The organism is Rhodonellum psychrophilum GCM71 = DSM 17998 (assembly GCF_000381545.1).
Taxonomy (GTDB): domain Bacteria; phylum Bacteroidota; class Bacteroidia; order Cytophagales; family Cyclobacteriaceae; genus Rhodonellum; species Rhodonellum psychrophilum.
Window position 1 is genome coordinate 1 of sequence record NZ_KB906693.1, and the last position, 57,671, is coordinate 57,671.

Consider the following 57,671-nt stretch of genomic DNA (forward strand, 5'->3'; position numbering starts at 1 on the left):
AAAATGGCTTTTAGAGCCTACATCAATTCCAGCGGCAAAAGGATTGACAACAGCCATACTTTCAAACTTTTTCTGCTTCATCTTATTTTTGGTTTTGATTAAAAGCAGCAAGAGAAATGTATATTTGATTTGATTATTCCATACGGGATCCATAACAAAACATGGTCACCAATTAACGTTTCAAAAACCCTGACCTTAAAGATTGGGGTTGAACATTTCTACCAGAATTCGGGAAGGGATAAAATCACCATTCGATGCATAGGCTTTCATGCTGCAACCAAAAGTTAGCGCATTAACGTTACTTTTCCAATGTCTTAGAATTCGGGTTAAATCATTACCGTTATTTTTTGAAGGAAGCAGACAGCAATAGGCGTCATCCGCCTTACCCTCTGCCGAATATTATTCCCATATTTTATAGAATCGGCCGCAAAGAATTATTTTGATAATACTTGATTTTAGCGTGAAACATTTCTGCCATTCTTTCTCCTTGCCATTTTGCTCTTTCTGCTTTTTCTCCGCAAAACTGTGCATCTATAGTTTTGCAGAAAAGTTGAATCCACCGGTCAAAATGTTCTTTTTCTACGGCCAACTTGGCATGGGGGACAAAGGGGCTTCCGTAGTAAGTATGCTCTTCCAGCAAAACCGTTTGCCAGAAGCTGTACATCTTCTCGAGATGATCCGGCCATCTCTCCTGGATTTTATCATTGAAAATGTCGCTGAGCATTGCGTCCTTCCGGACTTCTCCATAGAAATTGTCTACCATCGATTTGATATCCTCAAGGGAGGTAATGTCTTTTTTTGTTACCATCAGAAATAGGAGGTATACAGTTCGGAATTCCAGAACATGATGAAATAAAAAACCGCAAAGCCTATAAAAGAGATCACAAGTGCCCAAACCCATGCAGGAATGGCCTTGGGCGTTTCGGAGCCTCTGATCATAAAGAAGTCATTGCGCTCACTGCCATAGGAATTCACAGTGATGGGAATCTGTTGATTGACCACTTCTCCTTCTTTTATACCCAAAAAAGAGATGTCCGGCCCATTTCTCACTTCGAAGGAAATTGTTTTTATGCCTTCCTTGCCTGAAGTGGATTTGGCAAGAATCTTCAGGATATGCTTCCCATCAGGGATTTTTGTCGTGTCCAAAACAAATTTCACAGGAGGGGCAAACTCCGCAAATGGTTTCGGATCCGTATCCAGAAATATTTTAATTGTTCTGTTATCTTCCATAAATTCAAATATTTTTTATTCCAAGACGATGTTTTTGATATGTCCAGGGGTATCCTCTTTGGGCTTGACAAGGTACTTGATGCTGAAGATCAAGGTGAAGACAACCAAAACAGCAGCTGACCAGGTAATCAGATAATCGACATTTCCCTGAGGACCTTGCCCATGTGTGATGTTTTCCAGCATTTTGGGCTGATTGGCTTTACAGACTTCACAGGCTAAACTTACCGAGGCATACCCGAAAAGGGCGATGGTGATCAGGATGGTTTTCAAATGTGTCCGCATCATTTCCAGAAATTATTGGCCATGGCAATCGTCTGAAATTCCGTGGCGATTACCTGTGAGGAAGCAATCAGCTTTGCCGTGTCCTCAGCATAATCTTTTCTGAGCCCTTTGCGGATTTCGCTGTCCGGCTGAATGGCAGCAATGGATTTCCTGGCAAGTTTGATGGCCAGTTCACGCCCTTCCTGTGGAGAGGCGGTTATCAATGTTTCCAGATAAATTTCTTTGGTTTCCATACTGTTTATTGTTGAAGTGATTTGACAAATACTCTGATCTGCTTGACCTTATCGGGAGTAACAGCCACGGCATTGTTCCCCCAACTTGAGCGTTCATGGTTGGCGATGGCTGCGATTTCCTCATCAGAAAGGATTTCCTCAAAGCCGGACATTACTCCATATTCAGGCCGGGCATCATAGCCCTCCATAATGATTCTGATCAAAGTTTCCGGGTTTTCATCATTGATGATGGCACTACCGGCCAAGGCAGGAAAGGCTCCGGGCAATCCGCTTCCATCAGCCTGATGGCAGGCGGCACAATTGTTCATGTACAATTTCTGCCCATCCGGAAGTACCGCCTCACCAGCATTGGCTGTTGGTTTGTTTTCCTTGGATGAAGGAATGAAACTGACAGCGGGATTTTTTGGCATTTCTGCCTGCTTTAAGGATTGCAGGTAGGACACCAGATCCAGGGCTTTTTGGGAGGCAACCACTTTTTTGTTGGATGAATTTATGAATTTCCGGGGAACGGGAACCAAGTAATCAGACTCCTTGATTTTTGATTCCTCTTTCAACTCAAATAGCCAGGGGTAGGAAGGCATGATGGATTCCTTGACCACAATCCGGGGGTTGTACAGGTGGAGTAAATGCCATTCCATCCCAGGCTGCCTTTTTCCCACATCGGTAAGATCGGGGCCGGTCCTTTCACTCCCCAACAAGGATGGAGACTGCCTCCAAACATCCTGTCTTTGCTTGCTGTAATAATAATCCGAGGGGATGGAAGGTCGGTTTCCCCAGGTATTGTCCATTTCAATATTTCTCACCTGTTGCGTATGGCAGGACATGCAGTTTTCCTCCACATAAATGCGCAAGCCTTTTAATTCTTCCTCCGAAAATGCTTCCATGGTGGGGAGAGGTTGGGTTTTCTGGATTTGAAAAGCAGGAATCAGGGCAACCAAAATACTCAGCACCAAAAAACCGAACAGCGCTGTTCCGACAAGAAGTTTGTGGTTTTTATGAAAATCTAACATGTCTGATTCGTTTAGTTGGTTGTGATTTCATTTTTTGTGCGCAAACGATTCCTGCCAGCGTCTGCCGGAGCGGGATTTTTTTGATCAGGACTCTTTGGGATCTTTTTTAGACCTCTTGTCATGTCATAGAAATTGTAGGCAAAGAGAAGATGGGAAATAAACATCAACGTACCGCCAATGGCTCTCCAAAGCCAGAAAGGCTGCATCAGTATCACGGATTGAATGAAGGGTTCTCCTTCTATCCAACTCAGTCCCTTCATGGAACCACCCACCATCAGTGAGACCATGTAGGCAAAAAGGCCTATAAATGCCATCCAGAAATGCATCCCCACAAATATTTGCCTGGGTTCCCGTCCTGTTATTTTGGGAAGAATCGCATACACGCAGGCCCAAAGCATAAAGGTGATGATGCCATACATGGTCATGTGGGAATGTGCCACATTGAAATCCGTAAAATGCCAGATGAAATTGGTAAACCTGAAGGCTTGCAGACTCCCCTGAGCAGATCCCACAAAGTAGAATACCACTCCAACCAGAAAGAAAGGCAGGACATAACTTTTGGTTATTTCATTCCAGCTTCCCCGCATGGTCATTAGGAAATTGGTCGTCCCGGCAACTACTGGAATCAGCATGCCTGCACTGAAGACAATGGCGACTGTTTGCAACCACCAAGGCAAGGGGCTGAATACAAAATGGTGGGTGCCGATCAGCGTATAAAACAGCATCTGGGTCCAAAAAGCCAATACGCCCAAGGAATAGGAATAAATGGGCTTGTTGAGAGAGGAGGGTAGGTAATAGTAGATCAAACCCAATGTGAAAGTCATGAACCACATCCCGACTCCCTGATGCATGTAGTACCCCTGGATGACAGTTTCTCCCAAGCCATCCTGGTACATGGGCAGATAGCCGATGACAACCAGAATAATGGTCCAGCCCAATCCTCCCAGCAAGTACCAGTTTGAAATGTAGATTTCTTCTATTTTCCTGTGGGCAACAGTTTGGTAGAAATTATAAAAGGTGATGACCATGCCAATGGCAAAAAGGAGTGCCACAGGCCAGATATATTCCCGGTATTCACCACCGCCGTTGTTGATCCCTGACATCAAAAACAAGGTCCCAATGGCTACACTGGCGTTCATCAACCACCACGCCCACCAGGCGAGTTTATAACTGTATAAGGTGTTGTTGGAAGTTCTTGTGATCACAAAATGACCCAGGCCGATCATGGTGAGGGAGGCCCAACCCCAAAATACGGCATTGGTATGGACAGGCCTCAACCTTCCAAAGGAAAGCCAGGAAATGGAATCCATTTCGGGCCAAACAAATTTCATCCCAAGATATTGACCGATCAGGGTACCGAAAACGAGCCAAAATACCGAGGCACCTATATACCAGGTGATGATTTTTTTTAATGGGAGTGGTGTGTCTAAAGTGATGGGAGACTTTTTCTTTTCATCCACCAGCGGATTGTTTGGCTCATGGGTTACGCCGGCAATGATACCCCTGCTGTCCTCCACTTCAAGATCACTTCCAAGTTCACTACTGGTCAATTGGTAAGAAACGGCTTTCCTGCGTTTTTCCAGGATTGTGCCAATCTCCGCTTCATCCATTTCCAGAAGACGTTCATTAAATTCATTCTTTTTGCTTCGCTCGCCACTTTTTTGAAGCTGTGCGAAATAACCTGAAGCCTTCACCGTAAGGATGAATATGGCAATGACAAGTACGATTACGATGAGCAGAATCGTACCGACAATGCCTGGACTAGTCATCCAGTTGGCTGTGTCAGGGTTTGGAGTAGGTTGAGCCCATACCTCCTTTGGGAAAATGGTGATCAGGAAGAGTAGGCCAATGTAAAATTTAATGTTTTTCATTTTGGATAAAATTATCGGAAATAAGACTAAATTTTTTTTTATCGGTTCAGAATGGTTTTTCCTGATTTAAGACCGGTAGTCAAATCAAGAATAGAGGTTGTTTCAAGCATCTTTCTAAGGTCCTCCCTTATTTTGATGAATTTGTCGTGCATTGGGCAGGGCTGTTTGCTGTTGCATGCCTTAAGACCGAGACCGCAACCTTTGTATAAATTATCGCCATCAATGGCGAAAACGATATCACTCACATTGATTTCCGTCATCTTTTTATTGTCAATAAAAAATCCGCCGAAAGGTCCTGTTTTGGATTCCAGTATTTTTTGTTTGATCAGAAAAGTCAGAATTTTGGCGGTAAAGGCCTCAGGGGCATTGATGCCTGAGCTTACCTCGCCGATTTTAACCCTTTCCCCCTCCAATGATCTGGTGGCGATGTAGATGATGGCTTTGATACCGTATTCACAGGACTTGGAAAACATGAGATAGATCAGTTGTTTTGACAAATGTAAGGGGAATTTGCAATTGCGACAAACTTATCGCAAATAAATATTTCCCCCTTGGATCTGAATAGGTCCCCAGGTGGAGTAGGGGTAAAAACACCCCCTGACTTTGCTTGATCAGGAGTTGATGTATTATCCCTACTGTTTTCCGCACTCAAATGAAGCATATGGGTATTTTAATACAGACTTGTTTGGAGGTTCATTTTGCTCCTGTGTGGATTGGTTTGACCAGGGTTATGCATTGGCAACACAATTCCATTCTGAAATTGGGTAATAATCAGTCTTTGAAGCTGTTTTTGACTTCTCCCCAGCGGTACGATACCCTATGCTTCAAAAAGTCTGGTTTTCTTGCAGTTTCAAGCCCAATTAGGAAAGAGAATGGATATTTCGGATTTAATGTCAAATAAATTGGAATGGCCATGTCAATATGTTTAAATCAAATAACAACTAGATAGAAATTTCTCGGCCATGTTTAAGTTATTGTTCCCTATAAATCAATATTTGACCGTTTATAAAATATATAGTTTGAGGTTTTTTGATCGAATTTTAAACCCTTGAGACTTTTTAGTCATTAATTTTAATGCAAAAAAAAAGCTTTTACCCCCAAAATACTTCTATTAATAAAATTTAAAATGCAAATTAATCTTTATAAAAACTTTTAAAATCTATATTTAAAAAAATAATTATTTTTTTAGTTGTTTGGTTGGTGCAAATAGAATCTCATCGATTTTAAAAAATACTCAATTGCTTTATTAAAATTCCTGCAAAAAATTATTAACCGATCTTTTACATTTATAGTATATGCTCAAAAAAATATTTTCTGAGGGAAAATCCCGCCGTCATTTCCTAAAGTCCAGTTCACTCCTGGGCGGTCTTGCCTTTCTCGCTCCCGTGGCAAATGCTTTTGGCAAATCAAAGAAGTCCATCGAATTAGCCAATAATTTGGGAGAGCTTCGATTTGTACATACTGCGGGATTGAAGGGGCAATCAGGGCCAACCTTAAAAGGACAATTCGGAGGGCTAAATGATATCGCTGAAAGTTTGGCTGAAGCCACTTTCAATGGTTTGAAAATCGATGCGGGGGACTTCCTTGATCCAAGCCAGTCTTTTTCCGATAACCTGGAATTTGTCAAAAATCTTTCCAATTATGGCCTTCACTTGGCCGGACTGGGAAAGACCGAACTGGACCTGTCGGAGGATCAGCTTCTGGAATTGACCAAAAAGGCAACTTTTTCACTCGTCAATACCAATTATCGATTTATCAATCCTGAACTCGATCAGGTGATCAACAAGCACCTCATTGTTAATTTTGGCAAATACAAAATGGGGGTGATTGCCGTAGCAGATGAGTTTGGTTCCCTTCCAAAAAACGTCAGGAACCCAATCAAGTCAGCGCTAAGGGAGTCGGAATTGCTGAAAAGCTTCCATTCCTGCGACATGGTGGTATGCCTTGTCAATTTTGATTCAAATCCCGATATCCAAAACCCTTCGATTGACAGGTTGGCAGAAAAAGCCGAACACATTGATTTCATTTTATCCGCCAATACGACCAGCACCAGACCAGGATTGAATTTGATCAAGGATCGATCCGGCGAAGATGTCTTGATCAGTACCGTGATGGATTCGGGAAAATACCTGGGTGACTTTTCAGTCACTTTCACACCAAAATACGCCAAATGTATGGTCGCCAATCATTCCAGAATTCCAGGGCCGAAAAACCAGACCCAAGCCACTTCAATCATTCATGAAATATCAACTCAATCAATATAAGCATGGAACCATTTCTGTCTGAGATAATGCTTTTTTCGTTCAATTTTGCGCCTAGAGGATTTGCACAATGCAATGGGCAATTGCTTCCCATCAACCAAAATCAAGCCTTGTTTTCCTTGTTGGGGACCAGTTTTGGTGGTGATGGTCGAGTGAATTTTGCTTTACCAGATCTACGGGGGAGAGCTTTGGCACACGTAGGAGATGGTTTTACATTAGGTGAAAGAGTTGGGGCGCAAGCGCATACATTAAGTATTTCTGAAATCCCAACACATCTCCACGAATCGAACAAATCAGGAAGTTCAATTTTGAATATCAGCGCATCTTCTTCAGCTGATTCTGGAGATCCGGAGGGTCGTGTTTTTGCTGGCAACAGCAATTTTCCTAATCGTTTTGGGGAAAAATTTGACGAAGGACTTTCGGATCAAATTGCAAGTTCGAAGGCCTCTGGTATCGCTGGAGGTAGCCAAGCACATTTGAATATGATGCCTTTTTTAACCCTTAATTATTGTATTGCCCTTCAGGGTATTTTCCCATCTCCAAATTGATTAAAATATGAGTGGTACAAATCAGTTTGTTGCGGAAATATGCATGTTTCCCTTCAATTTTGCCCCAAAAGGCTGGGCATGGTGTGATGGTCAATTATTGTCCTTATCTCAAAACACAGCTTTATTTGCTCTATTGGGTACTACCTATGGGGGAAATGGTTTTTCCAATTTTGCATTACCTGACCTTAAAGGCCGGTTACCGATGCATCCTGGACAAGGTCCGGGACTTTCATTGCATGATTTAGGAGAGATGGGAGGCCAGGCTTCAGTTACTCTACTTGAAAGTGAAATCCCAAATCATAGTCACAATGTTGATATTAATATTCCAGTTGGAGGTACAGCGGATACAGATAGTCCACTCAATGCTTATCCTGCGACTTTTGAAGTTGGAGACCAGATAAATGGTAAACCAGCAGCATTGTATTCATCTACCACAGATGGAAATTTGGGTTCTTTCAATTCTCAAATCAGTTCAAATCCTGCCGGTGGGGGGCAACCTCACAACAATATGCAGCCAACCTTATTTGTTTATTATTGCATCGCTCTTCAGGGAGTTTTTCCACCAAGAACCTAAACACCATGTCTCAAGCATACATAGGACAAATTTGCATTTTTGCCGGAAACTTTCCGCCCCAGGGGTGGATGTTTTGTGCAGGGCAAATATTGTCTATTTCTGAAAATGAAACCTTATTTCAACTCATTGGAACAACCTATGGAGGTGACGGGCAATCAACTTTTGCTCTTCCTGATCTTCGAGGCAGAACACCAATTCACCAAGGGAATGGTTTTATCCTGGCGGAAACTGGAGGGGCAGAAGAAATCACACTAACAGTCAATCAAATTCCTCAACATACCCATACGTTGAAAGGGCCCAGCGTGGTAGCATTAGGGTCCATCGCAGGGAATTCTGCCGATCCGGCGGGAAACTTTCCCGCCATATCACCGGGAATAAATCTTTACAGCAAAACGACCATAGAGAACGTGGATATGGCCAATCAGGGATTGGCGAATTCGACTATACTGGTTCCCTTAGGAGGCGGTCAGCCGCATACTAATTTTCAACCCTACCTTGCTGTGAATTTTATCATCAGTCTCTTTGGTGTTTTTCCTTCCCCGTCCTAATGGAAAATATTGGAATTCTTCTTCCCAAATCCAGTACACATCCCGAAATTGGATACGATTTCTTTTTTGGGGTAAAAGCATTTTTCGCATACCATACCACTTTTAATCCATCTTTTCATACCGCAAATATCGGTTTTGGAATTGATGGGGATGGGATGTATTCTGAAGCGGAGCGGATGTTTTTGGAAAAAAATGTAGATGTTTTGGTGGTTTTTGCGGAGCATCCCATAGTTGACAAAATCTTCCCTTTGGCAGCCCAGTTTCGCCGGACCATTCTCGTGGTTAATCCCGGAGCAAAATACCCAATCGATTGGCAGGCTCCTGACTATGTTGTGTTTCTCACAATGGGAGAAATGCTTTCAGCAAAATTGGCAGCAACGCATGCAGTTTCTAGTTTGGGGATTTCCAAAGGAATCAATGCTACCAACTTTTACGATGGCGGATACGGCATTGGGGACGCCTTTTATCTTGGTCAAGAAAATGCTGGTGGAGAAATCGTGTTCACTTTTGTGTCCAAGCATCTTGAAACAGAATTTGATCCCAAGCCATTAGAAGATTTTTTGGAAGGGAATCAGGAGCCAATGTTGATTTATGCGATCTATACGGGAAAGATTTTGCCGCTTTTTCTCAAAGCACTAGAAGGTTCCCACACGCAAGCAACTTTGGTTTGCAGTGCTGAGATGCTCCATGAACTCATCGGATCCGAACTGGATCAAAAAATGTCCCTGCCGGAAATTTTCGCTTGTACTTCCCTCAGTCCCGAGTGGAAAAACAAGAGGTTTCAACCCCTTCATGACTTTTTCAAAAATGAAGCGAGGCGGGAGGTTTCCCCTTTTTCATACTTGGGATGGGATGCCGGAGAAGTGCTGCAGCAGCTTGCCTCAGCATCAGGGGCTGACTGGAAGGAAAAGACGCATCAACTTGAAAAAACACCGATTACGGGCAGTAGGGGAGCGATGAAGTTTCATTTAAAAACAGGGCATTTTATCGGTGTCCAGTATCAGGTCCAACTTCAAGGAAAACACCTCAAAGTCTCAAAAATCGAACTTGAGGAAGTATTGAAAGAATGGGAGCAATTTATGGAGACTCGGCCGAATCCCCCACAAGTGGGTTGGTTCAATACCTACCTCTGCTCTTAAAAAAGTGAATTTTATCAGTAACGGTCTTTCAAATCATCTCCATCCAGGAAGCAGTTTTTAGGGTCTTCAGCCATACGATATGAAAAATGTGTTCAAAAGTCTAGGGATTTTTCTTGCTTTCTTATTTTTGGGAATCAATTCTCTTTATGCCCAATGTATCCTGTTTCCAGGGAACCTGGTTTTCTCGGGAGTCAATCTCGATGATGATGGAGTGGATGGCACGAGTGGAAATGATCGCTTCAGTTTCGTCCTCCTTCAGGACGTGAGTGAAAATTTTGAGATCCATTTCACGGACCTGGGCTGGACTACTTCCAACTCATTTCAAAGTACCACTAAAGCCCTAACCGACGGAATCATCAAGTGGACCGCACCGGTGGGTGGGGTGGAAGCAGGTACTCAGATTACAATAGATGCTAAATATGCACTTGCCGCCACTTTGGGTACGGTTTCAGGAGTCAGAGCTACACCAAATAACCCTGATCTCTATTTGGATCTCGGTATTTCAGGGGATCAGCTTTTTGCTTTCACAGGTACTGTGAACAGTCCCACTTTTATTGCAGGAATCAACTTGAACCAAAGTTGGACCAGCCTTCTGGCTGATAGGCTGACTTCCTCCGAATCATTCTTACCAGTAGCTCTTAATGCTGCGAATGTGCAAAATGTAAGCTTGGTAAGCAGTATAGACAATGGGTTTAGCAATGCGGTCATCTCATCTAATAGTTTTAGTGGACTTTTTTCAAACATAGTTGCAGTATTCAATCAAAACACAAATTGGATTTTTGAGGATACGTACCAACCAGATGCTGTTCCATCGGGATTTCAGTTGCCAAAAGCACTGAATTTTGTCATTACACCTTTTAATTTTTTAAACAATCCAACAGGGGTCAATACAATCACTTACGGAGGAAATACTCAGTTTACAGTTACAAAAATCGATAGCAGAACTATCGGCTCCTACCAATGGCAGGTAAGTTCAAATGAGGGGACTGATTACGTTGCTTTGACCAATGCTGGAATTTACTCAGGTACAGCCACCTCAACTTTGGTGATCACTAAGCCACCCGTTTCCCACAACAGCTACCGCTATCGTGTAGTAGCCATGGATGCATGCGGGAATGAAGCAATTTCAAATCACATTCAGCTCTCCGTTAACCGAAAATCTCTGACTGTAAATCTAATCGGTACAATTGAGAAAGAAAGAGATGGAACTACCCAAGCAAGTATTGCGAATGAAAATCTGGAGTTGACGGGTCTAATTGGCATTGATGGTGTTTCTGTACTCAATCCTGGGGCTGGAAGTTATGCTTCAGCTTTGCCGGGAACCGGAATTCAGGTGACTGTGACGGGACTTTCCATCACGGGTTCCGATGCGGTCAATTATACATTGTCCTCGACCTCCGTTGCTGCGAATGTCGGAATCATAGTCGATAAGACTCCTCCGGCCGGATATTCGGTCAGCATCGACCAAAGTCTGATCAATGAATCAAACACATCGGCTGTCAGCTTCACGATGGCAGGTGCAGAAATCGGTGCCACTGTAAGCTATTCATTCACCAGTTCGGGAGGAGGAACACCAGTCACTGGTTCAGGCACAATCACATCGGCAAATCAACAATTTACCGGGATTGACATCAGCGGATTGGCAAAGGGTACAATTACGCTTTCTCTCACCTTGACCGATCCTTACACCAATGAGGGTCAAGCGGCAACAGATACAAGCATTAAGGAGGCACCCATTCCGACCATTACCTCTGCCACATACAATGCCGGCACAGGAGTTCTCGTTGTAACTGGAACAGACTTTTTGAGTAATTCAACCGGTGCGGATGTGGATGCTTCAAAACTCACCCTGGTTGGTGAAGGAGGGGAGATCTACACGTTGACGGATACTTTTGGTTCGGAAATTACCTCGCTGACTTCATTCACACTGACTTTGTCTCCTACAGATCGTCTCAGCCTTGGGACCATTTTCAACAAGAATGGGATGGCCTCCACAGGGGGCACCACCTATAATCTTGCTGCTGCAGACAACTGGCTAACTGCTGCAGAAATCTCCAACGACATGAGTGACTTGACTGGCAATGGAATTACGGTTTCAAATGTTGCAGTTCCAAGTATTACCTCGGCCACTTACAATTGGTCTACGGGTTCATTAGTTGTAACAGGAACCTGGTTTGTTATGTCTGCCGGCGCATCCAACGATATTGTGGCCACTCGCTTTGCATTAACTGGAGAAGGAGGAACAACGTACACCCTCACGGATACGCAGAATGCTGAAATCACCAACGGAACCTCCTTCACCTTGAATTTATCAGCCACAGATCAGGCAGCGATTAAGCCGATTTTGAATAAAAATGGCTTAAGTGCGATTGATGCCACCACCTACAACTTGGCAGCCGCGGAAGATTGGTCAGCCGGGACGAATCCTGCGGTAGTTATTGCTGATCTGAGTGGAAATTCTATATTGGTTTCAAATGTAAACCAGACGCCAACAGCCACTCCGCCAACATCTCCAACAGTGGAGGAAGACAATGCTCCTGTTTTGATTTCAGGGATGAGTGTAAGCGATGGAGAAGGAGACAATCAAATCTTAAGTTTTACCATTACTGGAGGAGTACTTTCTTTAGGAACGGACGGAATCACCTTTGGAGGTTCCGGTAACGGTTCGGCCAATTTTACAGCCTCCGGGACGCTGGCAGAAATCAATACAGCATTGGCTGCTGCCACATTTGCACCTACGCCGGATCTTTTTGGGACCAACGCGGGAGGAATTTCTTTTACAGCCAATGATGGGACATCCACGTCAGCGGTGGCTTCGGCAACTTTCGATATCCTTGGAATCAATGATGACCCGACCTTTATAGGATTGCCGGCTTCGATTACCGTAGTGGAGGATGTTTCTCCAAGTTACTTGAGCAATGCGCTTTCCGCAGGGACTTTTAACGATGTAGATGCCGGATCAAATGATGTGACCCTGATCTTAACTGTCAGTTCAGGGACTTTGGGATTTGCGAATCCGCAAGGGATAATTTCCATTATCGGAAACGGGACTTCTGTAGCAAATCTGGTTGGTACAGTGACAAATATCGAAAGTTACCTCAGTATCAATACCAACGTGTCATATAATCCCGCTTTGAATCTCAATGGGGTCGCCGCCGCTACGCTGACCGTATCCGCAAATGATGGAGGAAATACAGGTTCAGGTGGTGGAACTAACGTAAGTTTAGGTCAAATCCAAATTGACATCACTCCGGTGAATGATGCACCGACCGTAGCCAATCCGATTCCCAATCAAAACGCTACAGAGGATGCAGTCTTCAATTTTCAGTTTGCCAACAATACCTTTGCAGATGTGGATGCGGGTAGTGCCTTGACCTATTCCGCTCAATTTTCCGGAGGCGGAGCCTTGCCTTCCTGGCTGAGCTTTGATCCTTTGACGCGAACCTTCAGTGGTATTCCATTGAATGCGAATGTTGGAACGGTCAGCATTGATGTCATTGCTAACGATGGTGATGGCGGAACGGTCACAGACACCTTTGATATTATTGTGGCCAATACGAATGATGCACCGACAGTCGCCAATCCGATTCCCAATCAAAATGCTACCGAAAATATCGCATTCAACTTCCAATTTGCAGCCAATACCTTCAATGACATTGATATTGGGGATGTCTTGACATATACCGCTCAATTGGCCGGAGGCGGAGCACTTCCAGCTTGGCTGAGTTTTGGTGAACTGACCCGAACGTTCAGTGGAACTCCGGGAAATGATAATTCGGGAGTGATTGCGATAGAGATCATTGCCAATGATGGAGAATTTTCTGTATCAACTTTCTTTGAACTTTCCATTCAGGGTGTAAACGACGCACCGGTCATCACAGCGCCAAATACGATTTCCGTATTCGAAGACGAACCAAAAGCCTTGACAGGCATAAGTTTTACGGATATAGATGCGGGCACATCTAATGTGTTGGTCACATTTGAAGTAGGCAGTGGAACTTTAGCTGCAAGCTCAAGTGCGGAAGTAAGCGTTGGAGGAAGCTCATCTAGCCTTACCTTAACAGGGAGCGTGGATGAGATCAACAGCTTTTTATCCAACGAGGAATTGACTTTTACCACTAGCCTTAACAGCACTCAAGATGTAATTTTAGCAATTGAAATAGACGATCAAGGGAATACCGGTTCTGGAGGGTCGAAAACTGATGCTGCCGATCTGACTTTAATCGTGACAGCGGTGAACGATGCTCCTGTGAATGCCGTGCCAGGTGATCAGCAAGTCGATCAAAATGCTTCTTTAACCTTCAGTTTAGGAAACGCAAATCAGGTCTCGATTTCTGATGTCGATGCAGGGGGTGGCACGGTAGAGGTTTCATTGAGCGCTACCAATGGAGTACTGACTTTAGCCGGTGTAACAGGACTGACCTTTACGACCGGGGATGGAACCGCTGATGGCAGCATGACTTTCAGAGGCTCAATCGCCAACATAAATACAGCAATAAGCACGCTGACATTTTATCCAACTAGTAATTACAATGGATTGGCGAGCGTAACAATCACGACCAGTGACCTGGGATTAAATGGATCCGGAGGTGCTCAGACCGATTCAGACATGATTTTGATTACGGTCAATGCAATCAATCCAGTGGTGACTTCCGTCAGTTCAATTACAACCAACGGGCTCTATAAAATCGGGGAGGTGATTTCGATACAGGTCAGGTTTGACCAAAATCTCACAGTGGATACCGACTTGGGTATTCCGACTTTGAGTTTGGAGACAGGTGTCTCAGATGCTTTGGCCGCCTATACTTCAGGATCCGGCACCAATATCCTGACTTTTCAGTACACCGTTCAAGAAGGAAATAGCACCGCAGATCTGGATTATACCGGAACAGCAGCCTTGTTGCTTAACGGAGCAAAGATCACGAATGCAGAGACCTTGGACGCATTGCTGACATTGCCTGCACCGGGCACTGTGAATTCACTCTCGGCCAATTCAACCTTATCGATTGATGGCATTAGGCCAACCGTAAACATTGTCATAAATGATACCGCCTTATCCGTCGGTGAAAGCACCACAGTTACGATCACTTTCAATGAGGCGGTTTCAGGCTTGGACGCCGGTGACTTTACCGTGGCAAATGGGACGCTTTCGGGACTCAGCTCTGCTGACGGTGGAAGTACTTGGTCGGCCATCTTCACTCCAAATACAAATGTACAAGATGCCACCAATCTGATTACCCTGGATAAAACCGGTGTGGTGGATCTGGCTGGAAATACAGGTGTAGGCTCTACCGATTCCAACAATTACGCCATTGACACCTCAAGACCAACCGCAAGTGTGGTCGTAGCGGATACCCAATTGATCTCGGGAGAGACAACTCAGGTGACCATCACCTTCAGTGAAGCGGTGATAGGGTTTACCACTGCTGACTTGACAGTCTCCAATGGATTCCTTAGCGCATTGAGTTCGGCTGATGGCGGGATTACCTGGACAACTACTTTAACTCCATCAAGCGGAGTGGAAGATGCGACGAATGTGATCGAACTCGCTAATGTGGGAGTTGCTGATCAAGCCGGAAATACAGGCATAGGAATAACAACTTCCAACAATTACGCAATTGATACGAGGCGACCAACTGCCACAGTGGTTGTTTCGGATACGCAGTTGAGTTTGGGAGAGACAAGTCCTGTCACCATTACTTTCACGGAAGCAGTAAATGGATTAACGCTCGATGATTTCACAATTCAAAACGGTAGCCTCTCCGGATTGAGTTCTTCGGATGGAGGGATTACCTGGACAGCTACTTTAACTCCGGATAGCGGAGTGGAAGATGCCACTAACCTGATCACATTGGACAATACCGGTTATCAGGATTTGGCAGGAAATACGGGATCTGGAATTTCCAATTCCAATAATTATTCCGTGGATACCATTAATCCAACCGGGTATTCAGTGTCGATTGTTCCGGATAGAATCAATGGTGTGAATCAGAATGATTTTAGTTTCAACTTGGTTGACGGAGAAATTGGCACCACTTATTCCTATTCTATCAGCAGCAGTGGAGGAGGGACCCCGGTGACAGGAAATGGTACAGTAAGTAATATCAATCAATTCATTGATGGCATAAATGTGAGTACACTTCCTGATGGTGAATTGACTCTTATTGTTACACTCACCGATCCTTCCGGAAATGCAGGAGCCGAAGAAAGCGACACAGTTGAAAAACTTTTACCGGCAATTTTAACCATCAGCGCGATAACCCAAGCTGACGAAGCGGGTACTGACGGGGAATTTGAAGTGTTGTCCAGCAATCTGTTTGCGGCAAATACTTCAGTGACCATCTTGGTGAGTGGAACAGCTACCAATGGAACAGATTACACCACGATAGGAAGCTCTTTTGTCTTCCCTGCCAATACGAGCAGCGTCATTATCCCCGTTTTGGTGATTGACGATATCGATGTAGAAGGCAATGAAACAGTGATCATCAGGTTGGTAGAGACCAACAATCCGCTGGTTTCTGTAGGTTCTCCTGCTGAAGCCACGGTTACCATTACCGATAACGATGTGCCATCACCGTTAACCATCACCCCAACTGTCAATCAAAACAAAGTTTATGGATCGGCAGAACCTTCATTCACCTTCACGGCTTCTGGATTTAATCCTGGTGACGATATCAGCGGCATTCAAGGTTTACTTTCACGTGCGCCGGGGGAAGATGCGGGCGCCTATGCCTTTGCCTTGGGTAGCCTTGATGCAGGCCCGAATTATACCCTGATTCTCAGCCCGGAAGACTTTTTCGTCAATCCTGCGACCATTACCATTCAAGTTGATAAAACTCTCCAAAAGGTCTATGGAGCTTCAGATCCTACATTCACCTATTCAGCTTCAGGATTCGTGGCGAGTGAAGATGCGAGCATCCTGACCGGAGCCCTCGCAAGGGTTTCCGGTGAAAGCGTAGGGAACTATGCGATCAACCAAGGCAACTTGGATGCAGGAACCAATTACACGATTGCTTATACCGGAGCTGATTTTGCGATCACCCTGAAAACCCTCGTGGTCACAGCAGACGCGAACCAGAACAAGGTTTACGGAGCCGCTGAGCCTACGTTCAGTTATGCGGTCACTGGTTTTGAAAACGGAGACGATGCAAGTATCCTGACGGGAGCACTTGGAAGAACTTCCGGCGAAAACGTAGGCAACTACGCGATCAATCAAGGCAACTTGGATGCTGGTACCAACTATACGATTGATTTTGTGGCTTCGGATTTTGACATCAGGTCAAGAACCTTGAGCATCATGGCAAATCCGGGTCAGGGCAAAATCTTTGGAACGCTCGATCCTATTTTCACCTACACGGCGACGAATTTCGGAAACGGAGACGATGCAAGCATTCTGACGGGAACACTCGGAAGGATCTCCGGCGAAAACGTAGGGAACTATGCGATCAACCAAGGATCTTTGAGCGCGAGTGCCAATTATACGATTGCCTACACCGGAGCAGATTTTGCAATTACCCTGAAAACTTTGGTCATCACAGCAAATGCGAACCAGAGCAAGGTTTACGGTGCGTCAGATCCGATATTCACCTATTCCGCCACTGGTTTTGAAAACGGGGACGATGCGAGTATCCTGACGGGAGCACTTGCAAGGGTTTCAGACGAAAATGTAGGCAACTACGCGATCAACCAAGGCAACTTGGATGCAGGTGCCAATTACACGATTGCTTACACCGGAGCAGATTTTGCGATTACCCTAAAAACCTTGGTGGTGACAGCAGATGCACACCAGACCAAGGTGTACGGTGCCGCTGAGCCGATATTCAGTTATGCGGTCACTGGTTTTGAAAACGGAGACGATGCGAGTATCCTGACGGGAGCACTTGCAAGGGTTTCAGGCGAAAATGTAGGCAACTACGCGATCAACCAAGGCAACTTGGATGCAGGTGCCAATTACACGATTGCTTACACCGGAGCAGATTTTGTCATAACCCTGAAAACCCTGGTGGTCACAGCAGATGCGAACCAGAATAAGGTTTACGGTGCGTCAGATCCGATATTCACCTATACCGCCAACGGTTTTGAAAACGGTGACGATGCAAGTATCCTGACGGGAGCACTCACAAGGACTTCGGGCGAAAACGTAGGCAATTACGCAATCAACCAAGGTGCTTTGAACGCAGGTGACAACTACTCGATCAACTATACCGGAGCAGACTTTGCGATCACCTTGAAAACCCTCGTGGTCACAGCAGATGCGAGCCAGACCAAGGTGTACGGTGCCGCTGATCCGATATTCAGTTATGCGGTCACTGGTTTTGAAAACGGGGACGATGCGAGCATCCTGACGGGAGCCCTTGCAAGGGCTTCAGGCGAAAACGTAGGCAATTATGCGATCAACCAAGGCAACTTGGATGCAGGTGCCAATTATACGATTGCTTACACCGGACCAGACTTTGTCATTACCCTGAAAACCCTGGTGGTCACAGCAGATGCGAACCAGACCAAGGTTTACGGAGCCGCTGATCCGATATTCAGTTATGCGGTCATTGGTTTTGAAAACGGAGACGATGCGAGCATCCTGACGGGAGCACTTACAAGGGTTTCTGGGGAAAATGTAGGCAACTACGCGATCAACCAAGGCAACTTGGAAGCAGGTGCCAATTACACGATTGCTTTCACCGGATCAGATTTTGACATTACCCTGAAAACCCTCGTGGTCACAGCAGATGCAAACCAGAACAAGGTTTACGGAGCTGCTGATCCGATATTCAGTTATACAGCAAACGGTTTTGAAAACGGAGATGATGCAAGTATCCTGACGGGAGCACTTGCAAGGGTTTCAGGAGAAAACGTAGGCAACTACGCGATCAATCAAGGCAACTTGGATGCTGGTACCAACTATACGATTGATTTTGTGGCTTCGGATTTTGACATCAGGTCAAGAACCTTGAGCATCATGGCAGATCCGGGTCAAGGCAAAATCTTTGGGGCGCTCGATCCTATTTTCACCTATACGGCGACGAATTTCGCAAATGGCGACGATGCAAGCATTCTGACGGGAACACTCGGAAGGATCTCCGGCGAAAACGTAGGGAACTATGCGATCAACCAAGGCAACTTGGATGCAGGTGCCAATTACACGATTGCCTACACCGGAGCTGATTTTGCGATCACGCTGAAAACTTTGGTTGTCACAGCAGATGCAAACCAGAACAAGGTTTACGGTGCCGCTGATCCGATATTCAGTTACGCGGTCACTGGTTTTGAAAACGGGGACGATGCGAGCATCCTGACGGGAGCACTTGCAAGGGCTTCGGGCGAAAACGTAGGGAACTACGCGATCAACCAAGGCAACTTGGATGCAGGCGCCAATTACACGATTGCTTACACCGGAGCAGATTTTGTCATTACCCTGAAAACCCTCGTGGTGACAGCAGATGCGAACCAGATCAAGGTTTACGGAGCCACTGAGCCGATATTCAGTTACGCGGTCACTGGTTTTGAAAACGGAGACGATGCAAGCATCCTGACGGGAGCCCTTGCAAGGGCTTCCGGTGAAAACGTAGGGAACTACGCGATCAACCAAGGCAACTTGGATGCAGGTTCCAATTACACGATTGCCTACACCGGAGCTGATTTTGCGATCACGCTGAAAACTTTGGTGGTCACAGCAGATGCAAACCAGACCAAGGTTTACGGAGCCGCTGATCCGATATTCAGTTATGCGGTTACTGGTTTTGAAAACGGAGACGATGCAAGTATCTTGACGGGAGCCCTTACAAGGATTTCCGGTGAAAGCGTGGGCAACTATGCGATCAATCAAGGCAATTTGGATGCAGGTGCCAATTACACGATTGCTTACACCGGAGCTGATTTTGCGATCACGCTGAAAACTTTGGTTGTCACAGCAGATCTGAACCAGACCAAGGTGTACGGTGCCGCTGATCCAATTTTCAGTTATGCGGTCTCCGGCTTTGAAAACGGGGACGATGCGAGCATCCTGACGGGCACACTCGGAAGGATCTCCGGCGAAAAAGTAGGGAACTATGCCATCAACCAAGGATCTTTGAGCGCGAGTGCCAATTACACGATTGCCTACACAGGAGCTGATTTTGCGATCACGCTGAAAACTTTGGTTGTCACAGCAGATGCGAACCAGATCAAGGTTTACGGAGCTGCTGATCCGATATTCAGTTATAGCGCCAACGGTTTTGAAAACGGAGACGATGCAAGTATCCTGACGGGAGCACTTACAAGGGTTTCTGGGGAAAACGTAGGCAGCTACGCGATCAATCAAGGCAACTTGGATGCAGGTGAAAATTACTCGATCAACTATACCGGAGCAGATTTTGTCATTACCCTAAAAACCCTCGTGGTGACAGCAGATGCGAACCAGACCAAGGCCTATGGTGCGTCAGACCCGATATTCACCTATACCGCCAACGGTTTTGAAAACGGAGACGATGCAAGTATCCTGACGGGAGCTCTTGGAAGAACTTCCGGCGAAAATGTAGGGAACTATGCCATCAACCAAGGGAATTTGGATGCGGGTGACAATTATACCTTGATGTACACGGGAGCGGATTTCTCGATCACGGAGAAAACACTGACCATCACAGCAAGCCCGAGCCAACAAAAGGTATATGGACAAGTAGATCCAATCTTTACCTACACAGCCTCCGGCTTTGAAAACGGGGACGATGTAAGTATCCTGACAGGAGCACTTGCAAGGATTTCCGGTGAAAACGTAGGCAACTATGCCATCAACCAAGGCAACTTGGATGCTGGAGACAATTATACCATCTCTTACACCGGAGCAAATTTTGCCATAACCCTGAAAACTGTAGTGGTCACAGCAGATCAAGGACAGACCAAGGTCTACGGTAAGACAGACCCTATTTTCACCTATTCGCTATCCGGTTTTGAAAACGGCGAATTTGTTTTGGCTGGTGCACTCGATAGAGTGCCTGGTGAAAACGTGGGAACGTATTCCATCGGGCTCGGCACACTGGATGTGGGATCAAATTACACAATCGATTATATCGGTTCAGTATTTACGATCGTCAAAAAAGCGCTTCAGGTGACTGCTGGTACTGATCAACAGAAAGTCTACGGTGAGAGCGATCCCATATTCACCTACACCGTCAACGGTTTTGAAAACGGAGACAGTGCAAGCATCCTGACAGGTGCACTCGACAGAGCAGCAGGGCAAGATGTCGGCAGCTATGCGATTGGAAAGGGTACGCTGAGCGCAGGAGCCAATTATACAGTTGACTTTGCAACAGCTGACTTTGTGATCACCAGGAAAGTCTTGACCATCACAGCAGGGAACAAGTCGAAAGTATACGGAGATCCAAATCCGGTCTTGACTTTCACTTACTCTGGTTTGGTCAATGGAGAGACAAAGGTGGCTACCGAACCTGGCATCGGCACGAATGCAACTTCAGGATCGAATGTGGGTACATATCCAATAACCTTGACCGGTGGAGCGGATCAGAACTATACCATCACATTGGTGAATGGAACGCTGACAATCGGCCAAAAGGATTTGATGATCACAGCGGAGGACAAATCCAAAGTTTACGGAGAAACCAATCCAGCGCTGACCTTTACCTATTCAGGTTTGGTCAATGGGGATACGAAAGTGAACGCCGAACCAAGCATTGGCACAACAGCCACGCAAAGTTCGAATGTGGGAGCATATCAGATTTCATTGATCGGTGGCGCTGATCCAAACTACGCAATTACCTTGGTGAACGGAACGTTGACCATAGGTCAAAAGGTCTTGACGGTGACAGCCGATGACAAGTCAAAAGTGTATGGGGAAGCAAATCCAACCTTAACCTTTGCCTACACGGGTCTGGTCAATGGAGATACGAAAGCGGCAGTTGAACCGAGCATCTCTACAACAGCTCTTCAATCATCAGCCGTTGGGACCTATCCGATTGCCTTGACGCAAGGGGAAGATCAGAACTATGCAATTACCTTGGTGAACGGAACCTTGACCATTGGCCAAAAAACCCTGACCATCCGAGCGGACGACAAGCAGAAAACCTACGGTGAAGCGAATCCAATCCTGACCTTTACCTACACGGGTCTGGTCAATGGGGATACGAAAGCGGCAGTGGAACCGAACATTTCTACAACAGCCCTTCAATCATCAGCCGTTGGAAATTATCCGATTGCCTTGACACAAGGGGAAGATCAGAACTATGCAATCACCTTGGTGAACGGAACCTTGATCATTGGCCAAAAAAACCTGACCATCCGAGCGGACGACAAGCAGAAAACCTACGGTGAAGCGAATCCAACCTTGACCTTTACCTACACGGGTCTGGTCAATGGAGATACGAAAGCGGCAGTGGAACCGAATATCTCCACGACCGCCCTTCAATCCTCGGGAGTTGGAACTTATGCGATTGCCTTGACGGGAGGATCAGACGAAAACTATTCCATCATTTTGGAAGCGGGTAGCATGACGATTGGCAAAAAGGAATTGACGATCACGGCAGAGGACAAGTCCAAAGTGTACGGTGAAACCAACCCAGCGCTGACCATCCGCTATGAAGGATTGGCCAATGGCGATACGAAAGTAGAAACTGAGCCGAGCATCAGTACGCTGGCCCTGCTGGGATCCAATGCCGGAACCTATCCGATCACGTTGACCGGAGGAGCAGACCAGAACTATGCGATTACGATGGTGGACGGTACGCTGACAATCATTCAGGCCCTACTGCAGATCATATCGGATTCCAAAAGCAAGATTTTTGGTAATCCTGATCCTGCGCTAACCTTTGCTGCCAGTGGTTTCCAGCTTTCCGATTTGGAAGCAATGCTTACAGGTGTTTTGACCCGACTGTCGGGTGAGACAGTGGGAGTATATGCCATAAGCCAAGGTAGCCTCTCTGCCGGAGCCAATTACCAAATTGAGTTTCAAGGCAGTGATTTCGAGATTATACCAGCGGAACTTGCCGAATTCCTGACAGGAGATGCGGTGACAACCCCATGGTCAGTTGATCCGGTCCTTCCGCAACAAGTGAATGTGCTGACACAAGACGGCCAGATCCTGAGCTATGGAGTGACGTGGGACAAGTCGACCCTCAACTTGCTGAAGAGGGGTACCTATACAGTCTTCGGAACGGTAAACCTTCCTGCAGGCGTGTTGAATCCATCTGCTCAAAAAGCGGCCTTGCAAGTAATTGTCCTGCCCAAGCAAGCGCCGAGGGACATAGCCCTATCCAACAATCTCTTTATTCCGAATCCAAAGGTGTTCTTCCAGGAAATCGGGTACTTCACGGTCATCGATGAAATCGATCAAATCCATACGGTCGAACTTGTCCCCGGAGCGGCCGACAATGTCTATTTCGAAATCAAGTCCGATTTCTTGTTCTGGAGCAGTTCGGAAGAAGCAGCTGGAATGACCCAGTTCCAGATCTTGGTTCGGGTTACGGACCGGGATGGGAATGTGATTGAAAAGTCATTTACCATTCTGAGGGACAGAAAGAATATTTCCGAAATCACGATTTTCAACGCTTTCTCTCCGGATGGGGATGGGATCAATGATACCTGGGGAATTCCGGATCTGAAATATTTCGCAGGCGGCACGGTTCAGGTGTTTGACCGAAGCGGACAGCGAATCTTCTACACAGAAAGCCCAGCGGTGCGTTGGGATGGTATTTTCGAAGGAAAGGAAATGCCTGTGGGATCCTATTATTGGATACTGGAATCCAAAGAAACGGATGAATTAAGAAGAGGTGTCTTGACCTTGTTAAGAAAATAGTAAAAGCCATAAAACCGAAGGGCTACAGTTGTACTCCTTCGGTTTTCCCAACAAAAAAACCGAAATCAAAATGAAACGGATTAAAAAGAATATCATACTGGGACTCTTGGTTGCCCTATTTTCCCATTCAGGAAATCTTCAGGCGCAATCCCGCAAGTTTATCAGCCAGTTTTCGCATTTTCAGGGCTACTTCAATCCGGCCTTGACTGGATATGAGGGGAGTGTGGTCAGGGGATTTGTCCGCAACCAGTGGGGAGGGATAGAAGGCGCACCCAAGACCTACTTTATTTCTGCCGAGATGGATTTCGGTGAGTTGGCGGGCGAGGTGGATCCAGGCTTACTGGGAAAGAATGCTTTTTCGGTCAATTTGCTTCAGGACAATTATGGTGCGTTTCGTGAAAACGAAATCACGGTCAACTATGCAGCCCGGATTCGGCTGTCTGAGCGTCATAATCTCCGCCTGGGGACGGGAGTGAGTTACCAAAGTATCAGATTGGATGGAAATGCGCTTAGCGCTGAGGAGGCAAGCGATCCCACTATCGGCAAGTACCTGGGCAGCTTCAGCAACCTGAATGTCTTGGATTTCAACGTTGGAATGGCATTGACCCATGCCAACTACTATTTTTCCTATGGAATCCACCGGGTAAACGGTGGAAGCATCCAGAATGGGGATGAATTCATGGATGGCTATCCAGCGGAGCAAATGGTTCAGGCAGGATACCGGAATGCCCTTTCCGAAAACCTATCGGTTACGGCCAATGGCTTTTACCGATCCAGAAAAAATCTCCCTGACGTTACCGAGTTCAATATAAAAGTGCTCTTGATGGATCGCGTGTGGATCGGAGCTGGACATCGATTGGATTATGCGACCAATGGACAAATCGGGTTTTTGACTGGAAAGCTACGCTTGGGTTATGCTTATGAATTCCCGATGGCCAACAGCTACTTAATGCCTGGTGCGGTGCATGAATTTTCGGTTGCACTCAATCTTTTCAGGTTTTATGAAAGAAGAAGCCGTGACGAGGTATTGATTTGGTAAGGAAGGGTCACGCCAAATTTCACATGATATCCCTTTGAGATCTCGTGAAATTTCCAAAAATTCGGTAGGATGGCAATGGCAAAATATTTCCCATCAAGATCCTCCGCCATTTCAGATGCTTGACAATACACCTTTTGGAATGTGGCAACAAAACCAAGTTTGTGGATAATTTGACAAAAACAGGCAAATTTTGTTCAAGAATCTCTTCCTATCCCAGAAAGGGGCAGATCGGGGAAATTCCAATACCTGAACCAAACAGCGTTCGAAAAGAAAATGGCGCCTTGCAAAAGAAAAGCCTAACTCTCAAATGAGACGACTCCTGCCATCTATTCACCATAAAAATGAAATACTTCATCAGCAAGGTCACCGCAGCAGTAATCATGGAGTTTCTAAGGCTACACTATTTTGATGCGCTTTGACCAGGAAACAGAAGTCGGGATGATTTTAGCATGTTGATTTCAAATTCAATGGGGCAGTGAGCCATAAAGCGTCTTTAAGCCGATTGAGCAAACACCCGTCTTCCCATTGGCAAGGGAAACAAACATAATCTTTTCGATACGCCGAAGACTGTTTTTCAGTCAATGACTTTTGGCCCATCTTTTCCTTGAATAAAAAGGCCCCAGCATGTCAAAACGGCAAAATCCTATTCCTGCGGTAGCCATTGGTCCACCCGGCTTCTCAAAATTCCTACGCCTTGGACCGAACGAATGGGATCCTTACGAGTACCAAACCGGATTCCCAATTTTTGTGCCTTTTACCCAGTAACGGAAGCCCATTTTTTCGGTCGAAAAACAATGAAAACGCCCCAATGTATCCTTTCCTGATTTTTGTTTAAATCATAGACATGAATCTGATAAATAAATCAACAAACGTTGAGGGGGCCAAGAACCTAAAACAGCATCGACATAAATCCACAAAATCTCCTCAACCCTGTTAAGGTTTCCAGTGTTCGGATTGCCATAAGACACCAACGTTAGGCCTTTGTCAAAAAAGCATTTGCTCATGCAGAAAAATGGGACAAGGAAGAATTGGGTGAATGCATATTGGAGCTGGAAGGGCAGGGGATCAGGGGAAACAAAATTATTGTTTTAAGGAGTTATGATTGGTGAGGTAGAAATTTAGGGGCGAAAGTACCCAATGGTAGGAAATGCTATCATTTTGAGGCCATAATGGCTGTAAAATATTTTTTGAATTAGAGTCAGATCAATAATGTCCGCGAGTGGGCAACCCAAACGCTGAATGAGTTTATCATCAAAGGTTTTGTTTTGGATGATGAAGATGCCAGCAAGGAATAAACTTTCGCCAGGATTTTTTTGAGGAATTGCGGGAACGCATTCGTGGAATCAGAGACTGTCAACCTAAATTTTATCAAAAAATCACCGATCTGTATGCCTGGAGTTCCGATCATGTCAAAGAAAGCAGGCAGACCAAAGATTTCCCTGCATCCGATCAAAATAAGCTACAGTTTCATTACAAGCTTACAGAGATCCGGGTATCCTCTCCAAATTTGCCAGAAGCAATTTTCAACATTGAATTAAATGAGGTGAAATATCAGGTATCCTTTCTTTAAACAGGATTTGGTAGAAGTTTGACCCTTCAGCCCAACTTCTACCAAATCCTTTTCCAGTGATGTATTTACTATCTCGCATTCTGGAATATTTTTCCAGATTCTGATAAAGTAAAGGACATTGCCAAGCGGTGCAATTCTGAATTAATGGTGGGTGGATGGCAATCGATACGGGTAAAAAAAACCACCATCTTAAACTCCATATATCCACATATACGCCTATGGAGTTAACCGCACGGATATATAGATATACGGATATAAAAAATACATCTTACCGGAAATGTATATACCGTTTCCTAATGGGGTTCCCGAAACGCCATTAAAATCACACTATTTAGAGAAAAATGCATCGTGCCGATCTGCAGAGGTCAAAAACAGGAAACAAAGACTGATTTTTAAGCAATTTCAGGATGGAATAAAATTAGAAATGGAGAACATTTGTTTAACAAAAAACCAACAAATAAGCCCCGATGGGCCTTTTCTACGATTTAACTTACTTTTTTAGAGAGCCCTTCATTTTTGCGGCTGCTACTTTCTTGCTGACGTAAGTGGTGTGGGTCTTTCCGAAACCATCCGTTTCTTTGAGGCCGGCCACTTCGAAGACGAAGTATTCATTTCCTTCAAAATCCACCATTTGGCTTTTCAGGATCCCTTCCAGGGTTTCTCTTGCGATGGATACCCTGATGATGTCAAGGTGGACACATAGGTTTTGCCATAGGTATTCATTAATGATGGAATTGATTGGGTTTATGGTGACAATTTAGGAAAAGAGGCCAGAACACGATTTAAAGTAGGGGGTACGTGACATGTGAAAATCCCATTCTTTTCCGGTAAATTTAATTCTTGCAGTATCTGCTTTTTTGAAATATTGAGTAGCCCGACTTGTCTGGATTCCCTGAATGACAAAATCCCTTTCCCGAGTACTTAGGGAAAGGGATTTTGTTATTCGGCAGAACTCAGGGTAGGTTGCGATACTTTTTCAATTTTGAACTTTCTCATACCTGCAGGCAAATTCCACTCAAATTCCTGACCTTGATGGAATCCGATCAAAGCGACGCCGATTGGGGAGAAAATGGAGAGTTTATTCTCCGCCAAGTTTGCCTGCTTTGGAAATGTGAGCGAATACCGTAGCCTCTTTTTACTTGATATTTCCTGAACCTCAAAATAAGATCCCATTTGGATTACGGTTTCAGGAATTTTGTCATCTTCAACTATTTCTGCTCTCATCAATTCTGACTGTAATGTGCCCATCTCTTTAGTTCTTTCTGAAGCTGAAAGGTTTTCCATCAGAAAGCGAATGGCCTTTTCATCGGATTTTTTGATAATTGGTTTCATGGATTTTAAATTTTAATTGATAATTTCGATATAGAAAAAAATTAGAATCCTCTTTTCTCATTTAAGAGATTTGGACTTGAGTCCCCTGCTTATATAGGAATTGGAATTATAGCAGGGGCTAACTATACGAAGGCCTTACTATGGGTGGATTTTAAAAAACGCATGAATTTTCCTTGAAAAGGATCGCAGATTTGGGTCGATATGTTTGACTGAAAAATCAATGTGTTTTTACGTAACTGTCAAAGATACATATAATTAAATCGTTTGTCAATTTGAAGGGTTCGAATGAATTGATTTTACAAGGAATTTGGATACACACATACCCATTTATATCCATATGCATAAACCACCAAAAAAATCCGCAGGGCCATTTCTTTTCTCCAGCGTCCTATTCCCTGGCCATTTTCTTTTTTGGGGCAGGGACTTTTTAGCTGATGTAGGCCGTGTGGGTCTTTCCGTAGGTGTCTGCTTCTTTGAGGGCGGCCACTTCGAAGACGAAGTATTCTTTTCCTTCAAAATCCACCATTTGGCTTTTCAGGATTTCTTCCAGGGTTTCTCTGGCGATAGATACCCTGATGATGGCAAGATCCTTTACTTTACTGCCTTTTCTGATATAGGTTTTTCAAATTTGTATTGTTTAGCGGTTTTAAATTTGATGATGCCGGAGAACTGGGGGAAGAAATTGGCCATTAATGACAAGGGTATTAAAAAAAAATCGTGGATGGCTTCCTTTAGGAAAGCCCTTTTTTTTGTCAGGGGAAAGCGGACCCTTGGCTAGTGGGCGGAAACCCCGATCTTTGCATAGATCATAAATACAACCGGGAAACCTGCAGAAATGACGATTAAAAAATCTATTCGGTTGGCAAGCCGGAGGAGGTTTGTCATTTGGTTTTCATTGATGACCAACAGGAAGGTTTGAACTACCGGGGAATAGAGGGAAATTAGCTGTCATCGAAATGGATCTCCATACTTTCAGCAAAGAAAGACTATGGTTTTGTCAAAAAGTCCAACGAAAAAATGATTCCGGAAATAGGAAAGGGAGAAATTTTTAGAAGGGTTTTGGGAGAAATAAAATTAATGGATGTTGAATACTGCTTTCCTTGATAAGGAGCGAGCAGGCTACAATTGTCGTGCGGTGCCGGAAGGTGGTGAATGAAGGGAGTTGCCCCGGATTTTTTTAGGGGAGCGAACGAAATGAAGCTACCGGAGGCATCTGGGAGGGGGATTGCAAAACGAATAGACATTTTGGTTTTTAGGTGGTTACCCAATATATTCCAATGAAAAATTCAGGATTTTGTTTCAAGAAAAGCTTTTCATTCACTGGCAAATTTCGGACTAAATCATGTCCAAATCCCTGCCGATTTTTTATTTACTGCTCAATTGTAGTGCTAGGGCCATTGTTTCAAAAGTCTAGTCAATTTCCTCCATTATTTTTTATCAATGTTTCATATTTAAGAGATGAGCTAAATTGGATATCCTTTTAAATGTAGCGAGTCATTAGGCTTCCTAAAGGAATTGAAACTGCAATAAAATCAGACGATTGGAAGAATAATTCCTGACACCGATAGGGTGAAGTCAATAAAATCACACAACTGACTAATATCAAATAAATACAGTATTGAATAGCATTCTTAATGCATAAAACAGGTTTAAGTTTGCAATCAGGCTAAAACGACAGACTAGAAAAATAAAATATTTAAACGAATAAATCAATAAAAATGTATTGAAAATTAAAAAGATGCTATTTATTCAAGAAATAAAATTACATTGGTCAGATGTGAACTTTACGACATGATTGGAAGTTAAACATGTCCAACCAGTATTATCGGTGATTAAAAACTTCTTCGTTGAAATGTAAAACCAACGAACGATTTGTAAAATTTATATTCTGGTATCACCCGACCCTTACCCGAATTTTCTACCACACGAAATCTAACAAAAATGACTACGCAACAAATAGTACTCTCAGCTAGGCCAAAGGGCTTGCCCGTGAGTGATGACTTTAGAATGGTACAGATTGATCTACCGGAATTAAAGCCTGGCGAAATCTTATTGAAGGGCATGTATTATTCCGTTGACCCTTATATGCGTGGCAGAATGAACGATGCGAAATCTTATGTTGTCCCTTTTGAAATTGACCAGCCCTTAAATGGAGGTGTAATCGCCGAAGTAGTGGAAAGCAAATCGGATCAATTTAAAAGTGGTGATGTGGTGATCGGCCATTTTCCTTGGCAAAAAGAATTTATTGCAACCGAGAAAGAAGCCAAAAAGGTCGATACTGACCTGGCTTCTCCCAGCCATTACCTCGGCGTGCTGGGCATGACGGGATTAACGGCCTATTTCGGGTTGATGCATATAGGCAAGCCAAAAGCCGGCGAAACAGTGGTCGTTTCAGGTGCTGCAGGTGCGGTTGGCATCGTAGTAGGGCAGATTGCCAAATTACAAGGCTGTCATGTGGTCGGTATTGCCGGATCGGATGAGAAAATAAAGCTGCTGAAAACTGACTTTGGATTTGATGAGGCCATTAATTACAAAACCACACCCGACATGAACAAAGCAATTGCAGCTGCTTGCCCAAAAGGGGTGGATGTCTACTTTGATAATGTGGGAGGCGAAATTTCAGATGCGGTCATTAAAAATATTGCCTTCCACGCAAGGATCCCTTTGTGCGGGCAGATCGCTTTATACAACAGCACGGAGGTGCCCATGGGGCCAAGATTGCAGCCGATGTTACTCACTCGGAGTGTGTTGATGCAGGGTTTTATTATTGGTGATTTCCAAGACAAGTTTCCCGAAGGTATCCAACAATTGGCTCAATGGGTGAAAGAAGGGAAACTAAAAACTACCGAAACCATTGAATATGGTTTTGAAAATTTACCGAAGGCATTACTCGGCTTGTTTAAAGGAGACAATACCGGTAAAATGATAGTAGAAGCTTAATCAGATCACAATAAAAAAATTCTTTAACAATATTCATTATCCACAATAAAATTCAAAATCATGAAAATATTATTTGTACTTACCTCGCATAGCGAGTTGGGCAACACCGGAAAAAAAACCGGTTTTTGGGTGGAAGAGTTTGCCGCGCCTTATTACACAATGGCTGATAAGGGAGTTGATATTACCATTGCTTCGCCCAAAGGTGGTCAGCCACCCATCGACCCCGCAAGCGAAGCCCCAGATGCGCAAACAGAAGCAACGAAACGGTACTATGCTGATGCAGCATTGAAAGAAAAAGTAGCGCACACTCAAAAACTCGCTGAGGTGAATGCCGCAGATTTTGATGCGGTTTTTTACCCTGGAGGCCATGGCCCGATGTGGGACTTGTATGAAGACAAAAATTCTATCGCATTGATCGAAAGCTTCTGGGCAGCGGGTAAGCCTGTTGCAGCAGTTTGCCATGCGCCGTCTGCCTTATTGAATGTGAAAGATGAAAACGGTGAGCCATTGGTGAAAGGAAAAAAAGTGACTGGATTCACCAACACCGAGGAAGAAGGCGTACAGTTGACAGACGTGGTGCCCTACCTGCTGGAAGATGAATTGAAAGCAAAGGGCGGCAAGTATTCCAAGGCCAGTGATTGGAGTTCTTATGTGGTAGAAGACGGTATGCTCATCACGGGGCAAAATCCCGCAAGCAGCGAAGAGGCAGCCAAAAAACTATTGGCATTGCTGGAAAAAAGTGCTGCATAAAAAAATTAGTGATTACGGGTAAGTTAAAAAGCAACTTAGCGTTCAGGCAAGAGCAATCCTGCTTGAGAAAAGCCCGAAGCGCCAACATTTAGCCCACTAGTGAAAAGCCCATGAGGCCGATCGCTATCTGCAAGCCCTGATTGATGTGAAAATCTATCAGGGCTTTTTGAGATTGTATGGTTTTATTTTAATGGAATTCTTGAATGCTTTGCATTTGTCTAGCGGCTGCCTTCCCATGGGAGGTAAATGGAATGGCAAGTGCAGGGTGAATTGCTTACTAATTTGATCAGTATGATTATTATTGGTTTATAAGGCTTTTTGACTGTTTGATGACCAGTATTTTTTGAGAAAATTTTCTGTTTTGGACATAATATCACTTACCCAGTACAGGCACTGGGGGGTCAAATTAGTCACTTGAGACAAGAGCATGAAAGAAAAATCGTGAAAGGCTTCCTTTAGGAAAACCCTATTTTTTTGACAGGGCAAAGTTGACCATTGGCATTTGGACAGACCCCCCCATCTTTGTATGGGTCATCATTGGTAACCGGGAACGGAACAGGTGTGGCTCTGAAATAAATTTATCTGATGCGGTAGCATTTAGAGCCTTCTCATTGGATTAGTCCAAGAATTGGAAGCGGAAGAAATTTGAACTGTCAAGGATTGAAGGGAATGAATAGGCATTGAATAGGCCTATTTGGTAAAATTTAGGGAGAAGCCTTGGCCACAAAAAAGCTGTGACTATTAAAATGTCCATTGAAAAAGTAGGGGCGGAAGAAAATGCATCCTCGGGTCTTTTGGGTTTTTGTCCATTCAAGGGAGTGGGAGAGTTCCGTATTCAATTGGTTACAAAATATTTGAGTAAACAGGAGTGGATTTCACCGTAAATTATTTTTTACCCGACTGAGGTCATTCAAAATATTAGTCTTAATTATTGACATGAAAATACCAATCAAATCAACAAATCCGGATTTGCGTCTAAAGGAACTGCAAGAACTGAAAATAAGCATCGAAGCAAAATTGAAAAGCCTTTTCCAACTTCCCAAAGTGTCCAATGAACGTCTTTCCAAATGAATCCAACCGTCGGCATTGGCAGAACTTGCCATCCAACATTCAGGAAAATGGGAAAAGCTTGAGGTAAAGGAATGTTTTTCGAAGCTGGAAGATCAGGGCATCATTATCAAAAACAGGCTGGAATAATTCCTGCTACAATAAATTAAGTTTTTCAGCTTTGAAATTAAAAATAAGGGTTTCCAATCTTGCTGGATTCCAGTCACCAATGAAATTATCTTGAACTTGATTCTCGAATCAAAAGCTCTGTTTTAATGGTGATGATTTCAGTTTGAATGATTTCTTCCTCCTCCTCAATTTGACCAATCAATAATTTTGCAGCCGCCAAACCCATTTCGAAAGCGCGATCGTTTACGGTTGTTAGATGCGGTTCTATGATTTTTGAAATAGGATAATTACTGAATCCGACAATAGCGACTTCTTCCGGGATTTTGACCAGCTTTTTTTGAAAAACCTGAATGGCACTGACAGCTGTATAGTCATTGGAACAAAAAACACCGTCAGGTCTGGGAACTAGATCAACTAGTTTTTCTGCGAAAAGGGCTCCTTCCTCATAACTCAAGTCTTTTGTGAAATAGATCAAACTTTCATCAATTGGGAAATCATGCTTTGTCAATGCAGCCTTATAGCCTTCAAATCTTGCTTTGAAGATACCTGTAGATTGGTTACCACCAATATGACTGATTCTTTTACAACCGATTTCGATAAGATGTTCAGTTGCTTTGAAGGCAGATTCAAAATCATTGATAACGATTTTATTCGCTTCCATACCAGTAGGCACCCTGTCATAAAAAACCAAGGGCACTTTCATTCTGTTGAGCTTTTCAAAATGCTCGTAACTATTGGTTTCTGTTCCTAGACAAATGATTACACCCTCTGACATTTTGTTTTGGAGGATTTTGGTGATTTCCTTTTCTCTTTCTAAGGAATCCCTTGATTGAAAAATAGTCACATTGTAACCCGCTTTGTAGGCAAACTCCTCAATACCACTGATGACCAAAGAGTGAAAGTGGATGTCAATTCGTGGGACAATCACTCCAATCGTCAAAGTTTTGTTTTTCTTGAAACTTGAGGCGATTGAGTTCCTTGTGAAACCCAGTTCTTCTGCTTTTTTTAAGACTTTTTCTTTTGTCTCAATGCTTATTCCGGGGTGATTGTCAAGAGCCCTGGAAATAGTTGAGGCAGCCAATTCCAGTTCTTTTGCAAGGTCAACGAGGGTAATTCTCTTTTTTTTCATAAAGTTACTGGTTGCAAACGTTTGCAATATAATGAAAATTTTAATTTTTTTATTATATGTGTTTATGTGAATAAAAGGCTGTTTAGCCTGTTTTATTTACTGATTTTGACTAATTATTCAAAAATTCCCCGCTCTTTCTTGAAAAATATCATGCAAACGTTTGCATGATATTGTCTAAAATTTTACATTTGAAGCAGGTACTTAAATAAAATTCTATTGAAACACATTTAACTTCAATTCTATGAGCCAAAGAATCAGAAATGCCCTATTTAAATATATGGGCAGTCGCTTAGCACTCAAAATAGGACTTTCTCTTGTCGTCATGTTCTTTTGTTCAATTTCAGGATATGCACAAACCCCTGGCATTACCATTAAGGGTAAAATTACAGATAGTAAAACAGGAGAACCCATTTTTGGGGCAAGTGTATTGGTAAAGGGGACCTCAAACGGCACGTCAGCTGATTTAGATGGTTTGTACACGTTGGGAAATATTTCAGGTCAAGATATAATAAGATTTTCTTATTTGGGTTTTGAAACACAAGAAATCCGGGTAGGAAATTTCAGTGAACTGAATATATCCTTGCAATCATCGACCAGTGATTTGAATGAATTTGTAGTAATCGGCTATGGAGTTCAAGAAAAGCGGAATTTAACAGGTGCTGTTGTATCCGTTGGCAGTGATGAAATCTCGAAAACAAATTTCCAAGACCCGATTTCAGTCTTACAAGGTAGGGCAGCAGGGGTTCAGGTTACATCAAATTCCGGAGCACCTGGTGGCGGGATGACCATTAACATCAGAGGCAATTCCTCCTTAAATGCGGGAAATTCCCCACTCTATGTAGTGGATGGCGTGCCGATAGAGACAAACGTGTCTTCTTCATTAAACGGAACGGAGAATTTTGGTTTGAATCCCTTGGCGGATATTAATCCGACAGACATAGAATCGATTGAAGTTTTGAAAGATGCCGCATCTACTGCGATTTATGGGTCACGTGCCGCAAATGGAGTAGTCATGATCACTACCAAAAGAGGGAGATCAGGTAAACCCCAGGTGGATGTGAACTTTAACTCAGGCATCAGTACTGTTTCCAGAAATCTGGGTGTCTTGAACGCAAGTCAATACAGGAGTGCTGTTTTGGATTCTTATCGAAATGCAAACAGTTCAGAGCAAATAATACCTGCGGTTCTTGATTCATTAAGCGCTATCAACAATGGTGATTTTGACTGGCAAAGTGAAATGTTTCGTGTGGCGAAACAAAGCAATATAGATTTTTCAATAAGAGGTGGTTCTGACAACGTGAGATATGCATGGAGTTCCTCTTTCTTTGATCAAGATGGGGTTATTTTAAATTCCAATTATAAAAGAATCACTTCCAGGCTTAATGTTGATTTTGATGTATCCGACAGGCTTACGATTGGGCAAAGTGTGTCCTATACAAATGCTGTAAACAATAGGTCTAATGCTGCTGGATCCGGGAACTTAAGTATCGTGAGAGAATTGTTGATACGGCCGCCAACATTTGCCATGAATTTGCCTGACGGATCCCTCAATGGGTATCAATTGGGAAGAAGAAACCCGGTAGGCCTTGCACAGCTTTCGACCAACTTGAACAAAAGTAACAGGCTGATTGCGAGTCAATACGCAGAATATAAAATTGCTGAGGGTTTAAAATTCAGAAGTAGTATCAATGTGGATTTTGTCTCCATGAAGGAAGACACCTTTATCCCTTCTACACTTGACTTTCGTGAAGGATACAATACTGGTTCAGTGAGGTCATCTAACAACATGACTTGGGCAAATGAAAACATCCTGACTTATCAAAAGCAGTTTGGAACAAGTCACAATTTTGGAGCACTTGCAGGATTTAGTTACCAAGATTGGAAATATGAACGTACAGGTCTGGATGGGCTCTTTTTTACAAGTGATAATATCAGGACCCTGAACGGTGCCGGTACGATTTCCAATCAAGGTGTCAACGTTGCCAGCGAACACTCCATGTTGTCTTATTTTGGTAGAGTTTCATATGATTTTGAGCGGAAATATTTGTTTGAAGCAAATATCCGTGCGGATGGATCCTCCCGATTTGGTAAAGATAACAGGTTCGGGTATTTCCCATCTGCATCGGTTGGATGGAGATTTTCAGATGAAGGCGTTTTTGATAATGTGAATTTCATGGATGATGGTAAAGTTCGTTTTAGTGCTGGGAAAACCGGAAATGAAGCGATTGGCAACTATACTTCACAGGGTGAGTTTTTAGTTGGGACCAATTACCTGGATTATTCAGGAGCTTCTCCCTCTGTGATGCCCAACTCCGGATTGACATGGGAGACCACTACGCAATACAATGCCGGACTGGATCTCTCTTTTTGGGAAAATAAACTGATGATCAATGTGGATGCATACATCAAGAATACCAATGATTTGCTCTACAATGTGCCAATTCCAAGAGAGACAGGCTTTGATTTCATCACCCAAAACATTGGAAGCATCCAAAATAAGGGAATAGAATTGTTGATGACCACACGGAATGTTTCCACTCTGGATTATAGCTGGTCAACAAGTTTTAACATCAGTTCCAATCGGAATAGTGTAAAAGATTTGCCCGACAACTTGCTGACAAATGGTTTTATCCAAAATGGCGCTTTTCACATTTTGAAAGAAGGATTTCTCATTGGAACTTTCTATGGTTGGAGGTTTGACGGAGTCTACGCCAGTGATGAAGACAATGTCAACGGGATTACAAACGGAGCGCAAGGCCCTGCATACAGAGGAGGAGATCCGATTTGGCACGACGTCAATGGAGATGGTTTTATAGACCAAAACGATAGGCAGGTGATCGGGAATGCTACCCCGGATTTCTTTGGAGGGATCAACAATGACTTCACCTATAAAAATTTCAGCCTAAGTGTTTTCTTCCAATTCTCTTATGGAAATGATATCTACAGTGAAATCAATCACCAAAGAAATTCAATTGTCAGATACAATAACCTTTCTACAGACGCCTTGAATAGGTGGAGACAGCAAGGTGACATAACAGATTATCCCAAGCCTGTCAGAGATGATCCTTTGCAATCGATGAGCAGAATTCAAAGCAGATGGGTTGAAGATGGATCTTATATCAAGCTCAAGAATGTACATTTCCGATATAGCTTGCCAAATAAAATGCTGAATCGTTGGAAGATTTCCAAATTGGATGCCTACGTGACAGCTACAAATTTGATCACCTGGACAAACTATACGGGGTATGATCCTGATGTAAATTCTTATAGTGGATTGAGAGTAGGAGTTGATGAAGGTTCATACCCTCAGAGCCGTACCATTATCCTAGGTTTAAATATTGGGTTATAAAGAAATACAGCTATGAAAAATACATTAAAGATATTTCTAGGAATTTTATTGCTGAGCATTTATTCTTGTTCAGATGACTTATTGCAAAGAGACCCCATCAGCAGCTTTTCAGCTCAAGGGTTTTACAAGACATCAAGTGACGCTCAGGCTGGTGTTTATGGAATCTATGACGCTGTACAGGCTACATTTTCCACAAATTTCTCCTTGTGGGGAGAAGGTCGAGCCGATGCTGTCAATACAAACCAGGCAGGTGATCCCTTTCTTCTTCAGCAGAACACGTTGAATTCTATTTTGGCATCTGCGAGATGGAACAATCTTTATGAAACAATCAGTAGGGCAAATTATGCAATCAAGTATATCCCTACCGTGTTGGAAGATGACAACGAGTTTGGACGACAGCTTGTGGGCCAAGCCAGAGCGCTGCGTGCACTTTCTTATTTCTATGCGGTAAGAGTATGGGGTGATGTTCCCTTGATTTTAGAGCCTTATGAAAGCGTTCAGCAGAATATTTTTCCGGAAAGGTCTGATAAAGAGCTGGTTTTGAATCAAATTGAAGCAGACTTGATTTTTGCTTCAGAAAATTGCAGAGCAAGTTTTGGTGGAGAACGGAATAGAATTTTGATTACCAGAGGGGCCGCGGAGGCAATGCTGACACACCTTTACATGTGGAAGAAAGATTATCCCAATGCCATTGGTTCGGCTGAAAAAGTACTTGCAAACAATCTGTACGCATTGGTACCAATGAATGATTGGTCACGGATATTTACCCAGGGATATACCAATGAAAGTATTTTTGAAATTGGCTACAATGAAGTTCAAAGGAATTCATTGAGGGTACTCTATGCACTCGGATCGGATAGTAATTTCTTTCCAAGTCAATCTTTCAGGAATTCTTTTGAAGATGGGGATTTGAGGCAAGATTTGATTTATGATGTTGCCGAAACTCAGCCACGGAAAATATGGAAGTTTTTTGGACAAGGTTTCAGTGACGAAAGTCCGGACCCTTCAGATAAAAACATCGTTCTCTTCAGATTAGCGGATATTATGCTATTAAAAGCTGAAGCCCACCATCAGATGGGGCAAACTGCTGAGGCGCTTTCCTTATTGAATACCATCAGAAACAGGGCGGGGCTTGCGAACTTGGATGAGGCTGGAGCCACCAATTTATATGGCGATGTAGAGTCTGCTATTTTACATGAAAGATTAATAGAGCTTTCATTTGAAGGACACAGGTGGTTTGACTTGGTTAGAACTGGAAAGGCAATAGAAGTCATGAATCCAATCAATGGATTAAACGATGAACGGAATCTACTTTGGCCAATCCACGAAGATGCCCTGAACAGGAATCCAAACCTTTCGCAAAATTTATTTTATCAATAAATAATGTGATGCCTCTAGTATCGTACAATCTAAATCTATCAAGATGAAAAATATAAAATTTACAAAATCCATATCCTTTGTAGTCATGTGTTTGGCTGGCTTGAGCATGTGCTTCAGTTGTGTGATTCAGGATAATTTCGATTATAAGGAATCAGGGACAACGGGTGACTTGGGCGTGTCGGCTTTGGAGTTTATTCAGACAAATGATTCGTTCTCAATGTTGAAAAATGCTATTGAGTTGACTGGACTTGAGGGTGTTTATGCTGGTGAGTCAATCAGGACATTTATAGCGCCTACAAATGCCGCTTTTACTACTTATCTTCAGAGTAACGCCTACAGCAGTTTATCCGAAGTTCCAGTTCCTATCTTAAGAAATGTTTTAAGGTACCATATTGTGAAGGCCAAAGTATTGTTTACAGATCCTGAATTATTTGAAAGCAATTTTCCCATTTCTTACGAAACAGAAAGTGGCCAGTCAATATTCTTGTCTCACAATACAAATTTCATAGGTCTAATCAATCAAAATACCAGCAGACAATGGGAAATCTCCACCTCAAATTTGGAGCCCACCAATGGAGTGATCCATGTGGTCAATTCAATTGTTTTCTTCTCTGCCCCCTCTGTGAATTTCGATGCTTTGGACCCATCGGTCAGAACAGACACCATCTTTCCTCTTTTTGATAGCTTTGTGAATGGAGGTGCTCAATCGAATGCGAATTTCGGGACAAATCCTCTTCTGAGAGTGAAAAACGTAACCGGCGCAGGGGATTTTGATAGAAGAGCCTATTTGATGTTTGATTTAAATGAGCTTGAAACTGAAGGTGTAATCACTGATTTGAGATTTCAAATTGGGGTTGTATTTACACACGCCAGAAATAATGATTTGGACCTTTACCACGTGAAGGACACCACCTGGACAGAAATGGGGCTGAACTGGAACAATGCCACCCTTCCGGATGATGGTCCGATTGCGACGCTAAAAACCACAAAAATAACTGCATTCAATTATGATATAACGGATTTCTTTTCTGCCCAAAATTCATTGGGAAGGGTGACATTTATGCTGGATGGTGAATTTACCAAGGACGAAACAAACGATCTCGCTTCCAAAGAGCACCCAACGATTGCACCTCCAATGTTGATCGCAACCATTGCGACTGGGGATAGCGCTCTGGAATTTGTGACCAATGCAGGTTTTACGGTCGAATCTGGAAGTTCATTTGTCTGGAACAAAGAGATGCTTGAAATCTCAGGAGCATCCGTCAATGACATCATCTATACTGTCGTAGAAGGTCCGGAAAGAGGTTTTCTGGTTAGAGGAGCAAGTATTTTGAAGGTTGGTGACCGATTTACCCAGAATGATATAAATGTCATGAATCTCCTTTATATCAATGATGGCAATGGGAGTACCGATAAAATTGTGTTATCAGCAAGGGATAGGGCCGGTGCCAGATTGGATGCGTTCGACGTATTGATCACCATTCAGTAAAATATTTTCTTTTTCAATTGGTACTGAGACAGGTGAGCTTTTTCTCCATAACCGAGGATGAATCTTTGCCCCCTGTTTCATTAAAAATTTAAAAAAATGACAGATTTTCAAAAAGACGTCCAAGTCTTTTCAGAACAAAATAAAGTGGGTATAGCCGCCGGAAAAGCAGTTGTAAACTGTATACTCAAATTACTGGACAATCAGGATGTTGTTCGGATTGTCTTTGCGGCTGCGCCTTCTCAAAGTGGTATGCTTGAGTATTTGGCAGCGTCTAAGCGAATCAACTGGCAAAAAGTAGTGGCAATGAATATGGATGAATATATAGGCCTGCCCAAAAATTCAAACCAATTGTTTTCCAAATTCCTTGAAGAAAAATTATTTTCAAAAGTGGCACTGAAAGAGGTCAATCTAATCGACACACATGCCCAAACACAGGATGAAATCACAAGATATTCAAGATTGATCCATAAGGACAAGATTGATATAGTTTGTTTGGGAATAGGAGAAAATGGCCATATTGCTTTCAATGATCCCCCTGTAGCAGACTTTGAAGATCCGGAAACGATCAAGGCAGTTGAACTGGATGAAGAGTGTAGGATACAACAAGTCAATGATGGATGCTTTGAAACAATTGAGGATGTCCCGAAATTGGCGCTCACACTGACAGTACCTACGCTGATGAAAGGAAAACACCTGTTTTGCGTGGTGTTGGGAGCCAACAAAAGCGAAGCGGTAAAAAACACGCTTATGGGTCCCCTGTCCCATTCATGTCCTGCGTCAATCCTGACCACGCATCCAAATTGTAAGTTTTATTTTGATAAAGACGCAGCAAAGGGTCTTTCGATTCCTGAACTTGAAGGTTGAATCATAGAATGCTTTCATGGGCTTCCTTTAGATTTAAAGGATCTAGAGGAAGCTCGGAAAGCCTAAGGTTGCAGCTAGAAAGCTATATATAGGTTGCATTCACAGAAAATACCCCAACAAAAAAAGCCAATCAAATTTCATCCCGATATGATTAGAAGAAAACTCTTAACCATTTTATGCCTTGTTCTATTGACAGCTGCTCATATTCCTCTGTCTTTTGCAGGGGAGTCGGTAAATTCAAAAGAGGAGGATTTCAAAATTAAAGGGTTTCACCTTGATCTTAGAATCCAGGTAATGACTCCCGATGCACTCAAGGCCTTTGCGGAGGAAATGGTGGGTTTTGGTTTGAACACCTTAATCGTTGAATGGGAAGGGACATATCCTTTTGCCAAGCATGCCACTATTTCAAATGAATATTCTTACTCCCGAGAGGAAGTAGTGGAGTTTATTGAATTTTGTGAAGCGCTTGGAATCAAAGTGGTGCCCCTGCAACAAAGTTTAGGGCACGTCGAGTATATTTTAAGAAACCCGAGATATAGTCATTTAAAAGAAGACAGAAAGGATATCTCACAAATCTGTCCCTTGAAAACTGAGGAAAGCAAGGAGCTGTTTACGGAGTTGTTTAGAGATTTGATAGAGACCCACAATTCTGACTTTATCCACATAGGAGGAGATGAAACCTACCTTTTGGGACATTGTGAACTTTGTCGTCAGCGGGTAAGCGAAGTTGGGAAATCAAAATTGTTTGTGGATCACATGAAAATGATCACAAACATTGTCATAGAAATGGGGAAAACTCCTTTGATGTGGGCGGATATCATTTTGAAGTATCCTGAAGCAGCAGCAGAACTGCCAAGTGAGACAATTTTTATTGATTGGAATTATGGTTGGAAGATCAATCATTTCGGAGATATTCCGAATCTTCAGAAATTAGGATATTCCTTTTGGGGAGCTCCTTCCATTCGGAGCCATCCGGACAACTGGTACGTAACAGATTGGCCAACACACTTCAAAAACCAAAGAGAGTTCATTCCCCATGCAAGAGAAAACAACTATACAGGGATGGTCATGACCTCATGGTCAACTACCGGGTTGTACGGCTTTACATGGGATGTGGGATATGATGTGGTGGACATGACACAGATTAGAAATACCTATCCTATGTCTGGATTTAGAATTTTGATAGCCAGCTATGCGGAATCCTTGAAAAACAGCAAACCAATTGATGCCAAGGAATTTATTCTTCGGTATGGCCATGAGCGATTTGGACTGAGTGAAAATGAATCTTTGAAATTATGGGCTTTTTTATCATTTCCGCCTGAACTTATTGTCAATGGGAAGCCTGAAAAAAGCAAGAACATAGAGGAGATGAAGGAAAATTTCAGGAAAGTAAGAGAGGAATTGGTTCAAGTTTCCACCAAAAACAATGACCATGAATTTGCTCATTTCAAACTCATGGCCGACCTGAGGATGCATTATTTAGACTTTAAAGAAATTGAAGCAATTTATAATTCAGAGACTTTTTTACAATCGATGACGCCTGAATTGGTAAGTCAATTGGAACAGATATTGGAGGATGCCAAGGTGTTGAGCGAGAGATTCACGCAGTTGAATAAAGGATTTTTGTATGACTCGGAATTGGAGGATCAAAACAAGCTAAGAACACAGCAGATTCTTGTGCTTCACAACCGTTTGTCAAAGTTGAAATAAGGATGGAATTACTCGATTGGATTGTTCTGTTTGTCTATTTCCTGATGCTTTTGTCAATTGGCCTTTGGGCGTATTTCCGGGTAAAAGACTCCGCTGATTTTTATACAGCAGGAGGGAAGTTGCCCTGGTGGCTTTCAGGTATTTCCCACCATGTCTCTGGATACAGTGGGGCAGTATTCGTCGCTTATGCTGGAATTGCCTACACACATGGATTCACCTTATATGTTTGGTGGGCCTTTACAGTGGGACTCTCCACCATGATCGCTGCATTTTACATAGCGCCAAGGTGGTCAAGGTTGAGGATTTACGCCGGAATCCAATCGCCTACGGAGTATTTGTTGATAAGATATAATTTGCCTACGCAACAGCTGATCGCCTGGACGGGAACGATCATCAAAATTTTTGATACAGGAGGGAAGCTCGCCGCCATAGCCGTTCTCCTGAATGTATTTAGCGGCACCTCGATTGCTTTTGGAATCCTTTTGGTCGGATTGGTTTCTCTGGTTTACATTACCATCGGGGGGCTTTGGGCCGATGTATGGAATGATTTTGGACAATTTATTGTCCAGCTGCTTGCGGGTCTCACGATGTTTGTCATGATTTTACTCAAACTCGACGATGGAATCAGTGGTATCGTGACGATGTGGGACAGGCTTCCCTCCGGAAATTCCGATTTTTTCAATGATCCTTACACCATCACTTTTGCACTCGTGATGCTGGTGATTAATTTCTTTAGTTACAGTGGGGGCACTTGGAATCTTGCCACAAGATTTATCTCAACTTCTTCGGGAAAAATGGCCAAAAAAGCAGCAATATTGTCATCCCTGCTTTATTTTACATGGCCTTTGATTTTGCTTTATCCGATGTTTGCCACGCCTATTTTTTTTGAAAACATGGCTGATCCAACCCTTTCATACGGCATGATGGTTTTGGAATTTTTGCCATCTGGTTTGGTGGGTTTGGTGCTGGCCTCTTTGTTTGCCAACACATTATCCATGACGGCTTCTGATTCCAATACAGTTTCGGCGGTGATCAGTCGGGATATTCTTCCCGTTATTTTTCCTTCAATCAAAACCTATTCTAAAAGTCAACTCTTGCGGCTTGCACGAATAACAACACTTTCTTTTACAATATTGACGATCCTCACGGCATTGAACTCTGGTTATTTCGGAGGTGTATTCGGCTTGATCATTTCATGGTTTGCAGCACTTTTGGGTCCGATCGCCATACCCATGATATTGGGATTATTGCCTGCTTTCAGGAAAAGTGACGGGAGGGTTGCCATCATTTCGATTGTCGGAGGTTTATTGACATTCATTCTCCTCAAAGTAATCCCAATTGCTTCTCTATCCATTGAGATTGGTTCACCAATTTTAGTTTCATTTTTGTTATTTGTGATTTGTGGATATTTTAATAAAAGAAAAGTCCCTCAAAAAGTAAATGAACTTCACATGAACCTGGGAAGAATTGAGAAAAACCTATAAGCTATGAAACACAGTATGGAAGGTCTGCACTATAAATCGCTGAAGACAATTCGGGTTGATATTGAGCAGGATATCATTTCAAATATTGCCGAAATCAAAAGCAGTAAGAATAATTATTGGATAGCACCAGGATTGGTAGATCTTCAGGTGAATGGCTTCAGAGGAAAAGATTTCAATCAAGAAGACACCAATATTGAGGATGTCGAGCTGATCACAAAATATTTATGGGAAACTGGCGTCACAACTTATTTTCCCACATTAATCACAAACAGTGATGCAAACATCAGGCATTCCATTAAAAACATCGTCCATGCCTTCAAGGAGAAGTCAATAAAGGAAACAATCGGAGGAATCCACCTTGAAGGACCATTCCTTTCAAAAGAGAATGGTCCTAGAGGAGCACATCCGCTTGAATTTATCCAAGCGCCCAACTGGGATCTTTTCTGTAAATGGCAAGAAATCGCCGAAGGAAAAATTAAGATGATCACACTTTCCCCCGAATGGTTAGCATCAACTGCGTTTATCAGTAAGTGTGTGGACAGGGGTGTGGTCGTCGCTATTGGTCACACCGCTGCAAGTCCCGCACAAATCCAAGAAGCAGTAGCCGCCGGTGCGTCCATCTCAACCCATTTGGGTAATGCAACCCATGCAATGCTCCCTAGACATTCGAACTATATTTGGGAACAGCTTGCTTCTGAAGGTCTATGGTCCACCATCATTGCCGATGGTTTTCATTTGCCCGACTCCCTCTTAAAAGTATTGCTGAAGGTAAAGCCCGAAATGACTGTATTGGTAAGCGATGCAACAAAGTTTGCAGGAATGAAACCCGGCAGGTATCATAGCCACATTGGAGGAGATATTGAATTGGATCAACAGGGCAGGCTGTTTATGAAAGATTCCCCGGATTTTTTGGCCGGATCGGCCAAGTCCCTTCTTGACTGCATAGAAAATCTAAGCAACCGCCAAATAACTTCTCTGGCCAAAGCTATTGATATGGCCTCCATTAAAGCCCTGGAGGCAATAAAGGCAAGGCCTTCTTTTGGATTAGAAATCGGTAAAAAAGCCGATTTAATGGTTTTTGAACAAGTAGAAGGCAAAATAAATATTGTCCAGACGATAAAGGCAGGAAAAATTGTCTATTCACGCACATGATCCAAGCATTCAATAGTTCGAAGCAGATTCACTCATTCTCAAATATGAAAAACAACATCATTTACCTACTCGCTTTTCTCACGGTATGTTGCGGAACCATTTTCAATTCAAAAGCGCAGATTATTCCACATCCATTAGAGCTGGAATATGGGTCTGGAGAGATGGTTCTTGAAAGTGACTTGGTTATTATTGCATCAAGTGAGGTTCAAAATGAAGCCGAATATCTGGCTGATTTTTTGGAAAAAGGATTTGGAAGGAAAGCTGCGATTCGGCCAATAGGAGAGGGTTTGAAACTGGTGCTGGAAAACAATTTGATAGAGAAGTTAGGCGTCGAAGGGTATCGGCTCCGTGTTCAGGGGGATGGAATAACCATAGAGGCAGCCACTCCCACAGGGATCTTTTATGGAGTGCAAACCTTTAAGCAATTATTGCCCGTGACATTTGAACAGGGTTCAGAAAGTCAAACCATCACGATACCCTATGTGGAAATCACCGACAAGCCGAGATTTCAGTGGCGCGCCTTTATGCTGGATGAATCCAGGCATTTTATGGGGGGTATGGAAGTGAAAAAGCTTTTGGATCAAATGGCTTTGTTGAAAATGAATACCTTCCACTGGCATCTCACCGATGATCAAGGCTGGCGGATAGAAATCAAAAAATACCCAATGCTTACAGCAAAAGGAGCAAAGCGGAAAGATACCCAGATGGAATACCGCAGTGAAAAGCGATACGGGGAATCTCATGAAGGCTTCTATACCCAAGAAGAAATAAAGGAAATAATTTCTTATGCACAAGAGCGGCATATCACCATAGTCCCGGAGATAGAAATGCCCGGTCATGCCATGGCTGCCATCGCAGGTTATCCTTGGCTTGGAGCGCTGGGGACTACAGAAACAGTTCCGGAGATTTTCGGTAAAATGCCAGATTCATTTAATATTTCTGACCCAAAAGTAGTGGGTTTCTTGAAAGATGTATTGGATGAAGTGATTTCATTGTTTCCGGGGGAAGCCATCCATATTGGAGGAGATGAGGTGAATTATGAGTCTTGGATCAAGTCAGATGAAATTCAAGCCTTTATGGCCAAGGAAAACCTGAAATCTCCTGTGGATTTACAGATATACTTTACAAATCAAATTTCAAATTATCTTGAGAATGCCGGTAAGCGCATGATGGGTTGGAATGAGATCATGGGAGATGACATCCACGAGGAGAGGGAAGAATCACAGGATGCTGTTGAACAGAAATTGGCTTCATCCTCCATCGTTCATTTTTGGAAAGGGGACCTTTCCTTGATCCAAAAGGCAGTTGAAGGGGGCTATCAAGTGGTAAATTCCAATCATTGGGATACTTATCTGGACTATACCTACGAGCGGTTGCCTCTTTCTAAATCCTATGCCTTCAATCCAATACCGGATGATTTGGAAGAAAAATACCACAAAAATATACTCGGAACGGGAACCCAAATGTGGACGGAATGGACCCCCAATGTGGAAGCCTTGGAAAAACAGATTTTCCCAAGGTTGATTGCGTATGCTGAGGTGGGTTGGACTGCTTTGGAAAATAAAAATTATGAAAGGTTTTTAAAGGCTCTACAGGAGTACAAACAAAGGTTGAAATTGACGGGAATCAGTTTTTATGAATCCCTATAAAGAACCGGAACAGGCCCTATTTTTTGGATCAAAAGCTATTTCTTCCAAAAACTTCGGTAGGAGTGGGGAGGCAAAACCAAGTGTAGTCCACTTTGGCATGCAGCGAAGCGGAACGGAATAGTGGGCTACTCTTGCAGTGCAGTGCCGGAGGTTGGTGAATGAAGGGAGTTGTTCCGGATTTTTTTAGGGGAGCAAACAAAATGAAGCTACCGGAGGCACATGGGAGGGGAGATCCATCCAATACTGCCGTGATAATTTCTTGAAAAATCAAGTTTTGGTTTCTTAATCAAGCACTATTCATTCAACCCGAAAAATGCAAGAGGTTTCCAAATGGGGTTGAAATTGAAAGAAAATCCGACAATTGGCAGACCAATTCCTGATACCGATAGGGTGAAGTCAATATAAGCCAACAACGGACCAATGATCAGATAAATAAAGTTTTGAAAGGCATTCGCAATGCATAAATCAAGTTAAACTGGTAAGCGGAACAGGAATAAAAAGAATATACCATCGGCATTCCCATTGCATAAAACGGGTTAAACCCAAACCAATTCTCTCTTTCCACAAAATCACCTCCCTATTTTCCCTTTCCACTTGCCAAATCAAGAAAATCCAACCATATTGTTTGATTAACTAATCCACCCCATTAAAGAAATTACGCAATACAATAAATAGCAAAGGCAGACATCGATTTTGAGAAGGAACTCTGGGATGCGGCAAACGAACTGAGAGGGGCTGTATCTGAGAATAATTAAAAGAACTATATTTTGCCGCTGGTATTTTTGAAGCACCTCAGCGAGCGGTATGAGCTGGTGCATGAGAAGATCCTGAACTTACTCCGGGATCCAAAATCCGAGTATTATACCAATGACAAAGAGGAGATCAGCTATGTGCTGGAAGACAATGACGAATACCGGTCCAGAAACACCTTTAAAATCCCCAAAACGGCTTCCTGGCAATACCTGAAGGACAATGCGGAGCAGGATGATATCAAAGTAAAGGTCGATGATGCCTTTGATGTGATCCAGGAACTGCTGACGGGCTATAATCCCCAGCTGAACAACCTGCTGCCCCGGATTTTTGTCAGAAGTGAGTTGTCCCCGAAGCAGACAGGTGGGATCATCAACCTGCTTTCCCATCCCAAATTCTCAGAAAAGGAAAACCCGGAGAGTGATATCCTGGGCAGGATCTATGAATATTATATCGGGCGTTTTGCCATGGCGGAAGGCTCGGGTGCAGGACAGTTTTTCACGCCGGGCAGCATCGTCCGCCTCTTGGTGGAAATGCTGGAACCTTACAAGGGAAGGATCTTTGATCCGGCATGTGGCAGCGGCGGGATGTTTGTCCAAAGCCTGAAGTTTATCCAGGAGCATGGCGGCAATAAAAAAGACATTGCCATCTACGGGCAGGAGATGACGGCGCAGACCCTGCGGCTTTGCCTGATGAACCTGATGCTGCGCAACCTCTCCTTTGACATCAAGCTGGGCAACTCCCTCCTGGATGATAAATTTCCGGAGCTGAAGGCGGATTTTATCATCGCCAACCCGCCCTTTAACGTCAGCAACTGGCATCCCGAAGACCTGCCGGATGGGGATCCGCGACTCTTTGGTCCCAAGGAGGAATTCACCACCGACGGCTCTGCCAATTACATGTGGATGCAGACCTTCTGTCACCACCTCAGCGATACCGGCACCGCGGGCATCGTAATGGCCAACGGCGCCATGACTTCCAATACAAAAGGCGAGAAAAACGTCCGACAGCACATGGTGGACAAGAGCATGGTGGACTGCATCGTCCGGCTACCGGACAAGTTGTTCCTGACCACCGGCATTCCTGCTTGTCTTTTTATCCTGAGCAAAAACCGGGATGGCAAGGACGGCATTCACCGCGAGCGGAGCGGAGAAATCCTTTTTATAGACGCCTCCAAAATGGGAGCGATGGTAAGCCGTAAACTGCGGGTTTTCAATGATGAAGATGTCAGTAAGGTAACCGATAATTACCACCGATGGCGGAATACGGCCGAAGTGAATGCAGCAAACCAGTCCATTCCCTATGCCGACACAGACGGTTTCAGCAAAGCCGCAACCCTGGCGGAAGTACAGAAACAGGATTACAAACTGACGCCGGGCATTTATGTAGGCACCGAATCGGAAGAAGATGATGGTATTCCCTTTGAAGAAAAGATGGCCGGGCTGAAGGCCACTTTGCTCGAGCAGTTTGAAAAGGGGGAGGAACTGAAAAGGAAGATATTGGCTAATTTTGAAAAATTGTAAGCATATGAAAAACAGGCAATAGCACTATAATCTATAGTTTTAAAAGTTCCCAAATTGAGAATTTTATCCTATCTTTGCATAAGCTGAAAATAATGGAAAGAATTTTTGCAAAAAGTACTTTAAGAGCTTATTGGGAGAAACATCCCGAAACAGAGCAGTATCTAAAAACCTGGTATGATACGGCAATTGATGCGGACTGGAAAACACCCAATGATGTGAAACAAAGTTACGCCAATGCAAGCATACTTAAAGACAGCAGGATAGTATTCAACATCAAGGGGAATGCATATCGTTTGGTAGCAAAATTCAATTTCGAAAAACAGTGGATCTTCATCAGATTTATCGGAACCCACAGTGAATATGACAAAATTAATGCAGATACGATTTAAAGATGCAATATGGAACTTAGGCCAATAAAAACAGAAGACGATTATCAGGCAGCTCTAATGAGGCTTGAAAAAATATTTGATGCCCCGGTGGGAACCGTGGAAAGCGATGAGGCTGATATTCTGGCTTTGATGGTGGATGATTATGAAAAGAAGAAATATCCGATCGAAGCTCCGGACCCGATCGAAGCGATTAAGATACGCATGGAAGAGCTGCAGCTCAAGCAAAAAGACCTGGTAAATATCATCGGCGGAAAAAGCAGGGTATCTGAAGTTTTGAACAGAAAAAGGCGGCTGACCGTGGAAATGATCCGAAACCTGAACGAAAAACTTCATTTATCCCCTGGGCTTTTGATTTCCGACTATGAATTGTTGAATTGAAAAAAACAGCACAATGAAAATTTGATTTAACCCAAGTTGATATGTCAAAAAATCATAAAATAGAGGTGCAAGGCATAGCTGTTTGGGTCACCAAAATAAATGAGGACGATTATATATCGCTGACTGACATCGCAAGGCAAAAGGATGCCACCCGAAGTGATTATATCCTTCAAAACTGGATGCGAAACAGAAGCACACTTGAATATTTAGGACTTTGGGAACATTTGAACAATCCCGATTTTAATTCCATCGAATTCGATGGAATTAAAAACCAAGCGGGCTCCAATAGCTTTAGTATGACGCCAAAACGCTGGATAGAGCAAACCAATGCCATTGGAATATTTTCTAAGACAGGGAGATATGGGGGCACTTTCGCCCATAGGGACATTGCTTTTGAATTTGCCTCGTGGATTAGTGCAGAATTTAAACTATATCTGGTTGTAGAGTTTCAAAGACTCAAAAAAGAGGAAGAAGACCCTGGGAAATTAACCTGGAATTTTCAAAGAATGCTTTCCAAAGTTAATTATGCCATACATACCGATGCCGTAAAGGAGAAATTAATTCCTCAGATTTTAAATCCCCATCAGATCAAATATGTATATGCCGATGAAGCGGATATTTTAAACATGGCTCTCTTTGGAATGACAGCCAGGGAATGGAGAACGCTAAATCCCAATGAAAAAGGAAACATCAGAGACATGGCTTCCATTGAACAATTAGTAGTGCTATCCAATATGGAAAGCATCAATGCCATGCTTATCCATAATGGCATGACACAGGCGGAAAGATTAAAACAGCTCAACGAAATATCCATTTCCCAAATGACCTCTTTGCTCCAGGCAAACGGGCTTAAAAAATTGAAATAAATGTTAGAAAATTGGAAAACTTACAGATTTTTTGAATTGTATGAAACTTCATCAGGTCTTTCTAAAGCTAGAGATCAGTTTGGATTTGGTAGTCCATTTGTCACATTTAAAGATGTTTTTTATAATTATTTTTTACCTACAGAACTTGGTGATCTGGCTAATACAAATGAAAAAGAACAAATAAGGGGATCAATAAAAAGAGGTGATATACTTTTAACAAGAACAAGTGAAACACTTCATGAGCTTGGAATGAGTTCTGTTGCATTACAAGATTATCCAAATGCTACTTTTAATGGTTTTTGCAAAAGACTTAGATTAAAAGAAAAAATACAAGTAGAAGTTGACCCTTTATTTATAGGTTATTATTTAAGGTCTCCTAATTTCAGAAATGAAGTATCTCAACATGCAACCATGACTACTCGGGCTAGTTTGAATAATACTTCTATAAATTCTTTAACTGTCTCTTTACCTCCTATCACTGACCAAATTCAAATAGGTAAAATTTTAAAAGCTATAGATGATAAGAGAGAACTCAACCTCCAGATGAACAAAACCCTGGAAGAAATGGCCATGGCTTTATACAAGCATTGGTTTGTGGATTTCGGGCCTTTCCAAGGCGGTGAGTTTGTGGATTCTGAATTGGGGATGATTCCGAAGGGTTGGGAAGTGAAAGGAATATTAGATTTAGCAGATTTATTAAGCGGAGGCACCCCAAAAACTTCAATTTCAGACTACTGGAACGGAAATATCAACTGGGTTTCAGCAAAAGATATAGGAAATGGAGGTTCTATTTATATTAATGATACTGAAAAATCAGTATCAGAACTTGGTGTAAAAAATAGTTCAACAAAAATTCTTCCAGAAGACACGGTCATTTTAGTTGCTAGAGGGTCAGTTGGTAAATATGGAATGATTGCAAAGCCAATGGCAATGAATCAGTCTTGCTATGGGCTATATTCTAAAAGCGAGTTTTCGCAAGGTCTAATATATTTGATGTTTTCTACATTAATTGAACAGTTTCAACAAAGAGCATATGGATCTGTTTTTGACACTATTACTACCTCAACTTTTAATACAACCAAAGTAATTTCGCCACCAAAAGAACTCGTAATTTCCCTTAATGAAAAAATTGACCCCTTATTTTTAAAACTTAAAATGAATATACTTCAATCTGAAACCCTAACCACTCTCCGCGACACCCTCCTCCCCAAACTCATCAGCGGGGAAATCAGGGTAAAAGACGCAGAGAAAACCTTAGCCGCTGCCCTATGAGCAAGATGATCGAAATCACTGTTCAGAAGGCGGCCATCGTCCTATTGCAGGATTTGGGTTATGTCCATCAGGAAGGGAATGCCCTGAAAAGGGACCTTAAAAAAGTAGTGTTGGCCGATGAACTCCGTAGGTTTTTGGAAAGTACTTATCCAGATGTTCCGGCTACCGCCATCAAGGAAGCCTTGGTTTCCTTCACCCAGCACCAGGGCATGGATACCGATCACCGCAACCGGGATTTTCACCGAAAAATGACCCAGGGGATTTCCGTGAGTTGGAAGGATGCCAAGGGAAAGGAACAAGCCAGGCATCTCTATCCCATCCATTACGGGGATCCGCTAAAAAACAGGTTTATCTGCGCGGACGAGATGACCATCATCGGCAAAAACACCCGCAGAACGGATTTATTGATCTACATCAACGGCCTGCCCCTTGTCCTTTTTGAATTTAAGAACATGTTCGACAAGGAAACCGGCGTGGACAATGCCCACCGGCAGATCGGTCATTATGGGCTGGACATCCCGCAGCTTTTTGATTACAATGCCATCAGCATCGTCTCCGATGGACTGGAAGCCCTGCACGGGATGTACAATGCCGCTTTGGAATGGTATGCCCCCTGGAAAAGCCTCGAAGGGGACGACATCGAACAGGATCAGGCACTCCAACTTGAAACCCTTATCAATGGCCTTTTCCCCAAAGCGACCCTGCTGAATTACCTCCGCAACTTCATCTTTCACGAAGACCATAACGGCAAGATCATTAAGAAGGGAGCCAAGTACCACCAGTACTGGGGCGTGGACAAGGCGGTAAACTCTGCCCTCGAAAACATCAAACCCCATGGTGACGGCCGTCTGGGCGTGGTCTGGCATACCCAGGGTTCGGGCAAAAGCATTTCCATGGCCATACTGACCGGGATTTTGCGGCAGCTGCCGGAAATGAAAAACCCCACCATCCTCATACAGGTGGACCGCTCCGATCTGGACCAGCAGCTGTATGAGAACTTTGTGCTTTGCAAGGACCTGGTGGGTGATGTACAGCATGCCGATACCACCGATGACCTGAGGAAACTCCTGAGCAGCGATGGCGGCGGGGTGATTTTCACTACCATAGAAAAGTTCCGGCTCAAGGACCTCGAAAACGGAAAAGAAACGGCACATCCCGTCCTTTCCGAAAGATATAATCTGATCGTGATGGCCGATGAAGCCCACCGTACCCAGTATGGTTTTAATGACGGCGGCTTTGCCCAGAACATCAGAAGGGCGCTGCCCAATGCTTCCTTTATTGGTTTTACGGGTACGCCCGTAGATGGTAAGGATGCCGATACGCAATTGGTCTTCGGCAAAACCATCCATACCTATGACATCAAACAGGCCGTGGAAGACGGAGCCACGGTGCCCATCTACTATGAACCCAAGATGGTGCCACTGAACATCAAAGGCGAATACAGCAGGGAGTTGGAGGAAGTGGCCGAAGGAGCCGAAGAAAGCAGCAATGCCGTCTGGGCAGCGGTGGAAGATGCAGCAGGAGCGGAAGAGCGGGTGGCTAAAGTTGCCGCCGAAATCCTAAAACATTACGGGGCCAGAACCGCCACGCTGGACGGCAAGGCCATGATCATCTGCATGAGCCGGAGAAACTGTGTGAAGATGTACGATGCCATCACGGCATTGGAAGGTTGCCCGGAAGTGGCCGTGATCATGACCAGCAATGTGAGCAAGGATCCGTTGACCTGGAATCCCCATGTGCGGACCAAGGAAAGCATGGAGGCCGTCAAGAAGCGGTTCAGAACACCCGATGACGCTCTGAAAATCGTGATCGTCCGGGACATGTGGCTGACCGGATTTGATGCGCCCAGCGCCCATACCCTCTATGTGGACAAGATCATGAAAGGCCACAACCTGATGCAGGCCATCGCGCGGGTAAACCGGGTATTCAAAGAAAAACCCAACGGGCTGGTGGTGGATTTTATCGGGATATCCGGCTTCCTGGCTGCAGCCACCAAGAAGTATACGGGCAGTGGGGGAGAGGGGAAACCTACGCTGAACATTGAAGTAGCCGTTAACCTCTGTCTTGAACAGTTCGACATCGTGAAAGATCTCCTTGAAGATTTTGATATCGAAAGTATCAAACTGATGGCTGATCTTGAAAAGATGAAATGGTCCAATACTTTGGTCAACAAACTGTTGCGGTCAGATCCGATTACCGATAAATTCTTGCAGGAAGAAAGGAAGTTGACCGAGTTGGTGGCCATGTGCAATTCCGACGAACGCATCTGGCCCATCCAGGAAGAGGTCGCGGTGATCCAAAAAATCCGGCACCTGATCAGCAAGATCAAATCCCCACCCGGGCCACAGCGCCAGAAAAACGACCGGATCAAAGACCTGATCAGCAAATCCATCGAATCCCATGCCATCGTGGACCTGGCGTCTATGTACGATCTGGACCAGATAGACATCTCCATCATCGACGACCGCTTCCAGGCCATCGTCAAAGAAAAAGGCGGAGAGAACATCAAAATCGAACTCCTCCGAAGGATCATCAACGATGAGCTCAAGGTCCGCATGCACAAAAACATTAAAAGGAACAGAAGCCTGAAGGAAGAACTCGAACGCGTCTTGGGCCAATACCACAAAAACAGCCTTGACTCTATCGCAGCCATCAAGCACCTCCTGGACATCGCCACCGAATTCAAAAACGACGACATCCGGACCAGAGAACTGGGCCTCACCGAAGACGAGCTCGCCTTCTATGACCTCCTCTCCGCCAACGAAAAACTCCTCAACGAAAAAGGCCCCATCCAGGATCTGGTCCACAAAGTAGTGGCTTCGGTAAAAAGGAACCTCCAGCTCGACTGGACGAAAAAGGAAGACGCCCGCGCAGCGATCAGATTGGCGGTGAAGAAGGAATTGAGGGGAAAGGTGCAGTTTTCGGCTTTGGATCAGTTGCTGCAGGAGGTGATTGAGCAGGCAGAAGGGCAATATGGGGATTGGGTGGCAGAGGGGTGAAGGGGGGATTTTACGGTATTATATGGTAGAAATTATTTGAAATAAATTTTTTTGAATATACTTTAAAGTTGCAAATAATTGATTTCGGTGTCATTAAAATTGAGAGTACCGTATTAAATAAGGGTGTTGGAGAACAATTTAAGCCCATCAAAGAAGCGCCTTTCCAACCCGTCCTATTTTCTGAGTTGGAATTGGAAATCCTTAAAACAGTTGCCCATACTTTTCGGACCTGTTCAACACAGGAAATCATACTTAAAAGCCATAATGAAGACGCCTAGCTAACAATGAAGCGCATAAAAGTATAATCAGTTACGAGGATGCTTTTACTTTGAAAGAGATTTGATGATGGGTTTCTGCATTGTTGATGCTATCTAGGTTTAGGAATCCTGACCTTAGCAGGAAAAATCGAACTCCTCTGAAGGATCATAAACGATGAGCTCAAGGTACGCATGCACAAAAACATCAAAAGGAACAGAAGCCTGAAGGACGAACTCGAACGCGTACCCGGCCAATACCACAAAAACAGCCTTTACTCCATCGCAGCCATCAAGTATAAATTTTAAACCCATTTAAATTTAACAAAGTCAAAGCAATTAAGGGGCTTAGGCAAGTAACGGTTTCATTTCCAAACCTGTTCTATCATTGGGAGTTGGGCTACAAGTTAGCCTAATGGACAAAAACAGAAGCATAATAAGAGCCCTATGAATTTAGATCTATACATCCTGTCCCGAGAATCGGGATACGGTTCTGTGAGAGGTTTAGGGGTGGAATTCCCCTTTAGTTACTTGACTATGCCTTCGCCCTTCTTTTTCTGTCGTGTTTGGTCGTGTCATTTGTCTATTTTTTTCTCCAGTCCCAAGGTGCTGTCGGGTTAGGTTCGCTCCAAATTCCAACTTGATTATTTCTAGCTTTTACCTCTAATTCTGCATACTCTTGATTGTCAGAATACTTTTTGAAATGCCAAGCTAAACCATTATTTACTAGTTCTTTATTTAAATTGACACCGTTCAGTAGTATAATCTCTGATATTAACCTTTGATTTCTGTCAAACTTGTTTTTATGATTTAGTTGAACAAATTGTCCAAAGCACAAATCAGAGGCAAATTGTTTTGCCTTTGTTCCAAAAGGTTGTTTCTTTTCTGGGCAGTCAATATGCTCTAACCTTATGACTTGTTCTTTCCCGTCAATTAGAACAACAAATGTGTCTCCGTCTTTTATACCAACAACTTTATAACCAATGGTTTCAGTATTTGATTCTGTGTTTAATGTTTTTTCTGTGCTTACATTTTTATAACGCTTGTAATCTTTACTTTCGGGGTGGTTACAACTGAATAAGCAAAGTGAAAAAAGTATGTAAAGTAGTTTTGTCATTTAAAAATTATTTCTCCATTTACATTGTCAATTTCAATACTTCCAAATCTTTCTAATACTGTTTGCCCTAATAAAAGAGGTGCGTTTACATTGTCAATAACTAATGCTTCAACATTTTCTAAAATCATATTGTCAATTTTTACTTCACGCAAATTAACTTTAGTACCCTCGGAAATTTTTCCTGTGGCATCTTGGAAATATTCCACATTTAATATGTCTTCTTTTTGCAATGTACCTTGTCTGTATAAAACGGTAGCTTCGGCTGGCGAAATACAAATACTACTTGCACCAGTGTCAAAAATAAAGCGAAGTCTAATTCCATTAATTTCTATCCAAACATAACGAACACCATTTTGAAACTCCATTTTCAATACATTTCGATTTGCTATTGTATTATTGTTTTGAGTTTCTGATTGTACTGCATTTAAATTGATATCATCATTTGTAGAATTGTATTCTTTTTCACTTCCTTGATTGCGTTCATACTTCTTACTTTCAGGGTGATTGCAACTCATTAGGCTGGTAAAAATAATTAATAAACAAGCTTTATGATTCATAATTACTTCTTGTAAGATGGTATTTGTCTTAAAGTATCTTTAGCGAAGTAGTATATTCCTTCTTTTTCTTCAAAGCAATTTTTGTTTAGCTCTAAAAGATGTTTAGAATAGATTGCTTCTTGACCAGAATAGATACTACTTATTTCTGTAGGATTTTTAATGAAAATTACTTTTACAACATCCTCCAACTTTATATTGGGTTTTAAATTTTTAGCTACAATTCTAAAATCATTTTCATTTAGTATTGAATTTGATTTTGGATTTAAATCTTCAATTTTTGTAATCTCAACAGGTTTCTGTTCTTGTGGAATTGTATTTATTTGTTCTTGATTTTGAATTACTTCTTTTTCATTTTCTGTATTGGATTTATAAAACAAGAAGTAAACCCAAGTGAAAATTAGAAAAAAAGCTAAAACCAATGTTGCAACTTTATAAATGTTAATTTTATAAACTTTGTCTTCTTCTTCTCTTTCTTCTCTTCTTTTATGATCACTTCTATGCTCAAAGTCTTGTCGTTGGTTTTCAGTATGTAAATTTCCTTTTGGTTTTGGTTTCGGAATTGTAGTTGTATAATTAGGTCTTTTTAAGTCGCTTATTCCATTGTTAAAAAGTATTTTGTTGCTATTATGGATTTGTTTTACCTCCTCTAATTTTCCATTATTGTGTCTTAATTGATTAATTAAATTCTTGGTTTTATTTAAAAAATCATCATAAAACTGTCCAGTTTTATTGATATCCTCTTTCGATTCTGTCAATTTTCTCTCATTTTCAAGATGCGTTCTTTCGCTTTGCTCAATTTGATTTTTAAACTCTTGAATTGTTCTAGTTTTATCATCATTTATTCTTTGAACTTCTCTTTCAAATTCTGAAATAGATTGTTCTCTTTTTCTTTTCCTTTCTTCGAGTAAATTATTGATTTCTCTTTCAAATTCTAGCTTGTCTCCAACGTTTTGAATTAGTTTGAAAATACCTTTTTGTATAACAAATTTTGCAACTTCATCGCTATTTGTAAAGTAAATAGTATCGTAAACATTTAATAAATCAATTGATTTACTGAAAAATGCAGCCAGCCTACTT

General features: G+C 43.1%; 40 protein-coding genes (1 of these 40 running past the window's edge). 26 read left to right on the plus strand and 14 right to left on the minus strand.

Annotated elements, in window-relative coordinates:
• Window positions 1–412: 412 nt before the first annotated feature.
• The 7 genes from F824_RS0121950 to F824_RS0121980 are packed head-to-tail and all read right to left on the minus strand — an operon-like array spanning window position 413 to window position 5,123.
• Window positions 413–808 carry a group III truncated hemoglobin gene (locus F824_RS0121950; RefSeq protein ID WP_019600095.1) on the minus strand — a complete coding sequence of 132 codons (396 nt, stop codon included), beginning with the start codon at window positions 806–808 and terminating at the stop codon, window positions 413–415.
• Window positions 808–1,230: a hypothetical protein gene (locus F824_RS0121955; RefSeq protein WP_019600096.1), complete on the minus strand. Its 423-nt coding sequence runs from the start codon at window positions 1,228–1,230 to the stop codon at window positions 808–810. The genes F824_RS0121950 and F824_RS0121955 overlap by 1 nt, the downstream gene beginning before the upstream one ends.
• A 15-nt stretch (window positions 1,231–1,245) precedes the next feature.
• The gene (locus tag F824_RS0121960; RefSeq protein ID WP_022582376.1) at window positions 1,246–1,515 is read right to left on the minus strand and encodes a hypothetical protein; all 270 of its coding nucleotides are present in this window, start codon (window positions 1,513–1,515) and stop codon (window positions 1,246–1,248) included.
• Entirely contained in the window at window positions 1,512–1,745 is a 234-nt protein-coding gene (locus tag F824_RS0121965) for a hexameric tyrosine-coordinated heme protein (protein WP_019600098.1), read from the minus strand. Before F824_RS0121965 ends, F824_RS0121960 begins: the two co-directional genes overlap by 4 nt.
• Window positions 1,746–1,750: 5 nt before the next feature.
• The gene (locus tag F824_RS0121970) at window positions 1,751–2,755 is read right to left on the minus strand and encodes a cbb3-type cytochrome c oxidase subunit II (protein ID WP_019600099.1); all 1,005 of its coding nucleotides are present in this window, start codon (window positions 2,753–2,755) and stop codon (window positions 1,751–1,753) included.
• Window positions 2,756–2,766: 11 nt separating this feature from the next.
• Window positions 2,767–4,626, minus strand: a complete 1,860-nt coding sequence (locus tag F824_RS0121975) for a cbb3-type cytochrome c oxidase subunit I (protein WP_019600100.1) — start codon at window positions 4,624–4,626, stop codon at window positions 2,767–2,769.
• Window positions 4,627–4,664: 38 nt separating this feature from the next.
• Window positions 4,665–5,123: an RrF2 family transcriptional regulator gene (locus F824_RS0121980; RefSeq protein ID WP_316928740.1), complete on the minus strand. Its 459-nt coding sequence runs from the start codon at window positions 5,121–5,123 to the stop codon at window positions 4,665–4,667.
• A gap of 798 nt (window positions 5,124–5,921) precedes the next feature.
• Between F824_RS0121980 and F824_RS0121995 the strand changes: the two genes are divergently transcribed.
• The 9 genes from F824_RS0121995 to rhuM all read left to right on the plus strand — a co-directional run bounded on the left by F824_RS0121995 (window position 5,922) and on the right by rhuM (window position 26,085).
• Window positions 5,922–6,890 carry a metallophosphoesterase family protein gene (locus F824_RS0121995; RefSeq protein ID WP_019600104.1) on the plus strand — a complete coding sequence of 323 codons (969 nt, stop codon included), beginning with the start codon at window positions 5,922–5,924 and terminating at the stop codon, window positions 6,888–6,890.
• 2 nt (window positions 6,891–6,892) lie between these two features.
• Window positions 6,893–7,435: a phage tail protein gene (locus F824_RS0122000; RefSeq protein ID WP_139189907.1), complete on the plus strand. Its 543-nt coding sequence runs from the start codon at window positions 6,893–6,895 to the stop codon at window positions 7,433–7,435.
• Window positions 7,436–7,442: 7 nt separating this feature from the next.
• Window positions 7,443–8,009, plus strand: coding sequence for a phage tail protein (locus tag F824_RS0122005; RefSeq protein WP_019600106.1), 567 nt, complete (start codon window positions 7,443–7,445; stop codon window positions 8,007–8,009).
• A gap of 68 nt (window positions 8,010–8,077) precedes the next feature.
• The gene (locus F824_RS0122010) at window positions 8,078–8,557 is read left to right on the plus strand and encodes a phage tail protein (protein WP_248691078.1); all 480 of its coding nucleotides are present in this window, start codon (window positions 8,078–8,080) and stop codon (window positions 8,555–8,557) included.
• Window positions 8,557–9,696, plus strand: coding sequence for an ABC transporter substrate-binding protein (locus F824_RS0122015; protein ID WP_019600108.1), 1,140 nt, complete (start codon window positions 8,557–8,559; stop codon window positions 9,694–9,696). The genes F824_RS0122010 and F824_RS0122015 overlap by 1 nt, the downstream gene beginning before the upstream one ends.
• 79 nt (window positions 9,697–9,775) lie before the next feature.
• A complete protein-coding gene (locus tag F824_RS26400) occupies window positions 9,776–23,476 on the plus strand; it encodes an MBG domain-containing protein (RefSeq protein WP_019600109.1) in 13,701 nt (4,566 codons plus the stop codon).
• Window positions 23,477–23,546: 70 nt separating this feature from the next.
• Window positions 23,547–24,515 (plus strand): PorP/SprF family type IX secretion system membrane protein, encoded by a 969-nt coding sequence (locus F824_RS0122025; RefSeq protein WP_019600110.1) that lies wholly within the window; start codon window positions 23,547–23,549, stop codon window positions 24,513–24,515.
• 624 nt (window positions 24,516–25,139) lie between these two features.
• Window positions 25,140–25,280, plus strand: a complete 141-nt coding sequence (locus F824_RS27590) for a hypothetical protein (protein WP_022582401.1) — start codon at window positions 25,140–25,142, stop codon at window positions 25,278–25,280.
• 526 nt (window positions 25,281–25,806) lie between these two features.
• Window positions 25,807–26,085 carry a RhuM family protein gene (gene rhuM / locus F824_RS28205; protein WP_081625032.1) on the plus strand — a complete coding sequence of 93 codons (279 nt, stop codon included), beginning with the start codon at window positions 25,807–25,809 and terminating at the stop codon, window positions 26,083–26,085.
• 490 nt (window positions 26,086–26,575) lie between these two features.
• On the opposite strand, the gene F824_RS28045 is transcribed toward rhuM, so the two are convergent.
• Window positions 26,576–26,716 carry a hypothetical protein gene (locus F824_RS28045; RefSeq protein ID WP_248691077.1) on the minus strand — a complete coding sequence of 47 codons (141 nt, stop codon included), beginning with the start codon at window positions 26,714–26,716 and terminating at the stop codon, window positions 26,576–26,578.
• A 308-nt stretch (window positions 26,717–27,024) separates the two neighbouring features.
• Window positions 27,025–27,417 (minus strand): GreA/GreB family elongation factor, encoded by a 393-nt coding sequence (locus tag F824_RS0122050; protein WP_019600114.1) that lies wholly within the window; start codon window positions 27,415–27,417, stop codon window positions 27,025–27,027.
• A gap of 337 nt (window positions 27,418–27,754) precedes the next feature.
• On the opposite strand from F824_RS0122050, the gene F824_RS27600 reads away from it, so the two are divergent.
• The 3 genes from F824_RS27600 (at window position 27,755) to F824_RS0122080 (ending at window position 31,107) form a co-directional block, all read left to right on the plus strand.
• On the plus strand, window positions 27,755–28,195 hold the full coding sequence (locus F824_RS27600; RefSeq protein ID WP_019600115.1) for a hypothetical protein: 441 nt from the start codon (window positions 27,755–27,757) through the stop codon (window positions 28,193–28,195).
• 1,163 nt (window positions 28,196–29,358) lie between these two features.
• Window positions 29,359–30,357 (plus strand): NADP-dependent oxidoreductase, encoded by a 999-nt coding sequence (locus F824_RS0122075; RefSeq protein WP_026333859.1) that lies wholly within the window; start codon window positions 29,359–29,361, stop codon window positions 30,355–30,357.
• A 60-nt stretch (window positions 30,358–30,417) separates the two neighbouring features.
• Window positions 30,418–31,107 carry a type 1 glutamine amidotransferase domain-containing protein gene (locus F824_RS0122080; protein ID WP_019600119.1) on the plus strand — a complete coding sequence of 230 codons (690 nt, stop codon included), beginning with the start codon at window positions 30,418–30,420 and terminating at the stop codon, window positions 31,105–31,107.
• Window positions 31,108–32,389: 1,282 nt separating this feature from the next.
• On the opposite strand, the gene F824_RS0122100 is transcribed toward F824_RS0122080, so the two are convergent.
• Window positions 32,390–33,412, minus strand: coding sequence for a LacI family DNA-binding transcriptional regulator (locus tag F824_RS0122100; RefSeq protein WP_019600123.1), 1,023 nt, complete (start codon window positions 33,410–33,412; stop codon window positions 32,390–32,392).
• A 241-nt stretch (window positions 33,413–33,653) separates the two neighbouring features.
• On the opposite strand from F824_RS0122100, the gene F824_RS0122105 reads away from it, so the two are divergent.
• The 14 genes from F824_RS0122105 to F824_RS0122185 all read left to right on the plus strand — a co-directional run bounded on the left by F824_RS0122105 (window position 33,654) and on the right by F824_RS0122185 (window position 54,666).
• Window positions 33,654–36,761, plus strand: coding sequence for a SusC/RagA family TonB-linked outer membrane protein (locus F824_RS0122105; protein WP_019600124.1), 3,108 nt, complete (start codon window positions 33,654–33,656; stop codon window positions 36,759–36,761).
• A gap of 12 nt (window positions 36,762–36,773) precedes the next feature.
• Entirely contained in the window at window positions 36,774–38,141 is a 1,368-nt protein-coding gene (locus tag F824_RS0122110) for a RagB/SusD family nutrient uptake outer membrane protein (RefSeq protein ID WP_019600125.1), read from the plus strand.
• A gap of 43 nt (window positions 38,142–38,184) precedes the next feature.
• Window positions 38,185–39,630: a CBM96 family carbohydrate-binding protein gene (locus tag F824_RS0122115; protein WP_026333860.1), complete on the plus strand. Its 1,446-nt coding sequence runs from the start codon at window positions 38,185–38,187 to the stop codon at window positions 39,628–39,630.
• Window positions 39,631–39,726: 96 nt separating this feature from the next.
• Window positions 39,727–40,494, plus strand: a complete 768-nt coding sequence (locus F824_RS26410; protein ID WP_019600127.1) for a 6-phosphogluconolactonase — start codon at window positions 39,727–39,729, stop codon at window positions 40,492–40,494.
• Window positions 40,495–40,641: 147 nt separating this feature from the next.
• Window positions 40,642–42,204 (plus strand): family 20 glycosylhydrolase, encoded by a 1,563-nt coding sequence (locus tag F824_RS0122125; protein ID WP_033405569.1) that lies wholly within the window; start codon window positions 40,642–40,644, stop codon window positions 42,202–42,204.
• Between the two features lie 2 nt (window positions 42,205–42,206).
• Complete coding sequence (locus tag F824_RS0122130) at window positions 42,207–43,688, plus strand: sodium:solute symporter family protein (RefSeq protein ID WP_019600129.1); 1,482 nt, start codon at window positions 42,207–42,209, stop codon at window positions 43,686–43,688.
• Window positions 43,689–43,691: 3 nt separating this feature from the next.
• The gene (locus tag F824_RS0122135; RefSeq protein ID WP_026333862.1) at window positions 43,692–44,840 is read left to right on the plus strand and encodes an N-acetylglucosamine-6-phosphate deacetylase; all 1,149 of its coding nucleotides are present in this window, start codon (window positions 43,692–43,694) and stop codon (window positions 44,838–44,840) included.
• 44 nt (window positions 44,841–44,884) lie between these two features.
• Window positions 44,885–46,489, plus strand: a complete 1,605-nt coding sequence (locus F824_RS0122140; protein WP_022582324.1) for a beta-N-acetylhexosaminidase — start codon at window positions 44,885–44,887, stop codon at window positions 46,487–46,489.
• Window positions 46,490–47,256: 767 nt separating this feature from the next.
• Window positions 47,257–48,762, plus strand: coding sequence for an HsdM family class I SAM-dependent methyltransferase (locus F824_RS26735; RefSeq protein WP_236613244.1), 1,506 nt, complete (start codon window positions 47,257–47,259; stop codon window positions 48,760–48,762).
• A gap of 92 nt (window positions 48,763–48,854) precedes the next feature.
• A complete protein-coding gene (locus F824_RS0122165; protein ID WP_019600136.1) occupies window positions 48,855–49,151 on the plus strand; it encodes a type II toxin-antitoxin system HigB family toxin in 297 nt (98 codons plus the stop codon).
• Window positions 49,152–49,160: 9 nt separating this feature from the next.
• The gene (locus F824_RS0122170) at window positions 49,161–49,529 is read left to right on the plus strand and encodes a helix-turn-helix domain-containing protein (RefSeq protein ID WP_019600137.1); all 369 of its coding nucleotides are present in this window, start codon (window positions 49,161–49,163) and stop codon (window positions 49,527–49,529) included.
• Window positions 49,530–49,570: 41 nt separating this feature from the next.
• Window positions 49,571–50,395, plus strand: coding sequence for a KilA-N domain-containing protein (locus tag F824_RS0122175; RefSeq protein ID WP_019600138.1), 825 nt, complete (start codon window positions 49,571–49,573; stop codon window positions 50,393–50,395).
• Window positions 50,396–51,667, plus strand: a complete 1,272-nt coding sequence (locus F824_RS0122180; protein WP_019600139.1) for a restriction endonuclease subunit S — start codon at window positions 50,396–50,398, stop codon at window positions 51,665–51,667.
• Entirely contained in the window at window positions 51,664–54,666 is a 3,003-nt protein-coding gene (locus F824_RS0122185) for a type I restriction endonuclease subunit R (RefSeq protein WP_019600140.1), read from the plus strand. The genes F824_RS0122180 and F824_RS0122185 overlap by 4 nt, the downstream gene beginning before the upstream one ends.
• A gap of 392 nt (window positions 54,667–55,058) precedes the next feature.
• On the opposite strand, the gene F824_RS27605 is transcribed toward F824_RS0122185, so the two are convergent.
• From F824_RS27605 to F824_RS0122210, 4 genes are all read right to left on the minus strand, one after another.
• Window positions 55,059–55,235: a hypothetical protein gene (locus F824_RS27605; protein ID WP_019600142.1), complete on the minus strand. Its 177-nt coding sequence runs from the start codon at window positions 55,233–55,235 to the stop codon at window positions 55,059–55,061.
• A 268-nt stretch (window positions 55,236–55,503) separates the two neighbouring features.
• Window positions 55,504–56,037, minus strand: a complete 534-nt coding sequence (locus tag F824_RS0122200; RefSeq protein WP_019600143.1) for a thermonuclease family protein — start codon at window positions 56,035–56,037, stop codon at window positions 55,504–55,506.
• Window positions 56,034–56,594: a retropepsin-like aspartic protease family protein gene (locus F824_RS26420; RefSeq protein WP_019600144.1), complete on the minus strand. Its 561-nt coding sequence runs from the start codon at window positions 56,592–56,594 to the stop codon at window positions 56,034–56,036. The genes F824_RS0122200 and F824_RS26420 overlap by 4 nt, the downstream gene beginning before the upstream one ends.
• Before the next feature lie 2 nt (window positions 56,595–56,596).
• On the minus strand, window positions 56,597–57,671 hold the 3' portion of the coding sequence (locus tag F824_RS0122210; RefSeq protein WP_019600145.1) for a hypothetical protein. It continues 512 nt past the right edge of the window; the window shows 1,075 of its 1,587 coding nt (coding positions 513–1,587); its start codon lies beyond the right edge, outside the window; it ends in the stop codon at window positions 56,597–56,599.

Bases quoted from the DNA above. Each gene is read 5' to 3' on its own strand.
- F824_RS0121995 (WP_019600104.1), top strand. From the start codon at position 5,922: ATGCTCAAAAAAATATTTTCTGAGGGAAAATCCCGCCGTCATTTCCTA.
- F824_RS26400 (WP_019600109.1), top strand. From the start codon at position 9,776: ATGAAAAATGTGTTCAAAAGTCTAGGGATTTTTCTTGCTTTCTTATTT.
- F824_RS0122080 (WP_019600119.1), top strand. From the start codon at position 30,418: ATGAAAATATTATTTGTACTTACCTCGCATAGCGAGTTGGGCAACACC.
- F824_RS26420 (WP_019600144.1), bottom strand. From the start codon at position 56,594: ATGAATCATAAAGCTTGTTTATTAATTATTTTTACCAGCCTAATGAGT.
- F824_RS0122010 (WP_248691078.1), top strand. From the start codon at position 8,078: ATGTTTTGTGCAGGGCAAATATTGTCTATTTCTGAAAATGAAACCTTA.
- F824_RS0122015 (WP_019600108.1), top strand. From the start codon at position 8,557: ATGGAAAATATTGGAATTCTTCTTCCCAAATCCAGTACACATCCCGAA.
- F824_RS0122175 (WP_019600138.1), top strand. From the start codon at position 49,571: ATGTCAAAAAATCATAAAATAGAGGTGCAAGGCATAGCTGTTTGGGTC.
- F824_RS28045 (WP_248691077.1), bottom strand. From the start codon at position 26,716: ATGGTGGATTTTGAAGGAAATGAATACTTCGTCTTCGAAGTGGCCGGC.
- F824_RS0122165 (WP_019600136.1), top strand. From the start codon at position 48,855: ATGGAAAGAATTTTTGCAAAAAGTACTTTAAGAGCTTATTGGGAGAAA.
- F824_RS26410 (WP_019600127.1), top strand. From the start codon at position 39,727: ATGACAGATTTTCAAAAAGACGTCCAAGTCTTTTCAGAACAAAATAAA.
- F824_RS27600 (WP_019600115.1), top strand. From the start codon at position 27,755: ATGCATAAACCACCAAAAAAATCCGCAGGGCCATTTCTTTTCTCCAGC.
- F824_RS0122135 (WP_026333862.1), top strand. From the start codon at position 43,692: ATGAAACACAGTATGGAAGGTCTGCACTATAAATCGCTGAAGACAATT.
- F824_RS0122200 (WP_019600143.1), bottom strand. From the start codon at position 56,037: ATGACAAAACTACTTTACATACTTTTTTCACTTTGCTTATTCAGTTGT.
- F824_RS0122140 (WP_022582324.1), top strand. From the start codon at position 44,885: ATGAAAAACAACATCATTTACCTACTCGCTTTTCTCACGGTATGTTGC.
- F824_RS0122185 (WP_019600140.1), top strand. From the start codon at position 51,664: ATGAGCAAGATGATCGAAATCACTGTTCAGAAGGCGGCCATCGTCCTA.
- F824_RS0122000 (WP_139189907.1), top strand. From the start codon at position 6,893: ATGGAACCATTTCTGTCTGAGATAATGCTTTTTTCGTTCAATTTTGCG.
- F824_RS0122050 (WP_019600114.1), bottom strand. From the start codon at position 27,417: ATGAAACCAATTATCAAAAAATCCGATGAAAAGGCCATTCGCTTTCTG.
- F824_RS0122125 (WP_033405569.1), top strand. From the start codon at position 40,642: ATGATTAGAAGAAAACTCTTAACCATTTTATGCCTTGTTCTATTGACA.
- F824_RS0121970 (WP_019600099.1), bottom strand. From the start codon at position 2,755: ATGTTAGATTTTCATAAAAACCACAAACTTCTTGTCGGAACAGCGCTG.
- F824_RS0121975 (WP_019600100.1), bottom strand. From the start codon at position 4,626: ATGAAAAACATTAAATTTTACATTGGCCTACTCTTCCTGATCACCATT.
- F824_RS0122170 (WP_019600137.1), top strand. From the start codon at position 49,161: ATGGAACTTAGGCCAATAAAAACAGAAGACGATTATCAGGCAGCTCTA.
- F824_RS0121965 (WP_019600098.1), bottom strand. From the start codon at position 1,745: ATGGAAACCAAAGAAATTTATCTGGAAACATTGATAACCGCCTCTCCA.
- F824_RS27590 (WP_022582401.1), top strand. From the start codon at position 25,140: ATGTCAAAACGGCAAAATCCTATTCCTGCGGTAGCCATTGGTCCACCC.
- F824_RS0122100 (WP_019600123.1), bottom strand. From the start codon at position 33,412: ATGAAAAAAAAGAGAATTACCCTCGTTGACCTTGCAAAAGAACTGGAA.
- F824_RS0122110 (WP_019600125.1), top strand. From the start codon at position 36,774: ATGAAAAATACATTAAAGATATTTCTAGGAATTTTATTGCTGAGCATT.
- F824_RS0122115 (WP_026333860.1), top strand. From the start codon at position 38,185: ATGAAAAATATAAAATTTACAAAATCCATATCCTTTGTAGTCATGTGT.
- F824_RS27605 (WP_019600142.1), bottom strand. From the start codon at position 55,235: ATGGGTTTAAAATTTATACTTGATGGCTGCGATGGAGTAAAGGCTGTT.
- F824_RS0122025 (WP_019600110.1), top strand. From the start codon at position 23,547: ATGAAACGGATTAAAAAGAATATCATACTGGGACTCTTGGTTGCCCTA.
- F824_RS0122075 (WP_026333859.1), top strand. From the start codon at position 29,359: ATGACTACGCAACAAATAGTACTCTCAGCTAGGCCAAAGGGCTTGCCC.
- F824_RS0122180 (WP_019600139.1), top strand. From the start codon at position 50,396: ATGTTAGAAAATTGGAAAACTTACAGATTTTTTGAATTGTATGAAACT.
- F824_RS0121950 (WP_019600095.1), bottom strand. From the start codon at position 808: ATGGTAACAAAAAAAGACATTACCTCCCTTGAGGATATCAAATCGATG.
- F824_RS0122105 (WP_019600124.1), top strand. From the start codon at position 33,654: ATGAGCCAAAGAATCAGAAATGCCCTATTTAAATATATGGGCAGTCGC.
- F824_RS0122130 (WP_019600129.1), top strand. From the start codon at position 42,207: ATGGAATTACTCGATTGGATTGTTCTGTTTGTCTATTTCCTGATGCTT.
- F824_RS0122005 (WP_019600106.1), top strand. From the start codon at position 7,443: ATGAGTGGTACAAATCAGTTTGTTGCGGAAATATGCATGTTTCCCTTC.
- F824_RS0121960 (WP_022582376.1), bottom strand. From the start codon at position 1,515: ATGATGCGGACACATTTGAAAACCATCCTGATCACCATCGCCCTTTTC.
- F824_RS0121955 (WP_019600096.1), bottom strand. From the start codon at position 1,230: ATGGAAGATAACAGAACAATTAAAATATTTCTGGATACGGATCCGAAA.